Genomic DNA, 57,671 nt, shown 5'->3' with positions numbered 1-57,671 from the left:
GAATTGTGAAAAGCCACTTCCAAATGATAGCATTGAAGCTATGATCTGCACTTATGAGTGCACATTTTGTAAAGATTGTGTAGATAATATTTTATTCAACGTCTGCCCTAATTGTGGTGGCGGATTTGAAAAGAGACCAACACGGCCAAAAGCAGAACTGAAAAAGCATCCTGTCAAAAAAGCACTTGTATATAAACCTGTAATTAAAAACCCTTTTTTAGATCAATATAAAGACACTGATCCTAGAGAGAGGTAGCTATACGAGCACTACTTCCTCTCTAAAATACTCACCGCATTGGAAGTTCCTGAACCACCTATATTCACTACCATTCCTCTTTGAGCATTTTCCTTTTGAATGCCCCAGGCCTGTCCCATCAATTGTTTATAAATGGCTGCATGCATAGCAACACCTGTAGCTCCAATCGGGTGACCTTTGGCTTTCAATCCTCCTGATAAATTAACAGGTAATTTACCTTTTGGTCCAACCATTCCACTTTCAATAGCTTCAAATTCTCTGCCTGCCGGAGTTAACCCCATAGCACTGTATAAAACCATTTCGGTAATAGTGAAGCAATCGTGTATCTCAGCTACATCCATATGATCTATCTTCATGCCTGCATCTTGCAGGCATTGCTTCACAGCATAAGAAGCCCCTTCCAGAAAATGATCAGACTTATTTTTCCCAAAGCTATCGAGATAATCAGCTGCGCTGTAGAAGCTTTTAAAAGTAACTGCCTCATCATTTTGCAAATCAGCCGCCTCAAGCACCAGTGCAGCAGCACCATCAGAAACCAAAGAGCAGTCATGCAGTCGCAATGGGAAATTAATCATCGGATTTTTCTCATCTGGTATGGATAATATCTCTTCAGCAGTTCTTGGTTTTTGCAACTGCGCCAAGGGATTTTCAGCCGCATTACTATAAGCTTTGGCTGAAATTTGAGCCAACCACGATCTTAGTTGTTCTTCGGTGAAATTATATTGCCTCATCCAGCCTTTAGCCAAATCAGCAAACATACAGGGCGCATTTACTGCCTTATTACCCTCTTCTGGCCAATAGGTAGCCATAGCCAATGCTTCAGTAACGCCTTTGATATCAAGCGCAGTCATCTTCTCCACTCCTACTACCAAAGCACGTTTCATCATACCAGACTTAATAGCCATAATCGCCATGTGAATAGCAGAAGAACCAGAAGAACAAGCTGTTTCTGTTCTGTACATCGGTTTATGGCGCAGTTCAGGAATAGCATTCACTCCATAAGAAGCAATATTCTCCTGATTATTAAAGGCTCCTCCACTGTAGTTACCAACAAAAATACCATCGATGGCCCCAGCCTCAGTTTGAGCATCTTCCAATGCACCTTTAGCTGCTTGCTCATACAAAGAATATAAAGTCTCTTGCTCTAGTTTACCAAAAGCTGAGTGATATGCACCGATAATATTAACGCCTAAATCCATCTATTTTAATTTTAAAGACAATTTATGAAATGCTGCTTGGAATAAAAGCCAACTACTTTGATTATCTCTGTAAGTTATACTTAGCTTAACCTATTTTTCTATATTTGAATTTCTCGATTATCTTAAAGCAAATAGCAGAAATGAAATTCCCAGCAGCACAAAGTATCCTTTTAATCATCGCAGGGCTAGTAGCTTTGTTAACCTGGCTTATTCCTGCAGGAAGTTATAATAGCCTAAGCTATGAGGCTTCTACTGAAATGTTTAGCGTGCAAACTGCAGATTCCAGCTACTCTATACCTGCCTCTCAAGCCAGCCTGGAGCAGCTTAATATCAAGATTCCATTGGAGAAATTTACCAGTGGAGCCATTTATAAACCTATTAGCATACCAGGTACCTATCAAGAGCTTGCCAGTAAACCTCAGGGTGTTTTCGAATTTTTATCAGCACCGATGAAAGGGATTATAGAAGCTGCTGACATCATCTTTTTAGTTTTAATCATTGGCGGAATTATTGGCATCATGAATGCCACTGGAGCCTTCAATGCTGGCATGGGATGGCTTTCTAAAGTACTAAAAGGAAAAGAATTCCTGTTGATTATTTTTACCACTTTATTGATTTCTTTGGGAGGAAGTACCTTCGGCTTAGCTGAAGAAACACTCGCCTTCTACCCTATTCTGATTCCTATTTTTGTGGCAGCAGGCTATGATACCATGGTAGGCCTTGCCAGCATCTTTCTGGGATCGGCCATTGGGGTAATGTGCAGTACAGTAAATCCTTTTGCTACCATTATTGCATCAGATGCCGCTGGTATAAGCTGGACAAGTGGCCTGGAAGGGAGGCTTTTGGTGTATGTAATATGCATATCAATAACTATTATTTACATACTCATTTATGCCAGGCGAGTTAAAAACAATCCTGAGAAGTCTTTAACCGATAGAGAAGCTACCAACACTTTAGCCTATGTAAAAGAGGCTGGAAAGGCAAACAATATAGCGCTTACTGTAAGGCTAAGATTCATTCTACTCATTTTTACAACCTGCTTCGTCATTATGATTTTAGGTGTTTCCCGATGGGGTTGGTGGTACATAGAAATGACCACTGTCTTTTTTACCGGAGCTATTATGATTGGCTTCATATCTAAGATGAAGGAAAACAATTTTATTCAATCATTCATGCAAGGTGCTGGAGATTTACTAGGCGTTACATTTATCATTGGCCTGGCAAGAGGTATTACCATTTTAATGAATGATGGCTTGATAAGTGACAGCATCCTCTTCTACGCAAGTGAGCTTACTTCAGGAATGAATAAAGGCGTGTTTGTAAACGTACTGTTTTTCATCTATCAAGGCTTAACATTCTTTATTCCTTCAAGTTCGGGGATGGCCGTTTTAACCATGCCTATCATTTCTCCTTTGGCTGACAGTGCCAATATAGGACGAGAAGTAATTGTAAATGCCTACCAACTTGGTAATGGTTTATTCAATAGTGTGAGTCCTACCGGATTGGTCTTGGCTTCTCTTGGTTTGGTAAAAATCAGTTATGATAAATATCTAAAGTTTCTGTTACCACTATACGCCATTCTAGCCCTTGTCGGGATGATTTTTCTTACCATACTGAGTTATTCATGAAAATCATTCTAAGCAGAAAAGGATTTGACAACCAGTACGGAAAGCAAGCCAGTCCTATTTTGCCAGATGGTACTTTATTGTCTTTACCTATTCCTTTAGCTGAAGAAGCTGTTCAGTTAACTGATTTAATACATAAGGATCAAAGCTATTACAACATCATTAAAAGCTTGAAACCTAACACCCATCTTAAAGCTGAAAGTACATGTCATTTAGATCCTGATTTAAGAAAAGAAGCACTTCCCAGAAAGCAATCCTGGCAACCAACTTTTGGACAAGCTGATGGTGCGCTTGGCCATTTAATTAATAATGATATTAGAAAAGATGATCTATTCCTTTTCTTTGGTACTTTTCGGCAAACAGCCTATATAAATGGAAAGTTAAGCTATGTAAAAGATGCACCTGATCAACATTTGATTTATGCTTACTTCCAAGTAAGTAAGCTTCATACAGACAATGAGTCTCTAAAGAAACATTTTGCTGATCATCCTCATGCGGCACCTCGGTATTTAGCTAAAAACTTAAATGGCATTTTTGAAGCTAATGAGAACCTAAGCTTTGCACCAGCCTTCAGCGGATCAAGTTCATTCACTTTCTCTAAAGATTTAGTATTGACCAAGCAGGGATACTCAAAAAGCAGATGGCAACTACCCGATATTTTTGAAGACGCACGCATCACTTATCATTCTAAGAATTCCTTTAAAGCGCATTATTTCCAGTCAGCTGCTAAAGGGCAAGAATTTATTATATCGGGAAGCAAGGTTGTAGAAAATTGGGCTAAAAACCTGATTATTAAAAATGTGAAAAGAAAGAATTAAATTTTGTTCTTAATTGATTCAATATTCTCACAAGAATATGTTTAAATTCAAAACATGAGGATTATACTCACCATCATATTAGTGTCTCTCTTTACAGTACAGCTCTTCGCTCAGCAAGATAGCACCGCCTACAAATTAATAGGTCTGGGGTTTGGAGCTAGCCTCGCTAAAACTGACCTGTCAGATGGTTATGAAAAACCTTCACAGACTTTTAATCTATTTCTTCAGTTTGACAAAAACGAAAAGAAATTGACAGGAGCCATACATCTGAATATTGGGCAGATAGTCTCGGAAAATCCAGAAGGTAAATTCATCGACCGTAGTGAATTCAATATCAACAGCTTTGCGCTTACCAACTTTCAAAGCTTGCATTTTGAAGCTATATACCATATCATCCGTAAAGAAAACTGGGCCATTTCAATAGCTCAAGGATTCGGCTTCATGCGTTTTAATGTGTATGATAGGCTTAATAATCCTCTGATAGATCAGCTCGATTCAAGAGCAGCAGGAGAAAGCTATACAGGTTTCAGTGTAATGCTTCCTACCAGCATTTCGGCTCATTATCTTTTTGAGAACAACTTTGGCATTAAAGCACGCTTCGGTCTTATGAACACGCAAAACGATTATTTAGACAATATCTCCACCTTCGGAAATGCAGATAATAACGACAATATTTTAAGCATTCAGCTCGCTCTTATCAAGCGGTTCAGCAGTATTGAGCTATTCGATTAAGACAAGAAGGTACCACACTACTATTTACCCCAATCAGCAGGGTTAGCTCTCCACTCTTTTAAAGTGGTTTCATCTTTTTGCTCAATTACGTTCATCTTCAAAGCCTTTTCAAGCAAGTATTCATAATTGCTAAGGCAAACTAATTCAACATTTGCCTTTTGGAAGTTATCTTCTGCAAGATCAAATCCATAAGTAAAAATGGCAGCCATACCTAATACTTTACCTCCAGCTTCTTCCACCGCTTTTGCAGCCTTCAGGGAGCTGCCACCTGTAGAAACCAAATCTTCCACAAGCACCACCTTTTGTCCTTTATCTACTTTACCTTCAATCATATTTTCCATTCCGTGTCCCTTTGGTTTGGAACGCACATAAAGAAAAGGTAAATCAAGTGCATCAGCCACTAAAGCTCCTTGCGGAATACCAGCCGTAGCTACTCCAGCAATAGCTTCTACATCTGGATAATTCGCCTTTACTTGCTTCACTAAAAAATCCTTGATAATACTTCTGGTTTCAGGAAACGATAGTGACAACCTATTATCGCAATAAATGGGTGACTTCCACCCTGACGCCCATGTAAACGGCTTTTCAGGTTGAATTTTAATAGCTCCAACATTCAATAATTGTTCGGCAACAGCGTGTGCAGTATCTGCAGAAGCAAGCTTAATCATATAAAAGTTTTTTTCGATTTAGGATATGAAGCAAAGTTAAAGGAAATAATTTCTTTATTAATTGTACCATTGAATTTGCGAACCTATTTATATTACTTTATTTGCAGAAAATTAAAGTGCATGAAGATTTTTATAGATGATGTTCCTGTGTACCTGGTACCAATGGAGCAAACAATTGATAGAGAACATTATGACCTTATTATTGACGCCTCTAAAGAAAAAGTGCGTTTTGATGAACTAATCGATGATGTTTTAATCAGAAAGGCTGATATCAGCCTGATTATGGATTTCTATAATTTTCAATGTCAGGACAATAACAAACGCCTTGACTCACTCACTTTTAAGGTGCATAATTATGATGAGGTGGTAAAGGCTTTCAAAAAGGAATTTAAAATTGTGAAAGCTGCTGGGGGTATAGTTACAAAATCTAACAAAATACTATTCATCTATAGACTTAAAAAGTGGGATTTACCTAAAGGGAAACTTGAGAAAAAAGAAGATTTCGAAGTGGCAGCAGTTCGTGAAGTGGAAGAGGAATGTAACGTAAAAGTTATTTTAGGAAAGCATATCTGCAAAACCTGGCACACCTACACCAGAAATGGCAAAAATCACCTCAAGAAAACCATGTGGTATAAGATGTCATTACTCAGCGACTCCAAAATGAAGCCACAAAAAAGCGAAGGTATTGAAAAACTTATTTGGGTAGGGAAAGACGAAATGCGAGCAGTATTACTTAAAACCTACAGAAGCATCCGCTATGTGATGAAGAAATTCCACGAGCACGAAGAGTCTTTGGTGTAGTATTACAAGTTTAAAACTTTAAGGTTATATTAAATAACATACCAATAAGCCTATTGGTACAGTTGTTGGTATGGTGGTTAATAAACAACCTAATGAAAACTGCCTTTACCCCTTTAACTCTTTTTATAATATCCTCTGTTCTTCTTTCAGGCTGTATAAGTATGCAATCTGCTATAAACCGCTTTGACAGATTTAATACACAATTTGATCCTGCAAAAGATGAATATAGACAACGGCTGGAACTCACACATTATCCATCAACCTTCTCCGAAGATTCATATGATAAGGCAAAGCAGCTATTTATTAAAACTTCATCAGCTGATACAATAGGAAAACTAAAAGCCTATGACATATTGCAATTAAATAATGTAATAGGTAATTATAATTTAGAATCTACAGCTTATGTAATATTAGATGAGCGACCATTCAAGCTATCCTTACAAAACATTGATTATCAGAATTTGCAAAATATCGAATCTAATACAGAAGAGGTATTAACAGCAGATTCAACTGAAATTGAAATAATTACTGATTACAACATTGAGCGTTCGAGATATATCTCTACTAATTACGATATATCATATGAATTGCAAACTGAGATATTAAAGACAGAACAACTTTTGATAAGGTTTTATTTAGGCCCATTAATGGTTGATTATCGATATAGTCAAACTCAGCTTAGAAGGCTAAAGGAATTAATAAGCACAAAGCCGGAAAATAATAGCGAGCCATAAAAAAACCCAGACATTACTGTCTGGGTTTATCATTTCTTTAAAATGCTTTTGTTTACAGCAAGCCGTTAGTTTTTCTTACAGCTTCAGCACTTTCTTGTAACTTTGCTTTCTCAGCATCATCTAAATCGATTTCAACAATTTTGTTGATACCATTCTTACCGATTAATGCTGGAACTCCAATACAAATATCCTTTAATCCGTACTCACCATCTAGCAAGCAAGAGCATGGGAACATTTTATTAGCATCATTCGCGATAGCCTGTACCATAGCCGATACAGCTGCTCCTGGTGCATACCATGCGGAAGTTCCTAATAATTTAGTAAGTGTAGCACCGCCAACTTTAGTTTCTTCTCTCACATAGTCCATTTGCTCTTGGCTTAAGAACTCAGAAACAGGAACCGAATTTCTGGTAGCTAGTCTGGTTAGTGGTAACATACCAGTATCGGAGTGTCCACCTATCACCATACCATCTACATCAGATGCTGGGCATTCTAAAGCTTCAGCCAGTCTGTATTTAAAACGAGCAGAATCCAATGCACCACCCATACCGATGATTCTATTTTTCGGTAAGCCAGTAGCTTGATGTGCCAAATAAGTCATGGTATCCATTGGGTTAGATACAACGATGATGGTAACATCAGGAGAATGCTTGATTAGGTTTTCAGCAACAGACTTCACAATACCTGCATTTGTAGAGATTAATTCTTCTCTGGTCATACCTGGCTTTCTAGGTATACCTGAGGTAATTACTGCAACATCACTATTAGCAGTTGCTGAATAGTCATTAGTAACTCCCGTTATTTTAGTATCAAAGCTGTTTAATGAAGCAGTTTGCATTAAATCCATCGCTTTACCTTCGGCAAAACCTTCTTTAATGTCAACTAAAACAACTTCAGCTGCAAAGTCTTTTATGGCAATATATTCAGCGCAGCTTGCTCCTACTGCACCAGCTCCTACTACGGTAACTTTCATTTTTATAGTGGTTTATAGTTAATTAATTGTTTCTGTGCCCGAAATTACGAAAAGAACTAAGTAGATAAAATTTCTTTGCAAACGATTGTTATGCATGCCTACAATTATTTTCTTTTCCCATACACATCTCCTAAATCGAAAAAGCCGAAATTTGTTTTATAAGCTGAAAATAATCTGTGCATGTAATTATTCTGCTGCTTCATGTACGACTCCAATACTTTCGCTTTGATTTTAGGATAATGATTAAATATTTCGAAAAGGTTAATTTGGGGAATTACATAAATCTGAGCCTTTTCAGAGGTAATGATGGCATTATAGATTCTGGTACTTTCCTCCAGAAGTGCATCATCACCGAAAGATGTACCACTACTCAAGTGGCCAATAGTTTCAAATCGCTCTTTCATATCAATTGATAAAGCCAGCTCACCTTTATGCAATAAGTATAATGCCTGGCTCGGATCTCCTCTAAAAAATACAACTTCATTTTCCCGGTAGGTACGCATATGCATAAAGGGTATAAAATGGGCCAACTGCGTAAAACTTAAACTCTCAAAAAGCGGCATACTTTTCAGAAACCTGAAAAGTACTAACTCTCTGTTGGTAAAAGTCTTTTTAAAGGGATTAAGAATCTTCATGAGAACTATATTCTATTCGTAAAATATGACGAGTTTGTTCTGTTACCTTGAAAGGATCAGCTACTCTATATCCAATTAGCCAAACTATTTCATTATCTGAACAAAGCACCAATTGTCTATCCTTTAAAGATAAGGGTACTTTAACATCAATTAAATAATCGCTCACCTTTTTTTGACCTTGCATCCCTAAAGGCTGGAATTTATCTCCTTTCTGCCATTTTCTCACTTGCAGTTCCTTATTGAGTTTGTCCAAATCTAAAAGAGCTACTTTTGGATTCTTATCTATGGTAAATTTCTCCTTCTCAAGCTTAGTAAGCTTTAATTCAAATAATTGCTTGGCCACTGTCTTTTCTTCAGAACTAAAAGTTAAACCCTCAAAAGTTTCCCATCCAATGGATAAGCTGGTGATAAGAATCTCATCACGATCAATATTGATTTTATAATCCGCATTACTGAGGATAGCTCCAGTAGTTGACCACTCAATGCTCTTTAATTGCGGATAACTAAAACCAAATTCTACTAAGAATTCAGCTAGTACTTCTACTGCGTAAGGATGACTTAAAAGTTCTTTATTAATGTGATGGATACCTTTCTCTTTGTGAAAATATTGTCTTCTAAGGTTTTCAACCATCTCATCAAAAGCATAAGCCGCAGCCTGTAACCTACGTGCTGTATGATTGAAATTTTTGAGCAATGAAGGATTTTGTCCTTTTAGAATGGGAGTTACATGATGCCTAATTTCATTTCGTTTGTAATCATCAGATGCATTTGAGCTATCTTCACGCCACTCAATTTCATGCTCAATTGCATAATTTGTAATAGATCTCTTTTCAGCAAACAATAGTGGCCTAATTACATTCCCGTGCTTTGGAAGAATCCCTTTAGCACCATGTACACCAGTTCCTCTAGTCAGGTTGAGCAGAATGGTTTCCAATGAATCTTCAGCATGATGAGCAGTTAGCAAATAATCAAAATCTCCTTCTTCAATTATTTCTTCAAACCATTGATAGCGAAGATCTCTCGCCTGCATTTGAGTAGATTCGGATGCCTTCCCCTTTTTGATATCCACCTTTTTAATGAAACATTTTACACCAAGGCTGTTAGCCAACTCCTCTACAAAGAATTGATCTTTTTTAGAATCATCTCCTCTCAACTGAAAATTCATGTGGGCTAAAGAAAAATCATAACCCGATTTTTTTAAAAGGTGCGCAAGCACAACAGAATCTACTCCACCACTAATGGCAAGCAATAGTTTGTGATTCCGATTAAATAGCTTTTCTTCCGTAATAAATGCTAAAAAGCGTGATGCAAGCATTATTCTTTTTTAAAAATTGTAGTTTTGCACAAATTTTGCTCTTAGAGCATGCAAAAGTAAAAGTATGAACTTCCAACGAATATTATTCCTGGGCTTAGGCTTAATCTTATCATTTTCTGCATTGGCACAGCGCAACGGTGTTAAATACGGTTCTAGTGGCTACTCAGAAACAGTAAACCGTGGAAAAGATAGATTTACACGCTTAGTGGATGATGTTTGGTTTGACATAAAAGAAAAAGACACTCGAATAACAGGAGACTCTTCACTCTATTACGACAAGCAAGGAATCATGATTGTATACGGTGATGTGGTTATTAAAGAGGGTGACTCAACCACAATTACAGCAGGTGAGTTGCATTACTTAATGAAGGACAACAAAACTGAGTTAAGAAAAAATGTCCGATATACAGATGGTAGAATTGTATTGACCACTAACTATTTAGATTACTTTACTGATACTGAAGATGCACGCTTTTACAATGGTGGTAAAATTGTAGATGGTGAAACTACCTTAACCGCTGAAGATGCTTATGTGGTAAATGCAGAAGACCTCATTAAATTTTATAAGGATGTAGACTTAAAAAGTCCCGAATACAACCTAAAAACTGACACACTCTTTTACGATCGTACTACCAAAATAGCTACCACTTATGGGCCAACACAAACCATTCTTGAAGATGGGGAAGTTGTTGATGCCAAAGAAGGAGGACAATTCTACACTGCTAGCAAAAGAGTGAAGTATCAGGAAGGTAAAATCACCACTGAGAGTTACGAAATTTTTGGTGATGATCTGTTCTTCGATGAAATCAAAAATGAATCGCAAGCCAAAGGCAATGTTAAAGTTATTTCTGAAGAAAATAACATCATCATATTGGGTGAAGAAGCTTCTACCAAGAAAGAAAGTGGCATAACCAAAATTTGGGGAAATCCGGTATTGAAGCAAATGGTTGAAAATGATACTTTGTACCTAACTGCAGATACTCTTATCTCTATAGATTCGGAATTTGATTCTTTAAGTAGATTGCTAGCCTATAACAATGTTAAAATCTTCAAATCTGATTTACAAGGTGTTGCCGATTCCATGGCCTATAAAATGCAAGACTCCATGATCTTCTTTTATGAATCTCCCATTCTATGGAGTGATCAAAATCAAATTACAGGTGACACTATAGATATTACCATCCTTAATGGTAAAATGGACCGTCTCAATGTAAAAACAAAAGCTTTTACCATAAGTAAAGATACTGTTGGCAATTTTAATCAAATCAAAGGAAGAGATATGGTTGCCCATCTTAAAAACGACCAAATGGACAAAATCTACGTTTATGGCAATGGTGAAGCACTCTATTTTGCACTTGATGAAAAAGATAATTCCCTCATAGGCTTAAACAAAATTCTTTGTAGCGATATGAAGTTATATTTTGTAGATGGTGAAATGAATAATATTACCTTTTACAAAGATCCTGAAGGTAAGTTTATACCACCTCATGAAATTGAAGAACCCGAAACACGCCTGAAGGATTTTCAATGGCTCATTGAAAGACAACCTACTAAAAAACAAGTGCTTGGTAAGTATTTTTATGAGCAAGCACCTGTAAAAGAGGCACTTCCCGCACCTGATAAACAAATTAACCCAGACCCGGTTAGTTTAGAAAAAGATTAGCAAAGCCAATCCAAACGAAGTATTTCAAGGATTATTACATAGTTGGTTAATTAATTAGGTGATTTCTAGGCATTTCTAATTTTTTTATTATATTTTTACTAAAGAAAATTACAATACTTCTTTACTCGTTTGAGATTTTTAATAACCATATTGCTTTTCACTATTACAATGGGCGCACTTAAGGCCCAGGATTTTGAAGTAATAGGTTTGAATAAAGAGTTAGAAACAAATCTTCAGTCCATCAAAAGCAGCAAATTTACAATTAAGAATATTTCAAGCTTTAATAAGGAATTATCCGTTTCATTGGATCAGAAATTACTTTTAGGCGGTAGCAATGCTGTTTTATGTTATAATGGTAACTGTAATTCTTCAAGTATTATTATTAAGTTAGACGGCAACAGTACTTCAGATGACATTGAGCTGATCCTAAGAGGTGGTCTTACTGAGTTTAAAAGTAGTATACCACTTGAGATAAAAGATTTAAACTACAGAAAAGATTTAATACTAGATTTAAATATCGCTGTTTCTAATAAAATTCAGGATGAAATTTTCTTTAAGAATGATAATTTCACTGTAAATAACTTCTACCCTAATCCTGCTATTGATCAGGCTATTATGCATTATTCATTAAGTAATGATGGTAGCCAAACCAAAATTGTGCTGCAAAATGTTCTTGGCAGCATTATAAAGGAATATAAGCTTGATCCAAGAGAGAATGAACTGCAATTAGATACTGAGCAATTAAAGCCTGGTGTTTATTTCTATACCCTGCTCATCAATGATGAAGGACTAGCCACTAGAAAATTAATTGTAAAGAAATAAGTACCAATCCAATCTTTTCTAAGGCAATACGTTTGAATTAAAATTGTTCAATACATAAAACAAATGTATCTTTGCACCCTTATGCGTATTTCGTCAAAAAACATATTATTTACAGTACTTATTTCAGTGCTACTTGCTAGCTGCAGTGATTTCAGAAAGCTTCAAAAAAGCGATGACTGGGAAAAGAAATATGACGCAGCCATCAAGTATTATGAAAGCAAAGATTACTATAGATCAAGCGTATTATTAGAGCAAATTCTACCTATTATAAAAGGTTCAGCAAAAGCTGAAAAGGCGAATTTTATTTATGCCTATACCTATTATTATGAAGAATCTTATCTTTTAGCGTCCCATTACTTCAAAACCTTTTATGAAACCTACGGTAGAAGTGATTTTGCCGAAGAAGCGCGCTTTATGTATGGATATTCATTATTCAAAGATTCACCAAGGTATAATTTAGAGCAAACAAGTACCAAAGAAGCTATTGTAGCGCTTCAAGGATTTATAAACAGATACCCTTCTTCTGAGTTTGTTCCTAAAGCAGAAGATGCGTTGAATGAACTTCAGCAGAAATTAGAGAAAAAAGCCTACGAAAATGCTTTACTCTACTATAAATTAAGGAAGTTCATGACTGGCGAGTACTTAAAAGCCGCTTTGGTAGCTTTTGATAACTTCCAGAATAATTATCCTGACTCAGAATATATTGAAGAAATAAGGTATCTTGAAATTGAGGCCATGTATAAGCTGGCCGATGTGAGTATTCAAAGCAAAAAGAAAGAGCGTTTTACCGAAGCGCTAGATTATTATCAAGACTATATTGAAGATTACCCTAGTGGAGAATATCTTCGTAAAGCTGAAGACATCTACGAAGACGCATTAAATAAATTACGAAAATTAAATATTTAATATAATGGCAAATCCATCAATTGTTACCAGAGATATTCAAGAGTTGGTAAAAGACACTGAAAACATTTACGAAACTGTAGCTATCGTTTCTAAAAGAGCCAGACAAATTTCTAGCACAATGAAAGAAGAGCTTAGCTCTAAACTTGCTGAATTTGCCTCTACTGTTGATAACCTTGAAGAAATCTTTGAAAACAGAGAGCAAATAGAAATTTCAAAATTCTACGAAAGAATGCCGAAACCAACTATCTTGGCTACTGAAGAATTTTTAGAAGGAAAAGTTTATTCTCGTAAAAGAGAAGAGGAAACTGAAAAATAATCATCCTTGCTTAAGGATAAAAAAATAGTTTTAGGCATAACGGGTAGCATTGCTGCATATAAATCAGCAATACTTACCCGTTTGTTGGTTAAAAGCGGTGCTGAAGTACAAATCATTAGTACCGATGCAGCCAATGAATTCATTACGCCTTTAACGCTAAGTACCCTCTCCAAAAAGCCTGTTTTATCAAGCTTCCAAAAAGATGAAACCGGTGAATGGAATAATCATGTTGAATTAGGCCTGTGGGCTGATTTAATATTGATTGCTCCTGCATCAGCCAATACCATTGCTAAATGCGCTCACGGTATTTGCGACAATCTATTAATAGCTACTTACTTATCTGCAAAGTGCCCTGTTGCCTTCGCCCCTGCAATGGATTTAGATATGTACCAGCACCAGAGCACTAAAGATAATCTAGACAAGCTCAAAAGTTATGGTAACATAATTTTCGAATCAGCATCTGGTGAATTGGCCAGTGGCCTGTCAGGTCAGGGAAGAATGCAGGAGCCAGAAGATTTATTGATAGCGCTTGAGAAATTCTTTAATAAGGATCAAAAATTTAAAGGTAAGAAAGTACTTATCACCGCAGGGCCAACATATGAGGCAATAGATCCTGTAAGGTTTATAGGAAATCACTCGTCAGGTAAAATGGGGTATGCTATTGCCTCTGCCTTTAAAAATGCTGGTGCTGAAGTTACGCTCATCACTGGGCCTACCAACATTGATAAGCCTATTGGATTGGCAAATATCATTGAAGTTACTTCTGCCGAAGAAATGCATGCTGCTGCCGACAAGTATTTTTCAAAGACCGATATTGCTGTGCTCTCGGCTGCCGTTGCTGATTACAAAGCAGCTACCCAAGCCACGGAGAAAATCAAAAAGACTGATGACTCTAATGAAATGATGCTTAAGTTGGTTAAAACGCCAGATATTGCCAAAAGCCTTGGAGCAAAGAAGAAAGCTCATCAGCAAATAATTGGCTTTGCGTTGGAAACGGAGAATGAAGAAAGCAACGCCAAAAAGAAACTTCAAAATAAAAACTTTGACCTGATCGTTCTCAATAGCCTGAGAAATGAAAAATCAGCTTTTGGTTACGACACAAATCAGGTGAAGATTTTCGATAAAAATGGTCTGAAATACGAATCAGCATTGCTTCCTAAATCGGAAATAGCTCAAATTATATTAGAACAGATTACACAAGAGTGATGCAAAAAAAACTATTTCTCCTTTCATTACTGCTTTTACAAATAAAGGTGCTTTCTGCTCAGGACTTATTTTTTGAAGTTAAAGTGGATGCTACAGCTGCCAATACTTCAGAAACGAGAGTTTTTACCAGCATGGAGAATTCTTTCAAGCAGTTTATGAATGACAGAAACTGGGTTGAGCAGGAATTAGAGCCTTTTGAACGCATCAAGGGAGTAATGGCTATTTCAATTATTTCAATTCCCAAAACAGGACAATTTGAGACTAAGATGCAGGTGCAATCGGTTAGGCCTGTCTATAACTCAACCTATGAATCTGTGATGCTTAACTCCGCTGATCTTAACTTCACTTTTGACTATGTAGAATCACAACCTATGGACTACTCACCTAATGGCTTTAATGAACAGTTGGTGAGTGTTCTTGCTTTCTATGCAAACCTTATAACAGGACTAGATATGGATAGCTACTCCGAATTAGGCGGGCAAGCTTATTACGATGAAGCTTTAGACATTGCTCGTTCTGCCAACCAACAAAGAATTGGTTCGGGCTGGGATCAGTTTGGCAATATTAATAGCAGGTTTGCATTGATTCAATCAATTCTTAATTCTCAGCTGGAACCAGTGAGACAAGCACTATACCTCTACCATAGAGAAGGGCTCGATTTGATGCATGAAAAGCCTGAAGAGGCAAGAGCCAATATTATTAAGGCACTGGAGAACATACAAAAGGCAAATAAAATCAATCCTAACGAACCATTCGTAACCATCTTAATGCAGACAAAGGTGGATGAAATCATCAGTATTTTTAAAGAAGGCGATATTTCACTTCGTAGAAAAGCCTATAACATTATGCGAGATGTTGCTCCTGCAAATTCGGAGCGATATGAAGCTATGTTAAATTAGATTGGCTATCTTTGCTTCCTTCAAGATTAATCTAATTTAGACAGCAAGAGAAAAATTCTTCTTTGGTATGCTACAAAAGCTCATTATTAAAAATTATGCGCTTATAAAAGAACTTCACATTGAGCCTGATGCCGGATTAAACACCATTACAGGTGAAACCGGGGCTGGTAAATCTATTATGCTTGGAGCTGTAGGGCTGCTTTTGGGTAAAAGAGCGGATACAAAAGTACTCTATCAGGAAGATGAAAAATGTGTAGTAGAGGGCACCTTTAGCATCAAACACTACCAACTTAAAGGTTTTTTTGAAGCTGAAGATCTAGATTATGAAGATGAATGCATTGTGAGGAGAGAAATAAGTGCGAGTGGGAAATCACGTGCCTTCATCAATGATACTCCTGTAACATTAGACATCCTAAAAAGTCTGGGAGCCTACCTGATGGATGTGCATTCACAACACCAAACTTTGCTATTGGGCGATCAAGATTTTCAACTACAAATTATTGATGCTTTTACCGCTACCAATGAACTTCTTTCAAAGTATCAGCAAACTTATAAGGAATACAAAAGAGCTGAGAAAACACTCAATAGCTATCAGCAAAATGCTCAACAACTACAGCAGGAACACGACTTTAATCAATTTCAATTTGACGAGCTTGAAAAAGCAGCTTTAAGAGAGGGTGAGCAAGAAGAGCTGGAAGAGCGTCTAAAAGTACTTGAGAATGGTGAGTACATTCAGCAGAAATTGTCTGAAGCAGATACCATATTAGAACAATCAGAGTATTCTGCTAACAACTCTTTACATGATGCAGTGGAAGCTTTAAGAAGCATTCAGGAATATAATAAGGAATATCAGGATTTATTCGAAAGGTTAAATAGTGCCTTTATTGAGGTGCAAGATATAGCCAGAGCTGTAGAAAGAGAAAATAGTGGTTTCGAGCATGATCCGAATGAATTGATACAAACCCAGGAGCGCTTAAGTCTTATTTATCAGCTTCAGCAGAAACACCATGTTGAAAGTGTTACAGAGCTATTATCAATCAAAGATGCCTTAGATGAAAAGCTTGATACTACCCAAAATGCTGAAGATCATTTAAAACAGCTTGAAGATGCACTTGCAGAGAAAACAGAACAATTAAATAAGCTTGGCGAACAGCTTACTGAGACCAGACAAGCAGGTTTTGGAGCACTTGAGAAAGAGCTAATACAGTTGCTTTCCGATTTAGGTATGGCCGATGCCAGCATTAAGGTAAACCATCAAAAGCAAGCACCGGATAAAAGTGGCTTTGATGATATTTCCATATTATTTAGTGCCAACAAAGGCATTGCACCTCAACCACTTAAGAGTGTAGCTTCAGGAGGTGAATTTTCGCGATTGATGTTCGCCCTTAAGTTTGTAATGGCTGATAAGGTAGCCATGCCAACCATCATTTTTGATGAAATTGACACAGGTATCTCCGGAGAGATAGCTCTTAAAATGGTCAATATGATGCTAAAAATGGCTAAAAGCCATCAAGTGATTACCATCAGCCATTTACCTCAGATAGCCGCTAAAGGACATAAACACTATTTTGTCTATAAAGATAATTCTGCTGAGAAATCAGTTAGTAAAATAAAACTATTAAGTAAAGAAGAGCGCGTGATAGAGATTGCCAAGATGATTGGCGGTGAGCAGCCAAGTGAATCGGCCATGAAAAGTGCTGAGGAATTGTTGGTTTCTTAAATCTATCTCACGTTTATGTTCAGCATGAATATCTTTACCCCTATTCGGTTGAAGCTTAAGTAATCTTACTGCTTTGTTTCATATAGTTAAAATGTGTAGTTTGACTATATATTTAATGAATACATGTTTCACCGAAACCGACAAAGAGCCACTCAAGTAAACGACAACAAACGTTTACAAACGTTTACAATCGGTTATCATAAAAATATAAGACGGATATAACAACTTTGGTTACTAAATTGGGATATTGACAGTAATTTCAAAATAGAACGCGAAAATAGATGGAAAGTGAATTAAAACCATTTTGGAGTAAGTTCTTCAATTTTAATTGGAAGTTTGGACTTTTTCTAATTTTATTATTCTGTATTCCTCGATTTATTTTGGTTCTGAACGCAAATGAAACTTCAAATTATAAGTTCATTGGTCTTATAATGACGATTTATGGGTTTACACCATTTATATTTTTGACCAAACATGGAAGAAAAATAATTGGACTAACAAAACCGAAGAATTATAAGTGGTTATTTTACGCTTTTATAATTGGACTAACTTTTAGTTTTATACTGTACTTTTTGGGCGATTTAATTTATCAAAGTTCATTCGAAAATTGGTATGTTTATATTGAGAAATCATATAATATTCCGAATGAAATAAATCTCAATGATAAATTAATATTGTTTGCGATTACGGCAATGACTGGAATGATTTTTAGCCCAATTGGAGAGGAATTTCTCTTCAGAGGAATAATTCATTCAAGTTTTGCAAAATCCATTGGGGATTTTAAAGCCTCAATTGTTGATAGTTCTGCATTTGCTTTGACTCACATTTCTCATTTTGGATTAGTTTTTATAAACAATGAGTGGCATTTTTTTGCATTTCCGACTATGATTTGGGTTTTAAGTATGTTTGTCGTTAGCGTTCTATTTTATATATGCAGAAGGAAATCAAAATCAATTTTAGGTGCGGTATTATGTCACTCAGCATTCAATTTGGGTATGACTTATTGCTTTTTCTATATGATGAATTAAAAAATATCGTTAACAATGGTTATAAGTAATTACTAAACTACGCATAGCCGTGATCGTTAGCAACAAAAAAATCATGCTTTCAGACTATAAATATAGACGTACCTCTTCAAAGTTCAATAACACTCCGAAAAACGTAGATTTTAAGGGATGTTTGATCTATGGCTTGATAACAATTCTTTTTATTGCTTTGTGTTATTATTTTGGATCCTAGCAATTTCTACTTCTAAATTGTCTGAACTGAACCAAACCTAATTAATTAAATGAATCAGTTTCTAACACAGCATCACCTTCATTAGCTTTCTCATTTCTCAACAACCAGCCTGCAACAAATCACCAAGTCGGTCGTCTTCCAAAAAACTGAGCCTATGACCGCAAAAGAATTGACCTACGACCGAAGAATAATTTTATCAACACTATGGATATTTGTCTCGCTTAATTACCTCTACTGTGATGTCATCTCATTGATGTCTGCTGAATTACTAAATGCGCTTCTTACAGGAGTAGCTGGTGGCATTGAGATGAATGAACAAACCTTATTAGCAGCAGGCATCATTATGGAAGTCTCCATTGCCATGGTGCTTTTATCAAGAGTGTTGAAATATAAGAGCAACCGTATCACAAACATTATAGCAGGCATTCTTAAAACACTTATCATGGTCGGAACTTTGCTCATGGGAGTACCAAGTCTTCACTACATGTTTTTCGCCACTATTGAAATAGCTACTACCCTGTTTATTATATGGTATGCATGGACCTGGAAACAGGCAGACTAATATTAAAGATAGCGGATTCTAATCATCAAAAATGAATTAGAATGCGCTTATCATCCTCCTAAAAATTTCTCACTTAATAAATCTTCATGCCCTTATAATCGGCTTCCATTTTAATGAACTTCCTATCCTTTTTGGTGTACCAGAATTTCGTAGGCTGGGTGCCTTTATAGTCGGTGTGGAGTACCCAAGTGGCTACTTCTCCTAGGCCATCAACATTTATTTGCTCTGAGCTTACTGTATATTTATACCAACCTGGCTCTGTGTAATGGCTACCTGCATGGTGAAAAGGCATGTAAATGGTTTTACCAGCCTCAAATGGTAAAATGGAATAGGTTTCCAAATCAATTTCGAAGTTGAAAACCGGCTCTGACAGGGCTTGAATATAGTCTGCGGCTACATTATCAGCTGCCGAATCGAGACCTATAATTTTGTCGTCATAAAAACGATAAGCCTCTTTGCCTTTTTGGGAATGCCTGATCTGGCTAATAGGTTTTAAAGTATGGGGTTCAACTAAAGCCGAAAAACTGCCAGACATTTGAGGGTTGTTCCATTCATGGCTGATGTTTACATACTCTTGTCCATCAATTTCAATTGGTTTCGTGCTGCTTTTCATCCTGATAGGAACACTCTTTTTACCATTTCGCACAGTAAAAACCTCAAATTCATAGGTTTCAAAATTCAATTGATCAAAAGCTTTGAAGGGCGCTCCTACCCTTATAGAGTCTACTTTTTGGGCAAAGCTGCTTGTAGCAAAGGCAACTATTAAAATGAGAGATAAGTATTTCATGAGCGTATGTTTAATTGTTTTCAGCAATGCTCTGGAATATTTCACTTGGATGAAAATTTATTAGACCGACTCTACATTTCAATCTAGCCGTTTAAGGTTTCACACCATCGATACATGCGTAGACTGAGCTGAGTAATCCGTAGAGTGAATTGAGCAAAGCGTCTAATGACAGTGGGCAACTGGCTGTTAAAACCTACAAAAGTCTTATTTTGCAGCATGCTTTCAGGAATTGCGAAATACAGGGTGCTATTGCTGCACCTTATCTTTTGGAGTCTGTTTATCTCCTACCAGCTGTACGACTATACGCGGTATTTATCTTTCGAGCAGGTGATGCTATTTTTCCTGTATCCTATGTCATTGAACATGGTCATTGGCTATCTGCATTATTTCTTATTTCTCCCTTTCATTTTAAATAAGCGAAAGCCAATAGTTTACCTTGTCATTACACTGCCGGCTCTACCTTGTATTTTCTACTAATGGTGTTTCAAATAGCCGCCATTTTTATCTGTGATCTGTAGCTTCACGCTGCAATCGCCTTTAAAGGTCTGGCATAAGTTATCCAACTCAGCAACCATGGCTTCGTTGATGGCAGGAAAGTCCACACTGATGAGCAACCCTTTGCTGCGCTTGCCACGCAACTGAGACAGTAATTCCAAATTGCTGATTAGGTCAAGTGCTAAGAATATTTTTATTTGCGCTATATGTGTTTCTATTTCTTGTAATTGTAAAATTCATGTATTTGAAAGCGCATACTTTCCTGCAAAGGTCGTAGTTCTAGATTCAAATAATAGCGATGAAAAAATCCATTAAGTACTACAATTGTTTTGCCATTGTACACATCAATAAATTTTAAAATGTTAGTTGCCATTGTTTGGTTACGTAAATGCCAAAAATCAGCAGCACGTTCGTATCCCTCTAAATAGGTTATACTATCCCCACTAGGCAGAAGATGGTACATTTCAGAAAACAACGGGATTGCTCTTACTACATCATTGAGAGCCTCATATTGAAGCTGTTGTCGCAATTGTGAAATACTATCTGTTTTAACATTGTTAAACGATTCAGCCGTACCATAGGCTCTCGCAATCAATGAATCATTTATCTGATTAAAACTGCTATAAGTGCTGTGATGATTAGCAGGCATCAAGCCATTTGAGAGCAAACTATCCAATAGCCTATGCACGTTTCCATCCGTAGGTCTTGAGCCAATTTTAATGCGATGTTCATTTCTTCCTGTAAAATCATAAGGTCTTACAGTAATACCATGATTCTCCACATATCGGGTGGTAGCTATAAACTCATTGCTGGATAGTTCTCTGTTGAAACTAAAATCCTCATCAAAAAAAGAGGAATCTAATTCGTATAGAATGACATCAGGTTTGACATGCTCCAAAATTGCATACAGGCTATCTGGATTAAAATTCTCCATAGGCTCATGCACCGTCCCAATAAGGATCAGATTGGTTTTCTTGGTTTCACAACCCAGTAATAAGACTACTATAGAAAAGGTAAGGATGGATCTGGTCATACCTCATTACATATGTTATTGTTTGTATAGATAATATGAAAATCCCTGATCATTCTTACCCAACACATTAACCAATAGTTTATTATCATCTATTTTTTTGTACTGTATTTTCTTAGGAAAGTCGTGATTCGAATTCTCAAAAGAGAGCTGGTCTTTCACTTCAGCATTCAAAATAAAGTGAATAGACTGACCATTGTTTTGATTCGGGACCAATGCTTCATAAACTATCCTTCCTTCCTGAATTTTAATGGTAAGTGTTTCAGTAGTTAGTTTTTCGCCTTCTACCATCTTGTATGAATGCCCTTTTAGTATTCCTTCGGTATTTTCCCATTGTTCATACATTTCTTTTCCTCCCATTTTCCAGGTTCCTACAAGAAACTCCACCTGAGCAATAGATTGCTGTGCCTGGCATAATTGTGTCATCATAAAAAAGACTGTAGATAAGATTAATATTTTATTCATTATTTTAATTTTTAGTTGAAAAAGTACTGACACTCCTTAAGTTTGCTGGTAAGATCGTATACTCATTTTTTGAGCATTCAATAAACTCTCCATCGATCCAAAAAGTCAGTGTATAAACCCGTGATTTGCTTTCCATCAACGGTCTCCAGCGTATACATTACCTCTATTTTGCCATGCATTTCTGTAACACTAAGCCCTCCTTCAACAATTTGAATTACCTGTCCGAAAGTAGCAGGAGTTTCAAAATCCAATACAGCCAGACCTTCTTTGAAAGCACCATCCTGATCAGTTTCTGAAAACTCATAAACACCTGTGTTTAAAATTTCAGCATGTGTAGAATTCACTTTCATTTGTAGAAAATACCCTTTTTCGCCCTCCACTGATTGCTCTATAGTGATACCCTCAGAGAGCAATATGATATCATATTCATAAAGTCCCGGTGATACTTCCCCTAATGCTTCAATCTTTAGTTGTGGCGTTAAATAACTAACACCGTCATATTGAAAGCCAACAAATACTTCTGATTCAGGTGCTATGGTGTCCTTATTACAAGAGAATAATGTAGCCACTGCAGCTATAACAAATAATAGAATTAAATTTTTCATGTTGTTACTAGTTTTACGTTTCTAAGGGATCAATAATTTTTAGAAATATTGTCTGAACTGAAATCACGTACATGATTCCTTCTAAGCACTCACTTGTTTCTAGTTATCTTTTAGGATGTTGTTTAAAATCTTTTTTGCGATTTCAATTGTCGAAGGGTTTGCAAAAGGCTTCTTGAATTCTTTTAACCAATAAACAATTTGATCAGCCTTTTCATAGCTAAAAAAATGAGATGAAGAAGGCAATATGCATAAGCTTGAATTGGGTAAAGACTCGAATATTTCCATTGTATGTTGTAAGAGAACCGCGTCCCTATCCCCAACCATTAACATCACTGGTATATCAATTCGCTTAATGCTGTCCATCGGGATTTCTTTCTGATTAACCATCAATTCAAAATGCTTCCTCATCATTGGGTCAGGAAACTGAGCGTAGTTTTTCATCATTTCTAGTAATTCAGGCTTCAGTCCTGAGACCCTGGTGTTCGCACCTGAGATCAACATTCGTTCAATGTTATCGGTATTTTTATAACCTAATATAAGTCCAAGAATACCTCCGTCACTATGTCCCCAGATAGTATAATTGTCATGACCTAGTGCTTGCATCAATGCATACACATCATCGGCCATTTCGAAATAGTCCAAATCTTCATCTGAGCAACTACTGTTTCCGTGACATCTACTATCCACAGTTATTACCTGATACTGATCCAACAATTTGGGGATCAAATGATGCTTTCCTTTTGAAGAACCACCATTGCCATGCAGAATCAACAAAGGATCTCCCTCCCCATATATCTCATAATATAGCTTACCCCAGTCCCTTTCGAGAAAGTAACTATTACCCTTTGCGCCCATAATTTCGATTGGTTCCTGAGAATAGGCGACAACTGCTAAGAAGCTGATTACCAGGAACGATACTTGCTTTTTCATGATGAGTTTGTTAATTTTCTTTACAAAGGAAGAAAATAGATTTCTTCAATCATTGTAAAAATCAGACAGTTTGATACTAATCGAAGATCAGCCAAAGGATCCTGTTGTGACCAAATACGTTGATCGTTACCAGCTATTCATTATCAATGAGCCAGCATATTTCAAAACTATACCAAATGGTAAAATAGAATGCTATTTCGTTGAAGAGGGCGAATTCTTGAGGTGGGATAATGAGGCAAATTCCTTTGTAACAAGTGGTTTATCAGGCTATCTGCCCGCTACCAACCATGCCTCACTAATTCAAATTCCAACTAAACTGATTTGTCTCAATGTGAAATTGAATCTTTCAATTCTCAGCCTGTCTTCGTTCGATGACTTCCTGAAGAAATGGCAAAAATTTCCTGTCAGTGCTTTGGTTTCTACAAGGGAGGAAGGAAAACTCGGTAGCTGCATAGACTTAGAAAAACCAAAAATCAATGTATCCATACTTGATAAGGTGCTGGCTAGCAGCCTAAGCAAAATGAGAATAAACAAAGAAGCTGAAAAAGTAGTCAACCTAATCGAAAGTAGTATTTCAGAAAAGTTGAATGTATCTGAATTGGCCAATCAAGCGAATTGCTCAGGTAAGACATTTGAGCGCATGATCCGTAAGCAATTCAATATGTCTCCAAAGGATCTATTGCAGGTGCTGCGCTTTGAAAATGTCAGTAGTGATATGAAAAATAAAAGTGACAGGCGGTTCGTTGATTCACTCGCATTCGGATATTATGATCAATCCCATTTCATAAAAGAGTGTCGAAAATTTACTGGTTATCCTCCCAAAGAGTTTTTCTCTAAACTGAAATTGAAGACAAATGACATCATTGTGGGAAATGATTGACTTAACTGAAATATGTATGCTCAATTAAAAATGTATTTGGTAATCGTTTTATATGGACATTTTGACGTAAAACCAAAAGAGTATTTGAAATGGATAAATGACGACTTAGCCAAGTGATTTTCCACAAGAGTTATGTAAAACAAAATAAACTTACTAATACAGAATTGGCCACAGCTAAAAATCTAACAAACGATATAGCACATACCTCTAATGAGTAATCGGCCAAGTGAGGTGCCAAACAGCTCGTTCTATGATTAAAACCTCCTCACTTTATAAATCTTCATGCCCTTATACTCAGCTTCCATTTTAATGAACTTTCTATCCTTTTTGGTGTACCAGAATTTGGTAGGCTGGGTGCGCTTATAGTCGGTGTGGAGTACCCAAGTGGCTACTTCTCCCAGGCCATCAACATTTATTTGCTCTGAGCTTACTGTATATTTATACCAACCCGGCTCTGTGTATTGGCTACCTGCATGGTGAAAAGGCATGTAAATGGTTTTACCTTCTTCAAATGGTAAAATAGAATAGGTTTCTAAATCAATTTCGAAGTTGAAAACAGGCTCTGACAGGGCTTGAATATAGTCTGTGGCTACATTATCTATTGCCGAATCGAGACCTACAATTTTGTCGTCATAAAAACGATAGGCCTCCTTGCCTTTTTTCGAATGCCTGATCTGGCTAACAGGTTTTAAAGTATGGGGTTCAACTAAAGCCGAAAAACTGCCAGACATTTGAGGGTTGTTCCATTCATGGCTGATGTTTACATACTCTTGTCCATCAATTTCAATTGCTTTCGTGCTGCTTTTCATCCTGATAGGAACACTCTTTTTACCATTTCGCACAGTAAAAACCTCAAATTCATAGGTTTCAAAATTCAATTGATCAAAAGCTTTGAAGGGCTCCCCTACCCTTATAGAGTCTACTTTTTGGGCAAAGCTGCTTGTAGCAAAGGCCACTATTAAAATGAGAGATAAGTATTTCATGAGCGTATGTTTAATTGTTTTCAGCAATGCTCTGGAATATTTCACTTGGATGAAAATTTATTAGACCGACTCTACATTTCAATCTACTCTTTTAAGGTTTCACACCATCGATACATGCGTAGACTGAGCTGAGTAATCCGTAGAGTGAATTTAACAAAGCGTCTAATGACAGTAGGCAACTGGCTGTTAAAACCTACAAAAGCCTTATTTTGCAGCATGCTTTCAGGAATTGCGAAATACAGAGTGTTATTGCTGCACCTCATCTTTTGGAGTCTGTTTATCTCCTACCAGCTCTACGACTATACGCGGTATTTATCTTTCGAGCAGGTGATGCTATTTTTCCTGTATCCTATGTCATTAAACATGGCCATTGGCTATCTGCACTATTTCTTATTTCTCCCATTCATTTTAAATAAGCGAAAGCCAATAGTTTACCTTTTCATCACACTGCTAGCTATGGCTGTATTTGTGGTAATCAGAGTTTACCTGGATCAATTTACGCTGGCTAAAGCCTCACCAGATCCGAGCTATTATGAATCAGTTCATATGGCTCGCATGCTCAGCATATTATGGGGCTTTATATCCATTATGGTTTTTACAAGTATGATCAAGCTTACTGCCAATTGGTACGATCTAGAAAATAAGCGCAAGCAATTGGAGAATGAAAAGCTAACCGCAGAGCTCAATCACCTGAAGTCTCAGATAAATCCTCATTTCTTATTCAATACTTTGCACAACCTCAACTACCTGACCATGCAGAAGAGCGATGAAGCATCGGCTGTAATCATCAAGCTTTCTAATATCATGCGCTATATGATTTATGAAGCCAACAAGCATAGTGTGCCCATTGCCAATGAAATCAGCTATATGCGCGACTATATAGCGCTGGAGCAAATTCGGCTGAATAATCAATTTGAGCTAGATTTTGATATAAAAGGATTGAATGAAAACATACAGATTGCTCCCTTGCTACTCATTACCTTTCTGGAGAATGCCTTTAAACATGGCGTTTCCGATAGGATAAATAACTGCTGGATAAAAGTAGAATTATCAGCTTCAGAAAAGCATGTGCATTACAAAGTTTCCAATTCGAAAGTGCCCAAAGGACAACAACAAGTACCCTCAGGCTTCGGACTAAATAATCTAAAAAAGAGACTTAACTTGCAGTATCCTGATAAACATAAATTATTGCTTAATGATGATAAAGAGCAATTTAACATAGATCTGACTATTGAGTTGACATGATAAGATGTTTAATCATTGATGATGAACCATTGGCAAGAAAGCTGCTGTCAGATTATGCCGAAAAAGTGCCTTACCTGGAAATAGTAGGGCAATTCTCTAGCGCGCTTGATGCATTAAATGTGATCAATGAACAGCAAATAGACTTATTGTTTCTGGACATACAGATGCCTGAAATCACAGGAGTGGAATTCCTAAAAGCCATTGACCACACGCCACAAGTGATTTTTACCACTGCTTATGCCGAGTATGCACTGGAAGGTTATGAACTCAATGTGATCGATTACCTCTTAAAACCCTTTGATTTTGCACGCTTCTTTAAGGCTGCGGAGAAAGCCAAAAAGCTGCTGCAACCCAAGACATCTATTGAAAAGGAGAACAAAACCTATATTTTCCTGAAAGAAGGTAATGGACTCATCAAATTAAATTTTGATATCATTTTGTACATAAAAGGACTAAAAGATTATGTACGTGTTGTTACTAAAACCGAAGAGCATATTGTGCTATACACCTTTAAGGAATTACTCAAAGAACTGCCCTCATCTGTATTTATCCGTGTTCATAATTCCTATATCATCAACATACAGCATATAACTGCTATTGAAAAAAACAGGCTCTTTATCAATGAACAGGAAATCCCGATAGGTGGAACCTTTAAAGGGAATATTGAGGGCTTAGTTTAAATTTCAGTTATTAACCAGCTCTTCTGGTTGCGAAAGCTTGCATTTATTAGATAGCTGTATCAAAAACAATTTAATCCCGTTGAGCTTTGCTATACAAGCAAAAAAGAAAAGATGAAAACTATCGATAAATCAAAACCGGTAATGGTGACAGGCGCTACAGGCTATGTGGCTGGCTGGTTAGTGAAAAAATTATTAGAAGAAGGCATTACAGTGCATGCAGCAGTGCGTAATCCTGACAACAGAGAGAAGACTGCTCATTTAGACGAAATTGCTTCAGCAAGCAATGCGGAAATCAAATACTTCAAAGCCGACTTACTGGAAGAAGGTTCTTATAAAGAAGCCATGGAAGGCTGCGAAGTGGTTTTCCATACCGCCTCACCTTTTACTTCTGATTTCAAAGACCCGCAGAAAGATCTGGTTGATCCGGCTGTAAAAGGAACAGCCAATGTGCTGAACTCAGCAAAGGCTACTGAGGGCATCAAAAGAGTAGTGGTCACCAGTAGTTGTGCCGCCATTTATACGGATGCCGTAGACGCTGAAAATGCACCGGGTGGAATCCTGACCGAGGACATCTGGAACACCACAGCCTCCTTAGACTACCAGCCTTACTCCTACTCCAAAGTGGAAGCTGAGAAAAAAGCCTGGGAAATTGCTGAAAGTCAGGACCAATGGGATTTGGTAACCATCAACCCGAGTTTGGTAATGGGCCCTATGTTAGCAGGAGGAGCTACTACTTCTGAAAGCTTTAGCATCCTCAAAAGTATAGGTGACGGTACCATGAAAATGGGCGTTCCTAAAATGGGCTTAGGCCTGGTAGATGTTCGTGATGTAGCGGAAGCACATTTCAAAGCAGCCTATACGCCTGAAGCGCATGGCAGGTACATTACTTCCGGGCACAATACCAACTTTCTGGAAATGGCTGAAACACTATTGCCTAAATATGGAGAGAAATATCCACTACCTAAAAAGGCTATCCCTAAATGGTTATTGATGCTGATTGGGCCGATGGCTGATAAGCGCTTTACCAGACCCTATATCAAGAAAAATGTAAACCATACTTTTAAGGCTGATAATTCTAAAATAAAGAAAGAGCTGGGCATTGACTTTAAGCCGATGAAGCAGACCATGGAAGATAGCTTTGAGGTGTTGGTGAAGGAAGATATTGTGTGAATAGGTATTGGGAATTAGGATTTGGGAGTTGGGTTTGTAGAATAAAATTGAATTAAAACCATTTGTATTAAGTATTAGGATGAGATGTTTCCATCTTAATACTTGATACTTTATACTTCGTACTTAATGCATAAAAAAACCACCCATGAGCATTTCAAACAAACTGGCATCAGCACAAAACAGAAAGGACGAAGCACCGAATATTGAATTGGCGCAGGAAATTGCCGAATCTGAGAATCAAGCACATATTAACGAACTGGTAGACAACCTCAGCGCTAAAAAGGACTTGCAGAATGACAGCATTAAGGTTTTGTATGAGATTGGTGCCTTAAAGCCTCAACTGATTGCCAACCAGCTGGATACTTTCATCGCCTTGCTCCCCACTAAGAACAATAGGCTGCAATGGGGACTTATGACGGCCATTAGCACGCTCGTAGAAGAAAAGCCGAAAGAGATCATAGAAGCTCTACCTACCCTACTCAGCACGGCCGACTCCGGCTCAGTCATCACCAAAGATCAGGCTGTTAAAATACTGATAAGCCTCTGCAAATTCGAGCAGTACAAGGATGAAGCTTTTCCACTGCTTAATGAGCAGTTACTAAAAAGTGCTACCAACCAATTACCCATGTATGCAGAGCTAGCTTTGGAAATCATTGATAAAACCAACAAAGCTACTTTCATAAATACGCTTCAAACGCGCCTCCCTGATATAGAAAAGGACTCCAAAAGAAAGCGGGTGGAGAAAGTGATTAAAAAGCTTAGCTAAGAAGTATAGCACACCCTTGCTTTATATAGCCGGAATGTGTAATTTAATTACATGTTTAACCAAAACCGATACAAAGCCCCCCAACTGGACGACAGTGTTAGTTTAGAAAAGCTCACAATCGGTTATGACAAAACATAATACAGATATAGTTACCTGAGATGACTTTATTTGGATGTTGTGTTGCATAAAAAACGCAGATATGAATCTTAAAAATATAATCGCAAGTGGAGCAGTATTTATCATAATTATTTGTTTAGTCTGGACAAGTCAACTTACTTCAATTGAAACGAGAGAAGGACTTTTAATCTCGATTATTTTGGCAATTGCATCAGGTGCATTTTCATGGATAATTTCATCCCATTATTCAAAGGCATCGCTTAAAGCTGAAAATACAAAATTGATTGATCGCATCGGAGAGCAGTCAAGTGAAAAAATATTGAATCAATCAAAACAATTATACTCAATTGAGCAGTATTTAGATGATAAACAGGAAAAATTGGCTTCAGAAGAATCAAGTTCGTTTGGCATGATATATTTGGAATCAACAAGAAACATGATTCGGATTATTAGGTCTGCAAATAATACTTTTTTAAGCGATTGGGCAGGAGTTGTTTCCGAAGATATTCGAAAACAGTTAACGGAACAGAGCAATGCTCAATCTCAACTATTTGAAGACATTGATTTGATTACCCACTCGACTCCTGAAAAGAGAGAAAAACTGGAAGAGCAAATTGAACAAAATTCTCAGAAACTTCCTTCTCATTTAATCCCAAAATCAAATCTGAAAGGGAATAATGCTAAAATCATTAGCCACGAAATTACCCTTGATGGAACTGATAAGAAGACAGGTAAAATTAATGTGTTACTTTCCGAAGAAAGTTACAAAGGACACAGTGTTGCTAAATTTGACACTGTATTTTCCAAACCTCCAACTAAAAATAACTATAAGCTTGTAAGCTCGCCTACTGGACAACAAAACATTAATGTATTTGCAAAGACTGGGACAGTACATGACTTTCATATTGGGATTAAATCACATGAATTCAATGTTCCTCTGGCTCCAGGTATTTATGAAATTGAATATGAATTTGAAACGGAATAAACGCAGCACAACAAGCTGCATGAAATGATGCTAGTTAGTGGTGAAACGTGGCTTTGGTTTATTGAAGATTGCTCGTCAATCCTACGGATTGCCTCTATAATAAACACAAATTTTTATACTTTTAATCAACCACGAATTTATACAGGGTCGTTGTGTACATAAAATATGAACATGAAATTTAAATCACTTGAAATATCCGACTGGAAACAGTTTCATAATCTTAATATTCAGTTTCACGACAAATTAACTGTCTTGACTGGAGCAAATGGTTCAGGTAAAACAACCATACTTAACATGCTAGCCAGACATTTTGGATGGTCATTGAATGAATTAGCAACTCCTGCAAAAGATGAAGAATCAGGAATTATTAGATTTTTTTCAAGATGGTTTAAAAAGAAGATTAACTCCAATTCGAGTTTAATTGGCAAGATATATTATTCTAACAATACTGTTGCAAACATTCAAATTCCAGACAGCAATAAAGCACAATACCAACCTCAAATAAACCCAGCTTATGCTATTAGAGGATTAAATATACCTTCACATCGTCCAGTATTTTATTATCAGCAAATACCAAATATTTCAACAAAAAAAAGAACAAAGGAAACAGCTTATCAGCTCACGTTTCAGAATCATATGAGTAAATACCATATTGGCCATTCTCAGCCATCTAAACCAACTAATTTTTTTATCAAAGAAACATTATTAAACTGGGCAATTGGCGGCAGTGGAAATGAGTTTATGCAGGCTGATAAAGAGTTATATGACTACTATAAAGGATTTGAGAGTGTACTCACCGCTATTCTTCCCAAAACACTAGGATTCAATAAAATCTCAATTAGAAATTATGAAATAGTTTTAGAAACGGAATCTGGCGACTTCATGTTAGATGCTGTCTCTGGTGGTGTCAGCGCCATAATAGATCTAGCCTGGCAAATTTTCAACTATGTAAAAGACGAAAATGAAGCAGTTACAGTATTAATAGACGAAGTTGAAAACCACCTTCATGCAAACATGCAACGATCAATCTTGCCTGATTTGATTTCAGCCTTTCCTAATCTTCAGTTTATTATTTCCACGCATAGCCCATTGATAATTGGCTCTGTAAAAGATTCCAATGTTTATGCTTTCAGATACAATGAAGAAAGAAAAATTTATAATGAACAACTAGATTTAATCAACAAAGCTAAATCAGCAACAGAAATTTTGAATGAAGTTTTAGGGGTCCCATTTACAATGCCTATTTGGGTCGAAAATAGCTTGAATGAAATAACAGAAAAATATTCAAATCAAGAATTGACTAAAGATTCATTCCAACAAATGAGAATTGAACTTAAAGAATTAGGGTTAGATAATTTAATGCCGTTGGCTCTAGAAAAATCAATTGAGAAGAACAATGGTTAACTTGAATAAAGGTATTGAGCCGAACATATTGAAAAATAACAAAGTGACCTGGACTAATGCTCTACTTGGTCATATCGCTAAAGGTGAGAGAATACCAAAATCTCTCGCCAGTAATTATAATCAAACAGAGGTTAAAGAAGCTCTTAAAACCGAGTCCAAGAACAAATGTATGTACTGTGAAAGTAATGTATCTCACGTAGCACATGAACACATTGAACATATTAAACCTAAGGCACAAAATAAATTCCCTGAGCTTACATTTGAATGGACTAACTTAGGGCTAGCCTGCCCAGTCTGTAACATGAACAAAGGAGCTGATTATGATAATAATACTCCTTTTATCAACCCATATGTTGATAACCCAACTGATAATTTTATTGCAATGGGACATTTTATTTACAACAGACCCAATAAACCAAGGGCAGAATTAACAAATAGGACTATTGAACTGAATAGACCGGAACTTATTGAAAAACGAAAAGAAAGAATAGAGTCAATTATTAGGTTAATCGAAAGGTATCACAGCATGAATGATGGAGCTCTAAAAGATGCGCTATTGGCAGAAATAAATCTCGAAATAGCAGATGACAAACCTTACTCAATGTGTTCCAAATCAATTGTTGAAGCTATGATAAATAATTAATACGACACCACAACAACACCTATACGCAATGCCCTCCGGGACACTGCGCATAGCCAAACGTTAGACTTCAATCAAGTCAAAATCTTATAACTCAACTCTGGCAGTCTTTGTAAGCCGGCTATTAACTCATTGGTAGGATCAACCTTGTATTTCCTGCTCATGGTATCAATCAGGTAGCCATCATTTTTATTGGTAATTTGTAGCTGCACACTACACTCGCCTTTAAAAGTCTGGCAGAGGTTGTCCAGCTCCATAATCATGGCTTCGTTAATGTCGTTTAAGTCTACACTAATGCGCAGGCCTTTGCTCCTTTTACCACGCAGCTCGGAAAGCAATTCAATATTGCTGATCTTAAATTCTAATTCCTGGTTACCCCATTTTCTTCTGGTTACTCTGCCTGAAACAAAGATAAACCAGCCATTTTCCATAAACTGTTTATGCGCCAGGTAGTCATCACCAAAGAGGAAGAAGGTAAAAGAACCTGCATAATCTTCCAGCGTAATGGTGCCAAAAGGTTTTCCATTTTTAGTGGTTCTATGCGCAATGGCCGTAATGATGCCTCCCACCTTTACTTCGTTCTTGGCTGCCAGCGTTTCCAGATCATTAAGGTCAGCAACAGCTGAATTACAGAAGCTATCCATTTCAAAACGGAACTCATCCAATGGATGGCCGGAAATGTAAAGTCCTACTACTTCCTTTTCAATGTTCAACTTATGCAGCTCAGAATAAGGCTCCATATCCTCCACTTTTGGTGGCGGAATGGCTACGCCTCCATCACCTCCGAAGAGTGAGGTTTGTGAACTATTTTTCTCCTGCGTTACTTTCTGCGCATATTTAACAACTTTCTCAATCAGGTTGCTCCCATCGGAAGCCGCTTCCAGAAACTGTCTTCTATGCACTTCAGAGAAGCAATCAAAGCCTCCACCCATGGCAAGGGCTTCAAAAGTCTTTTTATTCACACTCTTTGCAGAAATGCGTTCTGCAAAGTCGAAAATATCTTTGTAAGTACCGTTTGCCTGTCGTTCATCAATAATGCTTTCCACGGCTGCACCTCCGGCACCTTTAATGGCCCCTAAACCGAAACGAATCTGCCCGGCATCATTTACCGTAAAGCCACTTTTCGATTCATTCACATCAGGCCCTAACACCTGCAACTCCATCCGCTTGCACTCTTCCATAAAAAAGGTGACATCGGTGATGTTGTTCATGTTATTACTCAACACAGAAGCCATGTATTCGGCAGGATAATGCGCTTTGAGGTAGGCCGTTTGATAGGCTACCCAGGCATAACAGGTAGAGTGCGATTTGTTAAAGGCATAGGCTGCAAATGCTTCCCAGTCCTTCCATATTTTCTCCAGCTTGTCTTTGGCATGACCTCTCTCCGCTCCCTGGTTAATAAATTTAGGCTTCAGCTGCTCCAGCAGGGAGAATATCTTCTTACCCATCGCCTTACGCAACACATCGGCCTCACCCTTGGTAAAGCCTGCCAGCTTCTGCGAAAGCAACATCACCTGCTCCTGGTACACGGTAATACCATAAGTTTCCTTGAGGTATTCTTCCATATCATCCAGGTCGTAGACGATTTCTTCCTGGCCGTTTTTACGCTTCACGAAGTTCGGAATGTATTCCAATGGCCCCGGTCTGTAGAGAGCGTTCATCGCAATCAGGTCAGAAAACTCCGTAGGCTTCAGTTCCCGAAGGTATTTCTGCATTCCGGGTGATTCATACTGGAAGATCCCTACCGTTTCACCTCGCTGGAAAAGCTCATAAGTCTTTTGATCATCTATTGGGAAAGCTTCAGGATCGAGCTTGATACCATGCTTCTCCTCCACAATGCGCACCGCGTCTTTGATGAGCGTCAGTGTTTTCAGTCCTAAGAAGTCCATCTTTAGGAGTCCTGCACTTTCCACCACCGCATTATCAAACTGCGTGCAGTACATGTCGGAATCCTTCGCTAACGCTACAGGTACAAACTTGGTAATGTCATCCGGTGTGATGATAACTCCGCAGGCATGGATACCCGTATTTCTTACAGAGCCTTCCAGAATTCTTGCCTGGTTAATTACCTTGGCAGAAGCATCATTGGCATTAGCTAGGTTGAGCAATTCCTCTGCCATGGCGATTGCCTCTCCATTATTTTTCAGCTTCGCAGCAAGCTCCTTTTTATTAGGTGCAAGATCGAATAACTTTTTAAGCTTGATATCAGGCACCAGCTTGGCAATTCTATCGGCATCGGATAATGGAAGTTCCATTACACGAGCTGTATCACGGATGGCCGATTTAGCCGCCATGGTACCATAAGTGATGATTTGCGCCACCTGATTAGCACCATACTTCTTAATCACATAGTCGATTACCTTTTGGCGACCATGGTCATCAAAGTCGATATCAATATCGGGTAATGACACCCTATCAGGATTTAGAAAACGCTCAAAAAGGAGATCGTACTGGATAGGATCAATATTGGTAATCCCGATGCAGTAAGCTACGGCAGAACCTGCTGCTGATCCCCTGCCGGGACCCACAGAAACACCCATCTCACGGGCGGCAGTGGTAAAATCCTGCACAATGAGGAAGTAACCCGGGTAACCAGTATTCTCAATGGTTTGCAGCTCAAAGTTGAGTCGCTCTTCTATTTCAGGCGTGATGATATCGTACCGCTTCTTGGCACCTTCAAAAGTGATATGCTTGAGGTAAGCATTCTCTCCTCTGTTACCGCCATCTTCCGCATCCTTCGGATCAACAAATTCTTGCGGAATATCGTATTTAGGAAGCAGCACATCACGCGCTAACTCAAAGCCTTCAATTTTCTCTGCAATTTCTGCCGTGCAGGCAATGGCTTCAGGGTAATCCACAAAAAGCGCCTTCATCTCTTCCGGTGACTTGATGTAGAATTCATCATTCGGTAAACCGAATCGATATTCTCTGCCTCGCTTACCAATGTATTTCTTTGGTTTGCTCACGAAGTCACCATCCTTTACACAGATCAGGATATCGTGTGCTTCAGCATCTTTTTTATCTAGGTAATAAGTGTTGTTGGCTGCGAAGTATTTTACATTATGCTTCCTGGCAAACTTCAATAATACTTCATTGATTTTCTGTTCTTCAGGGATACCATGTTGGTTGAGTTCTACGTAGAAATCCTCTCCGAATTGTTCCTTCCACCACAAAAAGGCTTCTTCTGCCTGTGCTTCACCAGCATTCAAAATCAGGTAAGGAATTTCACCCCACACAGCGCCTGTTGTAGCAATTAAGTCCTCTTTGTACTTAACCAGTACTTCTCTATCAATTCGAGGCACATAGTAAAAGCCTTCCACAAAGGCGATAGATGATAATTTAGCAAGGTTATGATAACCTGCTTTGTTCTTGGCAATCAGCACAGTTTGAAAGCCATCATCTTTATTTTTCTTATTGTTTCTATCCTGGCAAAGGTAGAATTCACAACCTATGATGGGTTTTACGCCAGCACTATGAGCCTCTTTCACAAAATTGTAAGCACCCATCATGTTCCCATGATCCGTCATGGCGATGGCAGGCATGCCCAACTCCTTTGCTTTATTGATCATAGCAGGAATTTCTGCTGTAGCCTGTAATACAGAGAACTGCGTATGGCAATGCAAATGGACGAAAGGTGTATCATCCATAGAGGAGATATCAGCCTTTTTGGCTTGCTTCAGTGCTGCTTCGGCTGCTTTTTCTTCATCCTTAGTGCTTTGAGCAAAGTTGGCTGCATCAAGCTTTGGCGGTTCATAATTAACAGCTTCAATAGGAATCCCTCCACTGGTAGGAATCACCTTTTCAGTAATCAGACCAAAGAAACATTTGGCGGTGGCATCTACATCATAAGCCGCATCATGGGCATCAGCAAAGTCAGTTCCGAATAACTTTTGATGCAGCTCTGTTAATGTTGGCCATTTGTATTTACCTCCTCTTCCTCCGGGAATAGCACAGTAATCGGTACCTTCATTTTTCGTATCAATGATGGCTTTCTCCGTTAGTGGCTTTTCGGAAAGCTCCTTCCTAAGCATTTCTGCACCCATAATATTGATATCGAACTCAATATTATGGCCTACTACTATTTCTGTTTTGCTTAGTACCTCTTTAAAAGCCTCAAGCACTTCAATTAAAGGCTTACCTTCTTTCTTGGCTCGCTCGGTAGAAATACCATGCACCTTCTCCGCATTGTAGGGAATTTCATAGCCCTCAGGAATCACAATATGATTTTGCGCATCCAGTAATTTACCCGAAGCATCGTGCAACTGCCACGCAATCTGCACACACCTTGGCCAGTTATCGGCATCCGTTAAAGGTGCGTTATAATTCTTTGGTAAGCCTGTGGTCTCGGTATCGTAAATTAAATACATAGGTAATCAGAAATGCTGTGCGAAATACTTTTCGAAATTAATAAAAGTTGCCTTATGATAGAAAAAGTTCAGCTGATCATTCACATAAAAAATGATAATTTCTGAATTGATAGATTGCACTGCAGACTTTGCAAATCCTGATTAATCTTTTCACTTTTGAGAAGCATGGAGTCTAAAAGACATATCCTTCCCATTATAGTATTTGCCCAGTTCTGTGGTACGTCCATTTGGTTCGCCAGCAATGGAGTGATAAAAGACCTGATAGCCGTATTTCAACTAGATAATGATGCACTTGGGAATCTCACTTCTGCCGTGCAATTTGGTTTTATTTCGGGCACCCTAATTTTTGCCCTGCTATCCATTGCTGACAGGTTCTCGCCTTCAAGAGTTTTCTTCATCTGTGCAATCCTTGGTGCTTTATCCAACCTCTGTATCGCATTTGATTTCAACAACTATACTAGCTTGATCGGCTTGAGATTTCTGACAGGAATAACCTTAGCCGGCATCTATCCTGTAGGGATGAAGTTAGCTGCAGATCATTTTGAAAAAGGTCTTGGAACTTCATTAGGCTTTTTGGTAGGTGCATTGGTTTTAGGCAAATCCTTTCCTTACCTCCTAAGCATTTTCAAAGCAGAGCTGGACTGGCAAAGTGTTATTTATACGGTTTCAGGCTTTGCTGCCTTTGGTGGCTTAATAGTTTTACTTCTAGTACCTGATGGTCCTTACCGAAAAGCGGCTCAAAGTATTAGGCTGAATAATGTCTTCCAGGTATTTAAACCTATTGCTTTCCGAAAAGCTGCATTCGGTTATTTCGGTCATATGTGGGAGCTGTACACTTTCTGGGTATTTATGCCCGTATTACTCGGTCACTTCAGTGATACCTATAACTTAGACTGGAATGTTTATTTGTACAGTTTTTACATAATTGCTGTAGGAGCAATCGGCTGTATTTTAGCAGGTTACATTTCCAGAAAAATAGGGAGCAGCAAAGTAGCATTTAGTGCCCTAAGCCTTTCAGGATTGAGTTGTTTACTGGTACCTCTTATTTTCCTATCCGGCAACCCTGCTTTATTTTTTGTGTTCATGATGATTTGGGGACTGGCCGTTGTGGCCGACTCACCTATGTTCTCCACTATGGTAGCACAAAGCGCCATACCAACTTTAAAGGGTACAGCCTTGACAATCGTGAACTGTATTGGCTTTGCGATTACCATTATCAGCATACAGCTACTCACTCATCTCAAAAATGAAATAAGTTTAACGTATCTTTTTATGCTGTTAGCAGCAGGGCCGGCTTTTGGCATTCTTTATAAGCTTTCCATTAAAAAACAGCCTTTGCTATAGCATAAATGGAATCAGACTTACCCATTGAGTAGTAATGTAAACAAGGCGCTCCCTTCTTAATTAGTTCTTTAGACTGGTTAATACACCACTCCACTCCTACTTCTTTAGCTGCTGCGTTATCCTTACACTTATCTAATTCATCAACCAAAGCATCCGGCAAATCGAGGTAGAATGTTCTCGGTAAAGCCGTCATTTGTTTGATGGAAGTGATCGGCTTTAAACCGGGAATGATAGGAACATTAATGCCCTCAGCTCTACAGGCATCCACAAATTCGAAATACTTCTGATTGTCAAAAAACATCTGCGTCACTACATATTCAGCACCAAGCTCTACCTTCTTTTTTAAATACTTCAGGTCTGATTTCATGCTAGGTGCTTCAAAGTGCTTTTCAGGATAGCCTGCCACGCCCATGCAGAAATCCGTAGCTGAGGCGTTTTGCAATTCTTCATCGATGTACTTCCCCTGATTCATATTGCCAACTTGCTCCAGTAACTCGCTGGCATAAGCATGTCCATTGTCATCTGGCACAAACTTGCCTTCCGATTTGATAGGGTCACCTCTTAAAATCAACACAGAATCAATACCTAGAAAGTCCAGATCTATCAAAGCATTTTCTGTCTCCTCTTTGGAAAAGCCTCCACAAATTATATGAGGGACTGTATCTACATCAAACCTGTTTTTAATGGCCGCACAAATCCCTACTGTTCCCGGTCGTTTTCTGGTCGTCCGCTTTTCTAATAGGCCATTTCCTTTATCACGGTAGACGTATTCCTCTCTATGATAAGTCACATCTATAAAAGGCGGATTGAACTCCATTAAAGGTTCAATATTTGAAAAGAGTGTCTGTATGTTTTGCCCTTTCAAAGGCGGCAATACTTCAAATGAAAAGAGTGCTTTTGACGCGTTGTTTATATGTTCTGTTACTTTCATTATCGAATTTTAATATTAAACGAGAATTTCATTTATTCAAGAAATCAATCTTGATACTTAATACCTTGTACAAAGTACTATGTATTAAGTATTAAGCATCATAATTCAAATTCGGCTTTAGCCAACGTTCTATTTCTTCAAATGATTGATTTTTCCTTTTTGCAATATCTGCTACCTGGTCTTTACCAATTTTTCCAAGACCAAAATACCTGCTTTCAGGATGCGCAAAATAAAAGCCGCTAACCGAGGCAGTAGGCCACATGGCTAGATTTTCAGTCAAACTTATTCCGGCATGCTTTTCTACTTCCAATAAATTAAAAAGCGTGATCTTTTCCGTGTGATCTGGGCAGCCAGGATAACCCGGTGCAGGCCTAATTCCCTTGTATGCTTCTTTGATTAAATCCTCATTTTCAAGGCTTTCATCGGCCGCATAACCCCAATATTCCTTTCGGACTTTTAGGTGCAATAATTCGGCAAAGGCCTCTGCCAGTCTATCAGCTAAGGCTTTCGCCATGATGGCATTGTAATCATCATGATCCGCTTCATAAGCCTTTACGATTTCTTCCAGGCCAATGCCTGTAGTCACTGCAAAGGCACCGAAGTAGTCGTTGAGCTCGGCTTCTTGCGGAGCCAGAAAATCAGCAAAAGAGAAATTCGGCTGACCACTAGCCTTTTCCTGCTGTTGTCGTAAAGTATGGAATTCTGCCAGCTTCTTGCTTTTCTGTTGATCGGCAAATACCTCTATGCTATCGTCTCCAACCGTATGCGCAGGAAACAGACCAAAGACTGCCTTAGCTGTTAACTTCTTATTTTTAATGAAATCATTTAGCATCTCCTGTGCATCATCAAATAGTTTGCGTGCTTCTTCGCCTTTCTCCGGATCAGCCAGAATCTTAGGATAACGCCCTTTTAATTCCCATGTATGAAAAAATGGTGTCCAATCAATGTAAGAGGCAATCTCTTCTAAATTGTAATCATCTAATACAGTCACACCTGTTTGGTTAGGCTCCTTTGGTTGATAGGCCGTCCAATCGATGGAGTATTTATTTTTACGAGCTTCCTCAATAGCAATATATTTCTTGTCAGTAGAACGTCTGGCATGTCCTTCTCTTAGCTCGGTATATTCCGCGGTTATTTCTTCAAAGAAATTTTCCTTGTCTTTACCTAAAAGTTTCCCGGCCACCGTAACACTTCTTGAGGCATCATTCACGTGAATCACTGGACCGCTATAATGTGGCTTAATTTTTACGGCCGTGTGAATCCTTGAAGTGGTCGCACCTCCTATCATCACAGGAGTTTTCAAGCCTCGCTTTTCCATCTCCTCTACTACATAAATCATCTCATCCAGTGAAGGTGTGATTAAGCCGCTCAGTCCAATAATATCCACCTGGTGCTTTTCTGCCTCTTCGAGAATCTTCTGTAAAGGTACCATCACGCCCAAATCAATGATTTCGTAGTTATTGCAGGCCAATACAACAGAGACGATGTTTTTGCCGATATCGTGTACATCACCTTTTACAGTGGCCATGAGAATTTTCTTGGCTGCAGCATCCCCCACAGCCCCCTGGCCCCCAGAGGGGGAATGCAGCGCCTTTAAAATTCTCTCCTGAACAATATCCAATTGAGATATTACCTCATCATTTGTAAACCTAATGACCTTAAACCCTTGTGCTTCTAGCCATTCAGTTCTTATTTCATCATTTATCTTATTTTCAGGTAATTGATGAATAAGGCCATCTACCTCGATAATAAGGTTTTCTCTTAAGCAAATAAAATCAGCGATGTAACCGCCTATTATATGTTGCCTTCTAAACTTAAAACCTTCTAATTTTTTACCTTTTAGAACATCCCAAAGCAACTCCTCAGCTTTGGTAGGGTTTCTTCTCATCTCTTTCGCATACTCCTTTGTGAGCTTGTAAAGATTTGAATCTGCTGTTTGCCATCCATAAGTCCCACTATTAGTCCCCTTTGGGGATATAGGGGCACTTGGGGATTTAGGGGCTGATTTTTTCTCTTCTTCAATATAAGGCAGTAAATAAGCAACCGCCTTCTTCATTACTCGCGCGCTTTTTACCACCTGGGGCAAAAACATCTTTCCTGATCCAAACAAATCTCCTACCACATTCATCCCATCCATCAAAGGGCCTTCTATAACATCTAATGGACGAGTTGCGGCTTGCCGGGCCTCTTCCACATCGGCTTCTATGAATTCAGTAATACCTTTTATGAGTGCATGTTCCAAACGCCTATTGACCGATTCATTTCTCCATTCAGAAATTTCCTTGGCAGCTTTCTCTTCCGGCTTTAAGTTCTCAGCATAAGCCATCAGGCGTTCTGTAGCATCCTCTCTTCTATTAAAGATGAGATCTTCTACATGCTGTAAGAGCTCTTTATCTATTTCATCATACACTTCAATCATCCCGGGATTAACAATTCCCATATCCAGACCTGCTTTGATAGCATGAAACAAGAAAGCTGAATGCATGGCTTCTCGCACAACATTATTGCCCCTGAAAGAGAAAGAAATGTTACTTACACCACCAGAAGTTTTAGCGTGAGGAAGATGTGTTTTGATCCATCGAACTGCCTCAATAAAGTCCACGGCATAATTATCATGCTCCTCAATGCCAGTTCCAATGGTGAGTATATTAGGATCAAAAATAATGTCCTCAGCTGGAAAGCCCACTTCATCAACGAGAATATCATAGCAACGCTTACAGACTTCAATTTTTCTCTCATAAGTATCAGCTTGACCTTTCTCATCGAAAGCCATCACCACAACTGCTGCTCCATAGTGAAGGATTTTCTGAGCATGCTCCTTAAACTGTTCTTCGCCTTCCTTCAAACTTATTGAGTTCACAATACTTTTCCCTTGTGTACACTTTAAGCCTGCTTCTATCACTTGCCATTTAGAGGAGTCAATCATAAAAGGAAGTTTGGCGATATCAGGTTCGGAAGCCAACAAATTGAGAAATTCAGGCATCACACGCTCTGCATCGAGCATGCCATCATCCATATTGACATCTATGATTTGCGCTCCGCCTTCAACCTGATCTAAGGCAATGGCTATTGCCTCCTCAAACTTTTCTTCACGAATAAGCCGAGCAAACTTTTTTGAGCCGGCCACATTGGTACGCTCCCCAATATTCACGAAGTTTAATTCTTTAGTCACATTCAAAGGCTCTAAACCACTTAAGCGCATTAATTGCTCTTTCTTTGGCGTTACTCGCGGCTTACTTTCAATAGCGTATTGTGCAATTGCGGCAATATGCTCCGGTTGTGTACCACAACAACCACCAATGATGTTCACCAAACCTTCATCCAGATAGCTTTTAATGATGTTACTCATCTGGCCAGGTGTTTCATCGTATTCACCAAATTCATTTGGCAATCCGGCATTTGGATGGCACGAGATGGCTACATCTGAAATTCTTGCTAGTTGTTGTAGATATACTTTCAGCTGGTCTGCCCCTAAAGCGCAATTAAATCCTATGCTCAGTAGAGGAAAATGCCTTATACTATTCCAAAAAGCCTCCACTGTTTGACCAGATAAAGTTCTCCCACTGGCATCAGTGATAGTACCGGACACCATCACGGGAATGTCGATACCTTGTTCTTCCTTCAATTCAGTAATGGCCAGCAGCGCTGCTTTACAATTAAGGGTATCGAATACTGTTTCAACCAGAAAAATATCTACCCCGCCAGCTGCTAAAGCTTCTGCCTGTTGTTTGTAGGCTATTTTGAGTTCATCAAAAGAGATAGCTCTGAAGCCAGGTCTGTTTACATCAGGAGAAAGTGAGGCCGTTCTATTGGTTGGACCTATTGAACCTGCTACAAATCGAGGTTTATCAGTAAATTCATCAGCTACATCTCTGGCTATTTTGGCCGATTCAAAGTTTAACTCATACACTAGCTCTTCCATGCCATAATCTGCCATGGCTATGGTTGTACCACTGAATGTATTGGTTTCAACTATATCAGCACCCGCCTCAAAGTATTTCCTGTGAATCGATTTAATGATTTCAGGCTGGGTGAGGGATAACAAATCATTATTTCCCTTTAAATCAGAAGAATAGTCTTTGAACCTTTCTCCTCTATAGTCCGACTCATTCAGTTTATACTGCTGAATCATGGTGCCCATAGCGCCATCCAGCACTAATATTCTTTCTTTAAGTAGGTCTTTGTTGAATTTGCTCATTCTGTTTTGTCATTTTCCAGAAAGAGCACTTGAGAGGCTTGCTTATCTTCATAACTGATGTTTCGATCAGCTAAAGGGAATTAGCACCTTTCATTGTAGAAGGTTGCTAAGACTTCAAAGGGCCCTGTCCCTCAGTCTTTCTGGATAAGTGATGCTAAGTAAAGCAATAATTGAAGTAAAATAAAATGCTTTTCGATAAATATATTACCTGAAGAAATAATAGTCTTTGTATTCCTCTAATCCATGTGTTGTTAAATACTTTCTAATTTCCTTTTGCGCATTGCGTTGAGCCACTGTAATCAGTATTTGTGGCTCAGGCAGCTTCATGATTTCACCAATAGATTGCATGGTTTTATCATAAATATCATGTCCCTTTTTGTTTGGATTGTTGCAGGCCCAGACGAACTTTTCATTTCTCTTTTTTAAAAGTTTAGCCATAATCTTTCCTTTTGGCCCTGCGCCCCATACCACCAGTGGCCTGGAAAAATCTCTATCCAATTCAAAAAAATAATGAAGCTTGATACTGAAAAAAGCATTCTGCTGATAATTGGGATGGTTCCTGCTTGTTCTTGAGGAATGATCTCTCCAAAGATGCACTACCTCATCTACTGACTCGACCTTATATCCTGCTTTATAAAACCTAAATACCAGGTCATAATCTTCCGGATAAATAGTTGAATCAAAACCTCCACATTTCTCAAAATCATCTCTGAAGATAAGCCAGGCAGGTGAAGCAATCACACACTCTTTATAAATGCTCAGCCAATGACTATCGGCTTCACAAAGCTGATTCAACCAATGCTCATACTTTCTATAGCCATTACTAACTTCACTTTCCGCAAAGTATTCAACTTTTCCGGTTACCACATGTCCTGTCCCAACTTCTTGAAGTTTCGTTTTTAGCAGCTTCAACTTATGCGGAGGCATTACATCATCGGCATCCATGCGATGAATCATATTACCTGAAGCATGGCTGTAAGCTGTTTGCAAAGCAGGGATAATACCATCACCTGCATTATTAAAATAACTTATTCGCTGATCGCTATTTGCATAGGTCTGCAATATGTGCTCACTTTTATCTATTGAGTGATCGTTCACAGCAATCAATTCCCAATTAGTTTCAGATTGATTTAAAATACTGTCCAGGCCTTCTTCCAAATACGCTCCAGCATTCTTAACAGGCATCACTATGGAGATAAGGTCGCTCAATTTTATTATTTGATTAGATGCAAATAGCTAAAGTAATTCTTCTTAAAAGAAACACCTCTTTAATCATTGAAAAACTAAGCGTTAATTATTTATACAATTGTAACAATGTTTACTTATTGATTCTGGTCACTTTTATACCTTTACCTCAAATTCATCATAAGTGCCTAGTTTGAGACGAAATATCATTGAGTGGATTATTTTAATAGCAGCCTTTGCTATCCTTTATTTAACCGGCTGGTATGTACCTGTGGCAGCAAAGCTTCAACAGCTTGTGTTGGCAACAGGGATCATTTCTCCAGAATCTGAAGTGCTTCAAAAGCCAATTGAAGGTGAGCTAATTTTCTCAAATACAAAAGGAAAGATTTTCAGCTTAAGCGATAAAAGTGGTAAAGTGGTTTTTGTCAACTTCTGGGCATCCTGGTGTCCACCATGTCTGGCAGAAATGCCCAATATCAATCAGCTCTATCAGGATTATGCAGACAATGATGAAGTAGTCTTTTTGATGATATCAGTTGAGGATAATTTCGAAAAATCTAAAGCGCTAGTTAAAAGAAAAGGATTTGATTTTCAGATTTATCATGTTGAATCATTGAATTTACCAGCAATATATAAGGGCACATTGCCCACAACATTTCTGCTATCAAAAGATGGAAAAGTACTAATGCAGCATGAAGGCATGGCTAATTATGATAATGAGCAAACCCGAACACTCATAAAAAAAGCCCTTGATGATTAATCAAGGGCTTTTCTATTATTTCTTTATGAATTATTCTTCCGAATCCTCACCTCTTTTTCTCTCTTCTTTCTTCTCGATTCTGTCACCATCTTCCAGCGTTTTAGAAACCACTAAGAACGGTCCTTTCACAACCTGATCATCTGCTGAAAGACCTTTTTCTATCATGATGTATTCAAAGTCGCTTATGCCAGTTACCACCTCTTTCATCTCCACAATATTATCATCCTTTACCATGAATACTACCTCTTTCTCATTTTCTTTATTGTTCTCTGCTTTTACCATTTTAGGTTTAGCTCCGGTAGAATCCTTCTTCTGAGTGATATCTCTAATGGTTACGGCTGAAAGCGGTACAGCTAATACATTCTCCTTAGTTTCAGTAATGATTTCAACACTTGCTGTCATACCCGGACGGAAAGGTGAAGATCCTTGTTTCTCTAATAAATCTTCATAAGAAGAATTGAGAATCTTAACTTTTACCTCAAACTCTGTAACGGCATCTGGTGAAGCTTTGTCTTTAGCTGTATTAGCAATAGCAGTAACAACTCCCTTAAACTTCTTCTCCATGAAAGTGTATGAATCCACTTCAATAATTGCAGTGTCACCTATATTAATTCGGATGATATCATTCTCGTTCACATCAACACGAACCTCCATATTATTTAAATTAGCAATACGCATCATTTCGGTACCTGCCATTTGCTGAGTACCTACTACGCGCTCACCAAGCTCAACACTTAATTTAGATACAGTTCCATCAACAGGGGCATAGATAGTTGTTCTTCTCAAATTCTCCTGTGCTTCATCAACAGTTGCCTGACCACTTTCAACAATGTATTGCGCGGCTAACACATTCTTCTCTGCAGCCTTTTTATCATTCATGGCAATTGAATAATTAGCTTGCGCCTGCTCAAAGTCTGATTGTGAAATCACTTTCTCATCATACAACTTTTGCTGTCTTTTGAAATCCTGATCAGCCCTCACTGCAGAAGCTTTTGCTCTTTCAAGTGCTGCTCGTGATTGTTCAAGGTTGGCCTTTTGCTGACTTAAATTTGCCTTCGCTCTTTCAAGTGCACTAATGAAGTTATCAGGTCGTATTTTAACCAATAACTCATCCTTTTTTACCGGATCACCTTCTTCGACATTCAATTCAATAATTTCACCAGCCACATCTGGGCTTAACTTAACTTCAACTACTGGTTGAACTGTACCGCTGGCATTAACTTTCTCAACGATTGTCCTTTTTTCGGCCTGAGCCAATTCTACTTTCACAGAAGGTGCCTGCCCTATACCTGCTCCAGATTTTTTTGCAATAATTACTACGGCAATTAATACTACAACTACCCCTAAAAGGATATAAATAATTTTGTTTGAAGACTTCTTCTTAGCCATTATTAAAAGTTTAAGGGTTTACCCTGATAAAAATCCAATACTTTGGATTTAAAAATAAAATCATATTTGGCACGAACCAAATCTGACTTCACTCTTTCGTAATCATTTTTTATTTGTGTGTATTCTACCGCGTCTGTCGCTCCAAGTTCTAATCTCTGCTTTGCATTTTCAAAAGAAAGCTCGGCTGCTTCTAAACTATTCTCAAGAGCACTATAGGCTTTGGAAGCAGTTTTAACATCAAGGTACGCTTGCTCAATAGTTTGTTGAAGTTGATTTTTTGTAGCTATTAACTGATACTCATTTCTTTCATGATTGATTACGGCTCTTTGCACGTTGTTCTTTACCTGAAATCTGTTAAAGATAGGGATATTAACAGAGATACCAGCAAACTTTCGTTGATTGACATCTAACTGATTCATAAAAGTATTATCTCTAAACTCGGCTGGCCTCGTTGTTTGAGTAACAACAACTTGATTAGTGCCCTCTACAATACCAATAGGTACTTGTTCTACAACTTGCTCTGCACCAATAGCAGGTAACTGATCTGGTGCTGCACTAGAATAGGCTGTTGAAAATCCAGCGCTGGCACTAATTGATGGATAGTAACCACTCTTAGCTACACCAATACCATACTCAGCAGATTTGGTATTAGCCTTAGCTGCTTTTATAACGGGTTGATTCTGCAGCGCATATTCATATATCTGCTGTGAGCTTTCTAATACGCCCCCTTGTTCAGGATCATTCAATTCAGGTACTTCGATTTGAAAATCGACATCTGCCGCAATCTGCAACGCTTGCTTTAACTGCAGTGTTGAAAGTTCTACATTGTTTTCTGCCCTTATCACTTCTAATTCATCATTGGCCAGTTGCTGCCTAATTTGCAAGAGGTTGGCCTGAGGAAGAGCTCCAAGTTCAACCTGCTTACTTACCCTATTTTCTTGTGTCTGCGTTGTTTGTAGTCTTAGTTGTGCTACTTCCAATAATTCTCTATTAAAAAGTATATTGGTGTAAAAAGTAACCACATTAAGTGTTACGGTATTTTTAGTATCTTCTAAATTGTAATTAGCTGCCAACAAGCTTTGCTCATCACGCTTCTTTGCATTTCTAATTTGAAAACCATTAAAGATTGGAACACTTGCATTGATACCTCCATTTTGAGATGTTACATCTTGATCAATTATAGTGTTTGTAAATGGATCTATTGAACGACCAACTGAATAGTTATATCCCAAATTAGCATTCAAGTTTGGTAGGCTACTCATCCTACTTCCAAACAAATTAACCTCCGCTGTTTTATTATCAAGCTCAGCCTGTTTTATTTGAATATTGTTTTCCAGCGCATAATCAACACATTTTTGTAATGACCATGTTTCCTGCGCTTGAGATACATGCAGCATCCCTGCCATTATTAATAAAATTAGAAGTCCTTTTTTAATCATATTACTAAGCTTTATAAGTCGATATCTGGAATATAAATTACGTTTTTAACCCAATCTAGGCTCTTTAAATAGGCAAGCGAAATGTCTTTTAAACCTGAGTCCATTTCAATTACCAGGCACGCCACATCATTTTTCCCCTTTCTGGAAACGCTCATTGTGGCAATATTAATCTTATCGTTATTAAGAATATTTGAAATAAATGCGATGCTTCCCTTAGTATCTCCTGCAAAAATAATCAAGGTATGTAGCGCTGCAGAAAAGTTAGCAGTAAAACCATTTACTTTGGCAATATTAATTACACCGCCACCTTTGCTTTCACCAATTACTTCCACTTCATTATCACCTTTTTTAAGATTTAACTTAATAGTATTAGGATGATAGGTTGCGGCATTACCAATAGATTTAAAAGTATACTCTAAACCTTTCTCTTCAGCAAAATCAAATGACTGCTTGATGCGTACATCATCTGTTTTAAAATTCAATAAACCGGCAACAATAGCTTTATCGCTACCATGGCCTTCATAGGTACGAGCAAAAGAGTTGTAAAAAGTAATTATAGCTGAATCAGGAGTACCTCCCAAAACCTTAATAGCAGCACGCGCAATACGCACAACGCCAGCGGTATGGGAGCTAGAAGGACCAATCATCACTGGTCCAATCATATCGAAAACACTACTTCTTTCTGCCATTTATTCGAATTAAAGTTCAATATTAGCTAAATATATTGATGCTGAAAAGCAAAATTGATGAATGGAGTGATGAAGTTTTAAAAGCCTAATATCCATGATTAATTACAATGGTATTCTATTAACTGATGATAAATCACCCGTAAACCTTCCTAATAGAGGTTTACATTTTGGGGATGGAATCTTCGAGACAATTATCTATAAAAATTCTGAAATCCAGTTTTTTAATCTTCACTGGAATCGCCTGAATGAAGGATTAAAAACCTTGCATATTGAGCTTCCCTTTGGAAAAGACGCACTGAAAGCTCATCTGTTGCAGCTTGTAAAAAGAAATAATGAAAATAATGCACAGCGCATCAAAATCACTATATGGCGAGATGGTAAAGGCAAATATACGCCCATTGAAAATTCAGCTTCTTATTTAATAGAAAACGAACTATTTCATCCACCTGAAAATCAAATAATTAATCAGGCATTTGTTTCACAGAAGGTCACACTTCATCATCATGCATTCAGCCATTTAAAAACTATCTCAGCACTTTCTTACGTGCTGGCCGCAATTGAGAAAAAAGAGAGAAACATTGAGGAATTAATTCTTCTAAATCATAAAAGCGAGATTGCAGAGGCCTCATCCTCTAACCTATTCTTTTATAATGTACTTACACGAAAGTGGACTACTCCTCCTCTTAGTGCAGGTTGTATATCAGGTGTTAGCCGAAGACATTTATTAAACCAATTAGAGGCAACTGGCGAGTTTATTGAAGAGCAAAATTTATCCTTAGCTGAACTCGATGAAAATTATGCACTTTTCAGTTCAAATGTTACAGGTGCAAAGCAAATTTATCAAGTAGATGAAACTCTATTAAATAAAGACAGTGAAGCTCTTACTAAGCTTGATCAACTTTTTAATGAGGTGCATTAGGCAATAGCATCGTAAGTTGGAATCTCATCTTTAAAAGAAATTGCTCCATTTTCTATACTGAAGCAATAATGCTCAAGACCATTTGTAACAATCATGTACTTAGCCTTAAATTCTTTAAAATAGGTAGTTATTTGTCTAAAAACCTGGTCATTCAATTTCACTTCGGGTGCCTTACACTCCACTAATAATAAGGGGGATAAATCCCTGTTTCTTACCACCATATCTGTTCTTTTTTGGAGTTGGTTATATTTAATTCCACTCTCCATACTGATAAGTCCTTGAGGATAAGACTTATGCTTTATTAAGAAGTGCAGAAAATGCTGCCTTACCCATTCTTCCGAAGTTAATACCAAATACTTTTTCCTGATCGAATCAAAAATATGTATCTTGCCATCCATTTTCTGGAGCTTTACTTCGTAAGGTGGAAGATTTAATTGAACCATAAATTTTTACTTATTCCGGGGAGTATTTCCCTGACAAACTTCGACAAAACTTAACATATTCATATGAAAACTAAGAAAGAAATTGTAGACAACTGGCTACCAAGATATACCGGAACCAACCTTGATGAATTTGGCGAATACATATTATTAACAAACTTCATCAACTATGTACAAATGTTTGCCGACAAATTTGAGGTAGAGGTAAAAGGTAAAGACAGACCTATGCAAACGGCCACTGCTCAAGGAATTACCATTATTAATTTCGGTATGGGAAGTTCAATGGCCGCTACTATAATGGACATACTTACTGCTATTATGCCAAAGGCAGTTCTATTTTTAGGAAAATGCGGTGGTATTAAAAAGAAATCTAAGATTGGCGATTTAATTCTTCCGTTAGCGGGCATCAGAGGTGAAGGAACATCTAATGACTACATGCCACCTGAAGTACCTGCTTTGCCATCTTTCCGCTTGCAAAGAGCTGTTTCTTCAATGATTAAAAAGCATGAACTTGACTATTATACAGGTACCGTGTTCACTACAAATAGAAGAGTTTGGGAGCATGATGATGAATTTAAAGATTACCTAAGAAAAATTAGAGCAATGGCTGTTGATATGGAAACTGCCACAATATTCTCAGTAGGATTCGTCAACAGTATTCCAAGAGGAGCTCTGTTATTGGTATCTGATAATCCTATGACGCCCGATGGAGTAAAAACCGAAGAAAGCGATAAAAAAGTAACAACAAGTTTTGTAAACCATCATTTGGAAATTGGTATCGATGCTCTGAAAGAATTGAAAGATTCTGGAGAATCCGTTAAGCACCTAAAATTCACCGAAACCCTTTTTGACAATGAATAAATTCCAATCACTTTGCCTGGTTATTACTATCCTGCTATTTACAGCCTGTCAATCAAAAAAGCAGGCTGATGCTATATTTTTCAATGCCAATGTTTATACTGTAAATGATGGCTTTTCTAAAGCAACTGCATTTGCCGTTAAAGACAATAAATTTGTGGCTGTCGGTTCTGATGATGAAATAAGAAACCAGTATGAATCTGAAAACATTACAGATTTAGCGGGTTTAGCAGTTTATCCAGGTCTTATTGATGGTCATGCTCATTTTTATAGATACAGTTTGGGTTTACAAAACGTTGACCTAATCGGAACTTCTTCATTTGATGAAATAATCCAGAAAATTCAGGAGCATGTTAAACAATACCCTGATTTACCATGGATAGTTGGTAGAGGTTGGGATCAAAATGACTGGGGTGATAATACCGAATTCCCAACAAAAGACACCTTAGACATATTATTTCCAGATAAGGTGGTAGCACTCAGACGTATTGATGGTCATGCCTTGCTTACCAACCAAAAAGGGCTGGATTTAGCCGGTATCAATGCCAATACAAAAGTTTCGGGTGGTGAGATCATTTTAGTAAACGGGAAACCAAGTGGCGTATTAGTTGATAATGCCATCGATTTACTAAGCAGTAAAGCTCCTGATATTTCAGACGAAAGAAAAGTTGATCTGCTTAAGTTAGGGCAGGAGAACTGCTTTTCGGTAGGTCTTACCTCTTTAGCAGATGCTGGTCTTCAAAAAGTTGAAATCGACTTTATGGATGCGCTACAAAAAGACAGTATCCTAAAAATGAGGGTATATGCTATGCTTGCTCCATCGGATGAGAATATTCAACATTATTTCAGCAACGGCCATTATAAAACTGACCATATGCATGTTCGCTCATTCAAAATTTATGGTGATGGCGCACTAGGTTCAAGAGGTGCCTGCTTAATTGAGCCCTATCATGATATACATAATGCAACTGGATTCTTATTGAGTGAACCAGAAGTTTTCGATAGCCTCGCTAAAGATTTCGCCCTGAAGAATTTCCAAATGAATACTCATGCCATTGGTGACTCTACCAATAGACTGATCACCGATATTTATGCTAAGTATTTAAAAGGTAAGAATGATAAACGTTGGAGGATAGAGCATGCCCAAATTGTTCATCCGCGTGATATGAATAAGTTTGGTGATTATAATATCTTACCTTCTGTACAACCAACGCATGCAACTTCTGATATGTATTGGGCTGATGAACGTTTAGGTGAAGAACGTCTTGAAACGGCCTATGCTTACAAAGATTTGTTAGAAGAAAATGATATGTTGGTTTTAGGCTCTGATTTCCCCGTAGAAGATATAAATCCAATCTATGGGTTTCATTCTGCTGTAGCTAGAAAGGATGCTGACAATTATCCTGAAGATGGTTTTCAAATGGAAAACTCTATTAGCAGAGAGGCAGCTTTAAAAGGAATGACCATTTGGGCAGCATACGGTCAATTTGAAGAAGAAGAGAAAGGAAGTATTGAAGCTGGTAAATTAGCTGATTTTGTAATTCTTGATCAGGATATTATGACAGTAGCACCAGAAAAATTAAGAGCAACTAAAGTGCTTGAAACTTGGGTGGGTGGAGAAAGAGTATTTAAGTTGAGCTATTAAGCCGATAAGTCTCAGTATCACTTGATTGTAAATCATAAGTATATATTGCTAATTGTTAATTCTTAATTGAAAGAAGATGACTATTGAAGAAGCTCAGAAGCGTGTTGATGACTGGATAAAGGAATATGGCGTTCGTTATTTTAACGAACTAACCAATATGGCTATCCTCACTGAAGAAGTGGGTGAGGTGGCCAGACTTATCTCCAGAAAGTATGGAGAGCAGTCCTTCAAAGAAAATGACAAGTCAAAAGACCTCGGGGATGAGATGGCAGATGTGCTTTGGGTATTGATCTGTCTCGCCAATCAAACTGGAATAAACCTTACTGAAGCACTCGAAAAGAATTTTGAAAAGAAAACTTCAAGGGATAATAATAGACATAAGGATAATGAAAAATTGAATTAGTGTAATTACTTTTTCAAAATCTCCAACCTATACTACCTCCTATACAAATATTAACCGCATCACCAATTAGTGGTGAATTGCTACTAAGCTCGAAACTCCTTATCAATGGAACATCACGTCCTAGCATATGGACGGTTTTATCAAGTCTTACTCCTATAACAACTCCTTTATACCAGCCAGTATCAAAGAATTGTGGTTCACTAAATTCGTCAGTAGGTGAATACCTCACATAAGTTATAACGGAATGCAAATAAACTGACAGGTGCTCTGCTGGGTGATAACTTGTATATAGTGGCAGTTCTATTCCGTATATAGCATCACCCCTATTATTAAATAAAAGATCGAACCTTTTTTCTACTATTGCATTAGCAAACAGGTTTAACCCATTTGCTATGGCGAATTTACTTTTAAAGTCACCTAACCACTGATACTTGGCATTTATCCCTGCATTTAAAAGGCCGGCAGAGAAACCTAGTTGCCAACCTCCACCAAAACCATAATTCAAGGCTACTTTTGGTAAATTAACACCTTCAATCGCGTCAGCTTCACCTTTGATAAATAGCTTTGGTACCCCAACTAAACTGCCTGAAAACTGAACAGTTTTATCGCCTTTCTCCAATACTCTAGCACTTTCATGCAAATTAAGGGAGTAGCATGAACTGAGGAATAGTAGAAGAACGACTAAAACAGCATTAGATAAATGAAGTCTTTGCATTACAAGCATATTTAAAATTTCACTCCAACACCAAAACCTAAATTAAAGATATATTTATTGGAGTATAGCGGTGAAGACCAAGAAATCTCCATATTAGGAATAATTGTGGCACCTTTATCATTAATCGGAAAATTCAATTGAATACCTGACGCTAAGCCCTTGTAAGGCCCTGAAGCATAAAATCTCTCTTTAAGAATATCTACCTCATCATCCACACTTAGAAATATGAAAGTTGGATTACTATAAATACTTACAAGTTCGTGAGGATGAAAACTTATAAAAAGGGGAATTTCTACTCCTAACATTCCTTCAGCGTCAACACTCGAACCAAAGTCTTTCAGGCCTAAAAAAGCATTCAATCCACCCGCCATAGCAAATTTGCTTTCCTGATTTCCAGCAAATTGGTACTTACTCACAAAACCATTTTTATTAGTTCCTAATATGAATCCTACATCTAATCTATCAGTTATGCCTTGATAAACCTGAACTTTAGGCATATCATAACCATGATCTTCACTTTCATTTTCATCACCAATTTCAGAAATTCCCAATAAGCCAGCTGCCGCCTGAACAGAGGTATTTCCGTTACCAACAGTTTTTCCTGTTTGGTTTAAACTTAGTGTATAGCAAGAAGAAACTGCAATACTTAAGAAAAGTATACATGAAAGGTTAGGTATTTTTTTCATCGCTTTAAATAGTGGTTCAGATATACTACTTAAGTTACAATTAAAAAAGATAGGTATAACCGTATTAATGTAGAAATAAAAAAGCCGGCAATTGCCGGCTTCATTCGTAAATCTAAAATCCTAATTGATTATATCAACTCACCCATTCCTTCACATCATCTGGCGAAACACTTGGTATATCTAGCTTCATCTTCTTTTTAAGTCCGCTAATCTGATGATGTAGCTTGGTATGCTTTATTTCTTTCAGTTGCTCAATGTTTTGTATCCCAGCTTCTCTTACTACAGGAATCCATGCTTCCGGAATGCCTTCTGCCGCAAAATCAGCATCGGTAGTTACTTTAGCTTTCTTTTCGGGCTTCATTTGTGGGAAGAATAGCACATCCTGAATAGAATTGCTATTAGTCATGATCATGCTCAAGCGATCTATACCAATACCAAGACCTGCTGTTGGCGGCATACCATATTCTAGTGCTCTTAGGAAATCTTCATCGAGCATCATAGCTTCATCATCTCCTCGCTTACCAAGCTCTAATTGCTCTTCAAAACGCTGACGCTGATCAATAGGATCATTCAACTCAGAGAATGCATTACATATTTCCTTACCATTGCAAATGGCCTCGAAACGCTCTACCAATCCTTCTTTTGTAGGATGTTTCTTAGCTAATGGGGACATTTCTATAGGGTAATCAGTAATAAATGTTGGTTGGATTAGCTGACCTTCACACTTCTCTCCGAATATTTCATCAATCAACTTACCTTTACCCATTGAGTCATCAATTTCAACATCCAGTTTCTTAGCCGTTGCTCTCAATTGTTCCTCATCCATTTCTGATATATCAATACCTGTGAAATGCTCAATGGCCTCATACATAGTATAGCGTTTCCAAGGCCTTTGGAAATTAATTACATTTTGACCCACCTGAACTTCGGTAGTGCCATGAATATCTAAAGCTACCTTTTCAACCATTTCCTCTACCAGATTCATCATCCACTGATAATCCTTATAGGCAACATAAAGCTCAACCTGCGTAAATTCAGGATTATGGAAACGACTCATACCCTCATTACGGAAGTCTTTAGCGAATTCAAATACACCATCATAACCACCAACAATCAGTCTTTTCAGATAAAGCTCATTGGCAATACGCAAGTATAATGTCATATCAAGCGTATTGTGATGTGTTTTAAATGGACGAGCAGCTGCACCTCCATATAAAGGCTGAAGAATAGGTGTTTCAACTTCCAGATAACCTTTATCATCCAAGAAGTTACGCATAGAGCGTACCAGCTGAGAGCGTTTTTTGAAAGTTTCACGCACTTCAGGATTAACAATTAAATCTACATAACGCTGTCTGTATCTCTGCTCGGCATCAGTAAAAGCATCATATCTTTTTACATTACCCTCTTCGTCTTTCACCTCTTTAGTAATAGGCAAAGGTCTTAATGATTTAGTAAGAATCTTCAACTCTGTTACGTGAATAGATATTTCACCAACCTGAGTAGTAAACACATATCCTTTAACACCAATAATATCTCCCCTATCTAGCTTCTTCTTGAAAACATCATTATAGAATGATTTGTCCTCATCAGGGCAGATTTCATCTCTGCTAACATATATCTGAATTTTGCCCGTGCTATCCTGGATTTCTGCAAATGAAGCTTTCCCCATTATCCTCTTACTCATCAACCTACCTGCTATACTGATATCTTTGTAATCAGTTTTTCTGCTTTCGTAGTTTTGATGAATATCCTTGGCTGTTACATTAATTTTAAAAGTTTCAGAGGGATATGGATTTATACCTTCTTTTAATAACTCTTCCCTGCTTTTCCTTCTTTCTAATTCCTGTTCGCTTAATTGCATTTTGTATAAGTTATAGTCTTACAGCGGCCTGTTAAAGGCATTTATTTTAAAAAATGTAAAATTAATGAATTAATTGATTTAAGCCTTTTTCGCCTGCTTTCTTCTTGCCATTTCTTCTTTAATCATGGTGAATTCGCGACTACTTTGTCCGGCAACTGCTGTATTTTCCTCAGCTCTTCTAAATAAATATGGCATTACGGCCTTTACAGGACCATAAGGAACATATTTGGCAACATTATAACCTTTTGAAGCAAGGTTAAAAGAAATGTTATCACTCATTCCGTATAACTGTGCCGACCAAACCCTATCATCATTTGGAGCAATATTGTTTTCTTCCATTAAGGCTGTAAGGAAGAAGTTACTATACTGGTTATGGGTACCGGAGCAGAAATAAATCTCATTTAAATTCTGAATGCAGTAAACTAATGCCGTATTGTAGTCAAGATCTGTGGCTTCTTTGGAGATTTGGATTGGATTAGGGTAACCCATTTCTTCAGCTCTTTCAGCTTCCTTTTCCATGTAAGCTCCTCTTACCAATTTAGCTCCTAAATAGAACCCCTCCTTTTTAGCCAATGCATGACCTTGCTTTAGCTGATCTAACATGTCAGCCCTGTACATTTGATAGGTAATATAAACTGTGGCAGTTTCCTTATTGTATTTGCGCATCATGTTATAGGCAATTTCATCAACAGCACCTTGCAACCAACTTTCTTCAGCATCAACAAATAATTTCACATTACCTTCATAAGCAGCCTTGCAAATACTATCGATTCGGGCAACAGAATCATCATAGCTTTTTTGCTCTTTTTCAGTTAGTTTATCACCCTTTTGTTTCTTTTCGAACACCTTATTTACAGCTATACCTGTTGCTTTGAATACACAGAATGGCAAAGCATCATCATTAGCTGCACGCTCTATTGTTCGTAAAATTTCTTTAGTAGTAGCTTCAAATCCTTTCTCAGTAGAAGCTCCCTCCACGGAATAATCCAAAATGGTTCCTATGTTATACTTACTTAACTCATTAATAGTATCCTGACTATCTTCAATTGTTTCACCCCCGCAAAACTGATCGTATATGGTATTTTTGATTATACCTTTAATAGGTAACTTTAGAGCGAAACCAAGTTTGGTGAAAAATTTACCAATTGCCACCAACCATCTTCTATTCATTACTGAGAATAGCCAGTAGGCCTTCTTTAGCTGCCAGTTCGATTTAGATCTGAATGCTATCGAAAAATCTTCAAATATAGGATTAGTAGTTACTTCCATAGTTAAAATTAAAAATGCAAATATATGAAACGACTTTGAGGAATTTCATCCTCAATCTAAAAATTGAAATGAATATTGTATTAAAAAATTACTTGGAATAATCCATTAATAAATACTTCAAAATCACACTTGACAAACAGCTCAGACTATTAATTGTTATATAACCTCAAATTTTTACTCAATAATATGAATTGACAATTAACTTGCAGCCTGATTTGAAAGATAATATGAACATTAAAAGCTGGCATACTGATAAAAAACCATGGATAATTGCCGGACCGTGCAGTATTGAAACTGAAGCT

At 37.8% G+C, this 57,671-nt stretch carries 55 protein-coding genes and 1 riboswitch (2 of these 56 only partly in view); of the genes, 31 read left to right on the top strand and 24 right to left on the bottom strand.

The genetic code is table 11. The features are described 5' to 3' along the window. Nucleotides 1-256, top strand: partial view of a DUF1272 domain-containing protein gene (locus tag JKP34_RS09165; RefSeq protein WP_201920007.1) — the 3' portion only. It extends 26 nt beyond the left edge of the window; 256 of the gene's 282 nt are visible here — the last part of the coding sequence; its start codon lies beyond the left edge, outside the window; its stop codon occupies nucleotides 254-256. A gap of 11 nt (nucleotides 257-267) precedes the next feature. Here the strand turns inward: JKP34_RS09165 and JKP34_RS09160 are convergent, their stop codons facing one another. Beyond that, on the bottom strand, nucleotides 268-1,455 hold the full coding sequence (locus tag JKP34_RS09160; RefSeq protein ID WP_201920005.1) for a thiolase C-terminal domain-containing protein: 1,188 nt from the start codon (nucleotides 1,453-1,455) through the stop codon (nucleotides 268-270). 140 nt (nucleotides 1,456-1,595) lie between these two features. Here JKP34_RS09160 and JKP34_RS09155 point away from each other — a divergent pair, with 140 nt between their 5' ends. Genes JKP34_RS09155 through JKP34_RS09145 form a run of 3 tightly spaced genes read left to right on the top strand, consistent with a single transcriptional unit; the run spans nucleotide 1,596 to nucleotide 4,630 of the window. Next, nucleotides 1,596-3,083 (top strand): YfcC family protein, encoded by a 1,488-nt coding sequence (locus JKP34_RS09155; RefSeq protein WP_201920003.1) that lies wholly within the window; start codon nucleotides 1,596-1,598, stop codon nucleotides 3,081-3,083. Next, nucleotides 3,080-3,898 (top strand): Nmad3 family putative nucleotide modification protein, encoded by an 819-nt coding sequence (locus tag JKP34_RS09150; protein ID WP_201920001.1) that lies wholly within the window; start codon nucleotides 3,080-3,082, stop codon nucleotides 3,896-3,898. The genes JKP34_RS09155 and JKP34_RS09150 overlap by 4 nt, the downstream gene beginning before the upstream one ends. 54 nt (nucleotides 3,899-3,952) lie before the next feature. After that, complete coding sequence (locus JKP34_RS09145; RefSeq protein WP_201919998.1) at nucleotides 3,953-4,630, top strand: hypothetical protein; 678 nt, start codon at nucleotides 3,953-3,955, stop codon at nucleotides 4,628-4,630. A 20-nt stretch (nucleotides 4,631-4,650) separates the two neighbouring features. Here the strand turns inward: JKP34_RS09145 and pyrE are convergent, their stop codons facing one another. Then, entirely contained in the window at nucleotides 4,651-5,295 is a 645-nt protein-coding gene (gene pyrE / locus JKP34_RS09140; RefSeq protein WP_394368673.1) for an orotate phosphoribosyltransferase, read from the bottom strand. A gap of 123 nt (nucleotides 5,296-5,418) precedes the next feature. Between pyrE and JKP34_RS09135 the strand changes: the two genes are divergently transcribed. Then, nucleotides 5,419-6,099 (top strand): NUDIX hydrolase, encoded by a 681-nt coding sequence (locus tag JKP34_RS09135; protein ID WP_201919994.1) that lies wholly within the window; start codon nucleotides 5,419-5,421, stop codon nucleotides 6,097-6,099. 161 nt (nucleotides 6,100-6,260) lie between these two features. Continuing rightward, complete coding sequence (locus tag JKP34_RS09130; RefSeq protein WP_201919993.1) at nucleotides 6,261-6,833, top strand: hypothetical protein; 573 nt, start codon at nucleotides 6,261-6,263, stop codon at nucleotides 6,831-6,833. 52 nt (nucleotides 6,834-6,885) lie between these two features. Here the strand turns inward: JKP34_RS09130 and mdh are convergent, their stop codons facing one another. The 3 genes from mdh to tilS form a co-directional block, all read right to left on the bottom strand. Further along, nucleotides 6,886-7,806, bottom strand: a complete 921-nt coding sequence (gene mdh, locus JKP34_RS09125) for a malate dehydrogenase (protein WP_201919991.1) — start codon at nucleotides 7,804-7,806, stop codon at nucleotides 6,886-6,888. A 104-nt stretch (nucleotides 7,807-7,910) separates the two neighbouring features. Beyond that, nucleotides 7,911-8,441 (bottom strand): cyclic nucleotide-binding domain-containing protein, encoded by a 531-nt coding sequence (locus JKP34_RS09120; RefSeq protein ID WP_201919989.1) that lies wholly within the window; start codon nucleotides 8,439-8,441, stop codon nucleotides 7,911-7,913. Further along, entirely contained in the window at nucleotides 8,428-9,756 is a 1,329-nt protein-coding gene (gene tilS / locus JKP34_RS09115) for a tRNA lysidine(34) synthetase TilS (protein ID WP_201919987.1), read from the bottom strand. The genes JKP34_RS09120 and tilS overlap by 14 nt, the downstream gene beginning before the upstream one ends. Before the next feature lie 64 nt (nucleotides 9,757-9,820). Here tilS and JKP34_RS09110 point away from each other — a divergent pair, with 64 nt between their 5' ends. The 9 genes from JKP34_RS09110 to JKP34_RS09070 all read left to right on the top strand — a co-directional run bounded on the left by JKP34_RS09110 (nucleotide 9,821) and on the right by JKP34_RS09070 (nucleotide 19,089). Then, nucleotides 9,821-11,419: an OstA-like protein gene (locus tag JKP34_RS09110; RefSeq protein ID WP_201919985.1), complete on the top strand. Its 1,599-nt coding sequence runs from the start codon at nucleotides 9,821-9,823 to the stop codon at nucleotides 11,417-11,419. A 168-nt stretch (nucleotides 11,420-11,587) separates the two neighbouring features. Beyond that, the gene (locus JKP34_RS09105) at nucleotides 11,588-12,241 is read left to right on the top strand and encodes a T9SS type A sorting domain-containing protein (RefSeq protein ID WP_201919983.1); all 654 of its coding nucleotides are present in this window, start codon (nucleotides 11,588-11,590) and stop codon (nucleotides 12,239-12,241) included. A 63-nt stretch (nucleotides 12,242-12,304) separates the two neighbouring features. Continuing rightward, nucleotides 12,305-13,147: an outer membrane protein assembly factor BamD gene (locus JKP34_RS09100; RefSeq protein WP_201919982.1), complete on the top strand. Its 843-nt coding sequence runs from the start codon at nucleotides 12,305-12,307 to the stop codon at nucleotides 13,145-13,147. Between the two features lies 1 nt (nucleotide 13,148). Beyond that, nucleotides 13,149-13,463, top strand: a complete 315-nt coding sequence (locus JKP34_RS09095) for a DNA-directed RNA polymerase subunit omega (protein WP_201921514.1) — start codon at nucleotides 13,149-13,151, stop codon at nucleotides 13,461-13,463. 6 nt (nucleotides 13,464-13,469) lie between these two features. Then, a complete protein-coding gene (gene coaBC / locus JKP34_RS09090; RefSeq protein ID WP_201919979.1) occupies nucleotides 13,470-14,669 on the top strand; it encodes a bifunctional phosphopantothenoylcysteine decarboxylase/phosphopantothenate--cysteine ligase CoaBC in 1,200 nt (399 codons plus the stop codon). Continuing rightward, nucleotides 14,669-15,568, top strand: coding sequence for a type IX secretion system protein PorD (porD, locus tag JKP34_RS09085; RefSeq protein ID WP_201919977.1), 900 nt, complete (start codon nucleotides 14,669-14,671; stop codon nucleotides 15,566-15,568). The genes coaBC and porD overlap by 1 nt, the downstream gene beginning before the upstream one ends. A 67-nt stretch (nucleotides 15,569-15,635) precedes the next feature. Next, entirely contained in the window at nucleotides 15,636-17,288 is a 1,653-nt protein-coding gene (gene recN / locus JKP34_RS09080; protein ID WP_201919975.1) for a DNA repair protein RecN, read from the top strand. 281 nt (nucleotides 17,289-17,569) lie between these two features. After that, nucleotides 17,570-18,316, top strand: coding sequence for a CPBP family intramembrane glutamic endopeptidase (locus tag JKP34_RS09075; protein WP_201919973.1), 747 nt, complete (start codon nucleotides 17,570-17,572; stop codon nucleotides 18,314-18,316). A gap of 365 nt (nucleotides 18,317-18,681) precedes the next feature. Then, nucleotides 18,682-19,089: a DUF6326 family protein gene (locus JKP34_RS09070; RefSeq protein WP_201919971.1), complete on the top strand. Its 408-nt coding sequence runs from the start codon at nucleotides 18,682-18,684 to the stop codon at nucleotides 19,087-19,089. Nucleotides 19,090-19,162: 73 nt separating this feature from the next. On the opposite strand, the gene JKP34_RS09065 is transcribed toward JKP34_RS09070, so the two are convergent. Further along, nucleotides 19,163-19,876 (bottom strand): DUF3108 domain-containing protein, encoded by a 714-nt coding sequence (locus JKP34_RS09065; protein ID WP_201919969.1) that lies wholly within the window; start codon nucleotides 19,874-19,876, stop codon nucleotides 19,163-19,165. 149 nt (nucleotides 19,877-20,025) lie between these two features. Between JKP34_RS09065 and JKP34_RS09060 the strand changes: the two genes are divergently transcribed. Then, nucleotides 20,026-20,292, top strand: coding sequence for a hypothetical protein (locus JKP34_RS09060; protein ID WP_201919967.1), 267 nt, complete (start codon nucleotides 20,026-20,028; stop codon nucleotides 20,290-20,292). Between the two features lie 57 nt (nucleotides 20,293-20,349). Here JKP34_RS09060 and JKP34_RS09055 read toward each other — a convergent pair whose 3' ends face one another. The 5 genes from JKP34_RS09055 to JKP34_RS09035 all read right to left on the bottom strand — a co-directional run bounded on the left by JKP34_RS09055 (nucleotide 20,350) and on the right by JKP34_RS09035 (nucleotide 23,401). Then, complete coding sequence (locus tag JKP34_RS09055; RefSeq protein ID WP_201919965.1) at nucleotides 20,350-20,532, bottom strand: hypothetical protein; 183 nt, start codon at nucleotides 20,530-20,532, stop codon at nucleotides 20,350-20,352. Between the two features lie 53 nt (nucleotides 20,533-20,585). Continuing rightward, nucleotides 20,586-21,404: a hypothetical protein gene (locus JKP34_RS09050; protein WP_201919963.1), complete on the bottom strand. Its 819-nt coding sequence runs from the start codon at nucleotides 21,402-21,404 to the stop codon at nucleotides 20,586-20,588. 15 nt (nucleotides 21,405-21,419) lie between these two features. Further along, entirely contained in the window at nucleotides 21,420-21,866 is a 447-nt protein-coding gene (locus JKP34_RS09045; RefSeq protein WP_201919961.1) for a DUF6265 family protein, read from the bottom strand. Nucleotides 21,867-21,943: 77 nt separating this feature from the next. Then, a complete protein-coding gene (locus JKP34_RS09040) occupies nucleotides 21,944-22,471 on the bottom strand; it encodes a hypothetical protein (protein ID WP_201919959.1) in 528 nt (175 codons plus the stop codon). A 99-nt stretch (nucleotides 22,472-22,570) separates the two neighbouring features. After that, nucleotides 22,571-23,401, bottom strand: a complete 831-nt coding sequence (locus tag JKP34_RS09035; RefSeq protein ID WP_201919957.1) for an alpha/beta fold hydrolase — start codon at nucleotides 23,399-23,401, stop codon at nucleotides 22,571-22,573. Nucleotides 23,402-23,471: 70 nt separating this feature from the next. Between JKP34_RS09035 and JKP34_RS09030 the strand changes: the two genes are divergently transcribed. After that, nucleotides 23,472-24,281, top strand: coding sequence for a helix-turn-helix domain-containing protein (locus JKP34_RS09030; RefSeq protein WP_201919955.1), 810 nt, complete (start codon nucleotides 23,472-23,474; stop codon nucleotides 24,279-24,281). A gap of 254 nt (nucleotides 24,282-24,535) precedes the next feature. Here JKP34_RS09030 and JKP34_RS09025 read toward each other — a convergent pair whose 3' ends face one another. Beyond that, nucleotides 24,536-25,264, bottom strand: coding sequence for a hypothetical protein (locus tag JKP34_RS09025; RefSeq protein WP_201919953.1), 729 nt, complete (start codon nucleotides 25,262-25,264; stop codon nucleotides 24,536-24,538). Between the two features lie 165 nt (nucleotides 25,265-25,429). Here JKP34_RS09025 and JKP34_RS09020 point away from each other — a divergent pair, with 165 nt between their 5' ends. The 7 genes from JKP34_RS09020 to JKP34_RS08990 all read left to right on the top strand — a co-directional run bounded on the left by JKP34_RS09020 (nucleotide 25,430) and on the right by JKP34_RS08990 (nucleotide 32,274). Then, nucleotides 25,430-26,509, top strand: a complete 1,080-nt coding sequence (locus JKP34_RS09020; protein WP_201919951.1) for a sensor histidine kinase — start codon at nucleotides 25,430-25,432, stop codon at nucleotides 26,507-26,509. Beyond that, complete coding sequence (locus tag JKP34_RS09015) at nucleotides 26,506-27,189, top strand: LytR/AlgR family response regulator transcription factor (RefSeq protein ID WP_201919949.1); 684 nt, start codon at nucleotides 26,506-26,508, stop codon at nucleotides 27,187-27,189. Before JKP34_RS09020 ends, JKP34_RS09015 begins: the two co-directional genes overlap by 4 nt. Before the next feature lie 111 nt (nucleotides 27,190-27,300). Further along, on the top strand, nucleotides 27,301-28,359 hold the full coding sequence (locus tag JKP34_RS09010) for an NAD-dependent epimerase/dehydratase family protein (protein WP_201919947.1): 1,059 nt from the start codon (nucleotides 27,301-27,303) through the stop codon (nucleotides 28,357-28,359). A 145-nt stretch (nucleotides 28,360-28,504) separates the two neighbouring features. Continuing rightward, nucleotides 28,505-29,125, top strand: coding sequence for a hypothetical protein (locus JKP34_RS09005; protein ID WP_201919945.1), 621 nt, complete (start codon nucleotides 28,505-28,507; stop codon nucleotides 29,123-29,125). 199 nt (nucleotides 29,126-29,324) lie between these two features. Further along, nucleotides 29,325-30,227, top strand: a complete 903-nt coding sequence (locus tag JKP34_RS09000) for a hypothetical protein (RefSeq protein WP_201919944.1) — start codon at nucleotides 29,325-29,327, stop codon at nucleotides 30,225-30,227. Between the two features lie 165 nt (nucleotides 30,228-30,392). Continuing rightward, nucleotides 30,393-31,631, top strand: coding sequence for an AAA family ATPase (locus tag JKP34_RS08995; RefSeq protein ID WP_317193671.1), 1,239 nt, complete (start codon nucleotides 30,393-30,395; stop codon nucleotides 31,629-31,631). 28 nt (nucleotides 31,632-31,659) lie between these two features. Next, nucleotides 31,660-32,274, top strand: coding sequence for an HNH endonuclease (locus JKP34_RS08990; protein ID WP_201919940.1), 615 nt, complete (start codon nucleotides 31,660-31,662; stop codon nucleotides 32,272-32,274). 71 nt (nucleotides 32,275-32,345) lie between these two features. Here JKP34_RS08990 and dnaE read toward each other — a convergent pair whose 3' ends face one another. Further along, nucleotides 32,346-36,638: a DNA polymerase III subunit alpha gene (dnaE, locus tag JKP34_RS08985; protein WP_201919937.1), complete on the bottom strand. Its 4,293-nt coding sequence runs from the start codon at nucleotides 36,636-36,638 to the stop codon at nucleotides 32,346-32,348. A 165-nt stretch (nucleotides 36,639-36,803) separates the two neighbouring features. On the opposite strand from dnaE, the gene JKP34_RS08980 reads away from it, so the two are divergent. Continuing rightward, nucleotides 36,804-37,982, top strand: coding sequence for an MFS transporter (locus tag JKP34_RS08980; protein WP_201919935.1), 1,179 nt, complete (start codon nucleotides 36,804-36,806; stop codon nucleotides 37,980-37,982). Here JKP34_RS08980 and metF read toward each other — a convergent pair. From metF to JKP34_RS08965, 3 genes are all read right to left on the bottom strand, one after another. Continuing rightward, nucleotides 37,960-38,913, bottom strand: coding sequence for a methylenetetrahydrofolate reductase [NAD(P)H] (gene metF, locus JKP34_RS08975; protein ID WP_201919933.1), 954 nt, complete (start codon nucleotides 38,911-38,913; stop codon nucleotides 37,960-37,962). The genes JKP34_RS08980 and metF overlap by 23 nt on opposite strands. A 91-nt stretch (nucleotides 38,914-39,004) precedes the next feature. Continuing rightward, nucleotides 39,005-43,111 (bottom strand): methionine synthase, encoded by a 4,107-nt coding sequence (gene metH / locus JKP34_RS08970; protein ID WP_201919931.1) that lies wholly within the window; start codon nucleotides 43,109-43,111, stop codon nucleotides 39,005-39,007. Between the two features lie 39 nt (nucleotides 43,112-43,150). Further along, nucleotides 43,151-43,262, bottom strand: a riboswitch (SAM riboswitch). Between the two features lie 53 nt (nucleotides 43,263-43,315). Continuing rightward, entirely contained in the window at nucleotides 43,316-44,320 is a 1,005-nt protein-coding gene (locus JKP34_RS08965) for a glycosyltransferase family 2 protein (RefSeq protein ID WP_201919929.1), read from the bottom strand. Nucleotides 44,321-44,489: 169 nt separating this feature from the next. On the opposite strand from JKP34_RS08965, the gene JKP34_RS08960 reads away from it, so the two are divergent. Then, nucleotides 44,490-45,056 (top strand): TlpA family protein disulfide reductase, encoded by a 567-nt coding sequence (locus JKP34_RS08960; protein WP_201919927.1) that lies wholly within the window; start codon nucleotides 44,490-44,492, stop codon nucleotides 45,054-45,056. Between the two features lie 30 nt (nucleotides 45,057-45,086). Here the strand turns inward: JKP34_RS08960 and JKP34_RS08955 are convergent, their stop codons facing one another. From JKP34_RS08955 to sdaAB, 3 genes are read right to left on the bottom strand one after another with little or no spacing between them, the layout of a single operon-like run. Next, a complete protein-coding gene (locus JKP34_RS08955; protein WP_201919925.1) occupies nucleotides 45,087-46,445 on the bottom strand; it encodes an efflux RND transporter periplasmic adaptor subunit in 1,359 nt (452 codons plus the stop codon). Nucleotides 46,446-46,447: 2 nt separating this feature from the next. Further along, on the bottom strand, nucleotides 46,448-47,884 hold the full coding sequence (locus JKP34_RS08950; RefSeq protein ID WP_201919923.1) for a TolC family protein: 1,437 nt from the start codon (nucleotides 47,882-47,884) through the stop codon (nucleotides 46,448-46,450). An 11-nt stretch (nucleotides 47,885-47,895) separates the two neighbouring features. Beyond that, nucleotides 47,896-48,573, bottom strand: coding sequence for an L-serine ammonia-lyase, iron-sulfur-dependent subunit beta (gene sdaAB, locus JKP34_RS08945; protein ID WP_201919921.1), 678 nt, complete (start codon nucleotides 48,571-48,573; stop codon nucleotides 47,896-47,898). 94 nt (nucleotides 48,574-48,667) lie between these two features. Between sdaAB and JKP34_RS08940 the strand changes: the two genes are divergently transcribed. Beyond that, nucleotides 48,668-49,492, top strand: coding sequence for an aminotransferase class IV (locus tag JKP34_RS08940; RefSeq protein WP_201919919.1), 825 nt, complete (start codon nucleotides 48,668-48,670; stop codon nucleotides 49,490-49,492). On the opposite strand, the gene JKP34_RS08935 is transcribed toward JKP34_RS08940, so the two are convergent. Then, a complete protein-coding gene (locus JKP34_RS08935) occupies nucleotides 49,489-49,935 on the bottom strand; it encodes a type I restriction enzyme HsdR N-terminal domain-containing protein (protein ID WP_201919917.1) in 447 nt (148 codons plus the stop codon). The two genes, JKP34_RS08940 and JKP34_RS08935, sit on opposite strands and share 4 nt — an antisense overlap. A gap of 63 nt (nucleotides 49,936-49,998) precedes the next feature. Between JKP34_RS08935 and JKP34_RS08930 the strand changes: the two genes are divergently transcribed. The 3 genes from JKP34_RS08930 (at nucleotide 49,999) to JKP34_RS08920 (ending at nucleotide 52,838) form a co-directional block, all read left to right on the top strand. Beyond that, a complete protein-coding gene (locus tag JKP34_RS08930; protein ID WP_201919915.1) occupies nucleotides 49,999-50,793 on the top strand; it encodes an AMP nucleosidase in 795 nt (264 codons plus the stop codon). After that, the gene (locus JKP34_RS08925) at nucleotides 50,786-52,435 is read left to right on the top strand and encodes an amidohydrolase (protein ID WP_201919913.1); all 1,650 of its coding nucleotides are present in this window, start codon (nucleotides 50,786-50,788) and stop codon (nucleotides 52,433-52,435) included. Before JKP34_RS08930 ends, JKP34_RS08925 begins: the two co-directional genes overlap by 8 nt. 76 nt (nucleotides 52,436-52,511) lie before the next feature. After that, complete coding sequence (locus tag JKP34_RS08920; RefSeq protein WP_201919911.1) at nucleotides 52,512-52,838, top strand: nucleotide pyrophosphohydrolase; 327 nt, start codon at nucleotides 52,512-52,514, stop codon at nucleotides 52,836-52,838. A 13-nt stretch (nucleotides 52,839-52,851) separates the two neighbouring features. Here JKP34_RS08920 and JKP34_RS08915 read toward each other — a convergent pair whose 3' ends face one another. The 4 genes from JKP34_RS08915 to JKP34_RS08900 all read right to left on the bottom strand — a co-directional run bounded on the left by JKP34_RS08915 (nucleotide 52,852) and on the right by JKP34_RS08900 (nucleotide 57,369). After that, entirely contained in the window at nucleotides 52,852-53,553 is a 702-nt protein-coding gene (locus tag JKP34_RS08915; RefSeq protein ID WP_201919909.1) for a hypothetical protein, read from the bottom strand. A gap of 11 nt (nucleotides 53,554-53,564) precedes the next feature. Further along, nucleotides 53,565-54,239 (bottom strand): hypothetical protein, encoded by a 675-nt coding sequence (locus JKP34_RS08910; protein ID WP_201919907.1) that lies wholly within the window; start codon nucleotides 54,237-54,239, stop codon nucleotides 53,565-53,567. Between the two features lie 133 nt (nucleotides 54,240-54,372). Next, a complete protein-coding gene (gene lysS, locus JKP34_RS08905; RefSeq protein WP_201919905.1) occupies nucleotides 54,373-56,100 on the bottom strand; it encodes a lysine--tRNA ligase in 1,728 nt (575 codons plus the stop codon). 78 nt (nucleotides 56,101-56,178) lie between these two features. Then, entirely contained in the window at nucleotides 56,179-57,369 is a 1,191-nt protein-coding gene (locus JKP34_RS08900) for a proline dehydrogenase family protein (protein ID WP_201919903.1), read from the bottom strand. A gap of 227 nt (nucleotides 57,370-57,596) precedes the next feature. On the opposite strand from JKP34_RS08900, the gene JKP34_RS08895 reads away from it, so the two are divergent. Beyond that, nucleotides 57,597-57,671 carry the 5' end (the start) of a bifunctional 3-deoxy-7-phosphoheptulonate synthase/chorismate mutase type II gene (locus JKP34_RS08895; protein WP_201919901.1) on the top strand. It continues 993 nt past the right edge of the window, so the window shows 75 of its 1,068 coding nt (coding positions 1-75); the start codon lies at nucleotides 57,597-57,599; its stop codon lies beyond the right edge, outside the window.

This window comes from Marivirga atlantica (assembly GCF_016734805.1).
GTDB classification, from domain to species: Bacteria; Bacteroidota; Bacteroidia; order Cytophagales; family Cyclobacteriaceae; genus Marivirga; species Marivirga atlantica.
This window is presented reverse-complemented; position numbering and strand designations above follow the sequence as displayed.

Excerpts from the sequence above, each read along its gene's own strand:
- JKP34_RS09160 (WP_201920005.1), bottom strand. The coding sequence starts at position 1,455 with ATGGATTTAGGCGTTAATATTATCGGTGCATATCACTCAGCTTTTGGT.
- JKP34_RS09155 (WP_201920003.1), top strand. The coding sequence starts at position 1,596 with ATGAAATTCCCAGCAGCACAAAGTATCCTTTTAATCATCGCAGGGCTA.
- JKP34_RS09150 (WP_201920001.1), top strand. The coding sequence starts at position 3,080 with ATGAAAATCATTCTAAGCAGAAAAGGATTTGACAACCAGTACGGAAAG.
- JKP34_RS09145 (WP_201919998.1), top strand. The coding sequence starts at position 3,953 with ATGAGGATTATACTCACCATCATATTAGTGTCTCTCTTTACAGTACAG.
- JKP34_RS09135 (WP_201919994.1), top strand. The coding sequence starts at position 5,419 with ATGAAGATTTTTATAGATGATGTTCCTGTGTACCTGGTACCAATGGAG.
- JKP34_RS09130 (WP_201919993.1), top strand. The coding sequence starts at position 6,261 with ATGCAATCTGCTATAAACCGCTTTGACAGATTTAATACACAATTTGAT.
- mdh (WP_201919991.1), bottom strand. The coding sequence starts at position 7,806 with ATGAAAGTTACCGTAGTAGGAGCTGGTGCAGTAGGAGCAAGCTGCGCT.
- JKP34_RS09120 (WP_201919989.1), bottom strand. The coding sequence starts at position 8,441 with ATGAAGATTCTTAATCCCTTTAAAAAGACTTTTACCAACAGAGAGTTA.
- tilS (WP_201919987.1), bottom strand. The coding sequence starts at position 9,756 with ATGCTTGCATCACGCTTTTTAGCATTTATTACGGAAGAAAAGCTATTT.
- JKP34_RS09110 (WP_201919985.1), top strand. The coding sequence starts at position 9,821 with ATGAACTTCCAACGAATATTATTCCTGGGCTTAGGCTTAATCTTATCA.
- JKP34_RS09105 (WP_201919983.1), top strand. The coding sequence starts at position 11,588 with ATGGGCGCACTTAAGGCCCAGGATTTTGAAGTAATAGGTTTGAATAAA.
- JKP34_RS09100 (WP_201919982.1), top strand. The coding sequence starts at position 12,305 with ATGTATCTTTGCACCCTTATGCGTATTTCGTCAAAAAACATATTATTT.
- porD (WP_201919977.1), top strand. The coding sequence starts at position 14,669 with ATGCAAAAAAAACTATTTCTCCTTTCATTACTGCTTTTACAAATAAAG.
- recN (WP_201919975.1), top strand. The coding sequence starts at position 15,636 with ATGCTACAAAAGCTCATTATTAAAAATTATGCGCTTATAAAAGAACTT.
- JKP34_RS09075 (WP_201919973.1), top strand. The coding sequence starts at position 17,570 with ATGGAAAGTGAATTAAAACCATTTTGGAGTAAGTTCTTCAATTTTAAT.
- JKP34_RS09070 (WP_201919971.1), top strand. The coding sequence starts at position 18,682 with ATGACCGCAAAAGAATTGACCTACGACCGAAGAATAATTTTATCAACA.
- JKP34_RS09065 (WP_201919969.1), bottom strand. The coding sequence starts at position 19,876 with ATGAAATACTTATCTCTCATTTTAATAGTTGCCTTTGCTACAAGCAGC.
- JKP34_RS09050 (WP_201919963.1), bottom strand. The coding sequence starts at position 21,404 with ATGACCAGATCCATCCTTACCTTTTCTATAGTAGTCTTATTACTGGGT.
- JKP34_RS09045 (WP_201919961.1), bottom strand. The coding sequence starts at position 21,866 with ATGAATAAAATATTAATCTTATCTACAGTCTTTTTTATGATGACACAA.
- JKP34_RS09040 (WP_201919959.1), bottom strand. The coding sequence starts at position 22,471 with ATGAAAAATTTAATTCTATTATTTGTTATAGCTGCAGTGGCTACATTA.
- JKP34_RS09035 (WP_201919957.1), bottom strand. The coding sequence starts at position 23,401 with ATGAAAAAGCAAGTATCGTTCCTGGTAATCAGCTTCTTAGCAGTTGTC.
- JKP34_RS09025 (WP_201919953.1), bottom strand. The coding sequence starts at position 25,264 with ATGAAATACTTATCTCTCATTTTAATAGTGGCCTTTGCTACAAGCAGC.
- JKP34_RS09020 (WP_201919951.1), top strand. The coding sequence starts at position 25,430 with ATGACAGTAGGCAACTGGCTGTTAAAACCTACAAAAGCCTTATTTTGC.
- JKP34_RS09015 (WP_201919949.1), top strand. The coding sequence starts at position 26,506 with ATGATAAGATGTTTAATCATTGATGATGAACCATTGGCAAGAAAGCTG.
- JKP34_RS09010 (WP_201919947.1), top strand. The coding sequence starts at position 27,301 with ATGAAAACTATCGATAAATCAAAACCGGTAATGGTGACAGGCGCTACA.
- JKP34_RS09005 (WP_201919945.1), top strand. The coding sequence starts at position 28,505 with ATGAGCATTTCAAACAAACTGGCATCAGCACAAAACAGAAAGGACGAA.
- JKP34_RS09000 (WP_201919944.1), top strand. The coding sequence starts at position 29,325 with ATGAATCTTAAAAATATAATCGCAAGTGGAGCAGTATTTATCATAATT.
- JKP34_RS08995 (WP_317193671.1), top strand. The coding sequence starts at position 30,393 with ATGAACATGAAATTTAAATCACTTGAAATATCCGACTGGAAACAGTTT.
- dnaE (WP_201919937.1), bottom strand. The coding sequence starts at position 36,638 with ATGTATTTAATTTACGATACCGAGACCACAGGCTTACCAAAGAATTAT.
- JKP34_RS08980 (WP_201919935.1), top strand. The coding sequence starts at position 36,804 with ATGGAGTCTAAAAGACATATCCTTCCCATTATAGTATTTGCCCAGTTC.
- metF (WP_201919933.1), bottom strand. The coding sequence starts at position 38,913 with ATGAAAGTAACAGAACATATAAACAACGCGTCAAAAGCACTCTTTTCA.
- metH (WP_201919931.1), bottom strand. The coding sequence starts at position 43,111 with ATGAGCAAATTCAACAAAGACCTACTTAAAGAAAGAATATTAGTGCTG.
- JKP34_RS08955 (WP_201919925.1), bottom strand. The coding sequence starts at position 46,445 with ATGGCTAAGAAGAAGTCTTCAAACAAAATTATTTATATCCTTTTAGGG.
- JKP34_RS08950 (WP_201919923.1), bottom strand. The coding sequence starts at position 47,884 with ATGATTAAAAAAGGACTTCTAATTTTATTAATAATGGCAGGGATGCTG.
- sdaAB (WP_201919921.1), bottom strand. The coding sequence starts at position 48,573 with ATGGCAGAAAGAAGTAGTGTTTTCGATATGATTGGACCAGTGATGATT.
- JKP34_RS08940 (WP_201919919.1), top strand. The coding sequence starts at position 48,668 with ATGATTAATTACAATGGTATTCTATTAACTGATGATAAATCACCCGTA.
- JKP34_RS08935 (WP_201919917.1), bottom strand. The coding sequence starts at position 49,935 with ATGGTTCAATTAAATCTTCCACCTTACGAAGTAAAGCTCCAGAAAATG.
- JKP34_RS08930 (WP_201919915.1), top strand. The coding sequence starts at position 49,999 with ATGAAAACTAAGAAAGAAATTGTAGACAACTGGCTACCAAGATATACC.
- JKP34_RS08925 (WP_201919913.1), top strand. The coding sequence starts at position 50,786 with ATGAATAAATTCCAATCACTTTGCCTGGTTATTACTATCCTGCTATTT.
- JKP34_RS08920 (WP_201919911.1), top strand. The coding sequence starts at position 52,512 with ATGACTATTGAAGAAGCTCAGAAGCGTGTTGATGACTGGATAAAGGAA.
- JKP34_RS08915 (WP_201919909.1), bottom strand. The coding sequence starts at position 53,553 with ATGCAAAGACTTCATTTATCTAATGCTGTTTTAGTCGTTCTTCTACTA.
- JKP34_RS08910 (WP_201919907.1), bottom strand. The coding sequence starts at position 54,239 with ATGAAAAAAATACCTAACCTTTCATGTATACTTTTCTTAAGTATTGCA.
- lysS (WP_201919905.1), bottom strand. The coding sequence starts at position 56,100 with ATGCAATTAAGCGAACAGGAATTAGAAAGAAGGAAAAGCAGGGAAGAG.
- JKP34_RS08900 (WP_201919903.1), bottom strand. The coding sequence starts at position 57,369 with ATGGAAGTAACTACTAATCCTATATTTGAAGATTTTTCGATAGCATTC.